The 57671-nt window shown below is 68.3% G+C and carries 47 protein-coding genes (2 of these 47 running past the window's edge); 31 read left to right on the top strand and 16 right to left on the bottom strand.

What is annotated here, in order from left to right; all coding sequences use genetic code 11:
- The 5 genes from ACQ1RG_RS11460 to ACQ1RG_RS11480 form a co-directional block, all read left to right on the top strand.
- Positions 1 to 565, top strand: partial view of a thymidine kinase gene (locus ACQ1RG_RS11460; protein WP_197932415.1) — the 3' portion only. 68 nt of this gene lie to the left of the window's left edge; the window shows 565 of its 633 coding nt (coding positions 69-633); its start codon lies beyond the left edge, outside the window; its stop codon occupies positions 563 to 565.
- Positions 566 to 677: 112 nt separating this feature from the next.
- A complete protein-coding gene (locus ACQ1RG_RS11465; RefSeq protein WP_009375150.1) occupies positions 678 to 1451 on the top strand; it encodes an alpha/beta fold hydrolase in 774 nt (257 codons plus the stop codon).
- Positions 1452 to 1737: 286 nt separating this feature from the next.
- Positions 1738 to 3396 carry an SLC13 family permease gene (locus ACQ1RG_RS11470; RefSeq protein WP_081590947.1) on the top strand — a complete coding sequence of 553 codons (1659 nt, stop codon included), beginning with the start codon at positions 1738 to 1740 and terminating at the stop codon, positions 3394 to 3396.
- A gap of 45 nt (positions 3397 to 3441) precedes the next feature.
- Positions 3442 to 4512, top strand: coding sequence for an NADH:flavin oxidoreductase/NADH oxidase (locus ACQ1RG_RS11475; protein ID WP_430600138.1), 1071 nt, complete (start codon positions 3442 to 3444; stop codon positions 4510 to 4512).
- Positions 4506 to 5162, top strand: coding sequence for an MBL fold metallo-hydrolase (locus tag ACQ1RG_RS11480; RefSeq protein ID WP_009375155.1), 657 nt, complete (start codon positions 4506 to 4508; stop codon positions 5160 to 5162). Before ACQ1RG_RS11475 ends, ACQ1RG_RS11480 begins: the two co-directional genes overlap by 7 nt.
- A gap of 48 nt (positions 5163 to 5210) precedes the next feature.
- Here the strand turns inward: ACQ1RG_RS11480 and ACQ1RG_RS11485 are convergent, their stop codons facing one another.
- Positions 5211 to 5792, bottom strand: coding sequence for a hypothetical protein (locus ACQ1RG_RS11485; RefSeq protein ID WP_009375157.1), 582 nt, complete (start codon positions 5790 to 5792; stop codon positions 5211 to 5213).
- Between the two features lie 246 nt (positions 5793 to 6038).
- Here ACQ1RG_RS11485 and ACQ1RG_RS11490 point away from each other — a divergent pair, with 246 nt between their 5' ends.
- The 7 genes from ACQ1RG_RS11490 (at position 6039) to ACQ1RG_RS11520 (ending at position 17714) form a co-directional block, all read left to right on the top strand.
- The gene (locus ACQ1RG_RS11490) at positions 6039 to 7847 is read left to right on the top strand and encodes an ABC transporter family substrate-binding protein (RefSeq protein WP_193338607.1); all 1809 of its coding nucleotides are present in this window, start codon (positions 6039 to 6041) and stop codon (positions 7845 to 7847) included.
- Between the two features lie 102 nt (positions 7848 to 7949).
- Positions 7950 to 9494, top strand: a complete 1545-nt coding sequence (locus ACQ1RG_RS11495; protein ID WP_280559723.1) for an ABC transporter permease — start codon at positions 7950 to 7952, stop codon at positions 9492 to 9494.
- The gene (locus ACQ1RG_RS11500; protein ID WP_063250950.1) at positions 9491 to 10522 is read left to right on the top strand and encodes an ABC transporter permease; all 1032 of its coding nucleotides are present in this window, start codon (positions 9491 to 9493) and stop codon (positions 10520 to 10522) included. The genes ACQ1RG_RS11495 and ACQ1RG_RS11500 overlap by 4 nt, the downstream gene beginning before the upstream one ends.
- Entirely contained in the window at positions 10522 to 12414 is a 1893-nt protein-coding gene (locus ACQ1RG_RS11505; RefSeq protein ID WP_009375165.1) for an ABC transporter ATP-binding protein, read from the top strand. Before ACQ1RG_RS11500 ends, ACQ1RG_RS11505 begins: the two co-directional genes overlap by 1 nt.
- Before the next feature lie 243 nt (positions 12415 to 12657).
- Positions 12658 to 14568, top strand: a complete 1911-nt coding sequence (gene typA, locus ACQ1RG_RS11510; protein ID WP_009375166.1) for a translational GTPase TypA — start codon at positions 12658 to 12660, stop codon at positions 14566 to 14568.
- Positions 14565 to 15902 (top strand): PIG-L family deacetylase, encoded by a 1338-nt coding sequence (locus ACQ1RG_RS11515; protein ID WP_009375168.1) that lies wholly within the window; start codon positions 14565 to 14567, stop codon positions 15900 to 15902. Before typA ends, ACQ1RG_RS11515 begins: the two co-directional genes overlap by 4 nt.
- A gap of 63 nt (positions 15903 to 15965) precedes the next feature.
- Complete coding sequence (locus tag ACQ1RG_RS11520; protein WP_232252575.1) at positions 15966 to 17714, top strand: VanW family protein; 1749 nt, start codon at positions 15966 to 15968, stop codon at positions 17712 to 17714.
- A gap of 19 nt (positions 17715 to 17733) precedes the next feature.
- On the opposite strand, the gene ACQ1RG_RS11525 is transcribed toward ACQ1RG_RS11520, so the two are convergent.
- Entirely contained in the window at positions 17734 to 18807 is a 1074-nt protein-coding gene (locus ACQ1RG_RS11525; protein WP_009375172.1) for a GNAT family N-acetyltransferase, read from the bottom strand.
- Positions 18808 to 18979: 172 nt separating this feature from the next.
- Here ACQ1RG_RS11525 and fdxA point away from each other — a divergent pair, with 172 nt between their 5' ends.
- From fdxA to ACQ1RG_RS11550, 5 genes are all read left to right on the top strand, one after another.
- Entirely contained in the window at positions 18980 to 19300 is a 321-nt protein-coding gene (fdxA, locus tag ACQ1RG_RS11530; RefSeq protein ID WP_009375174.1) for a ferredoxin, read from the top strand.
- Positions 19301 to 19304: 4 nt separating this feature from the next.
- The gene (gene dapC, locus ACQ1RG_RS11535; RefSeq protein ID WP_313450972.1) at positions 19305 to 20417 is read left to right on the top strand and encodes a succinyldiaminopimelate transaminase; all 1113 of its coding nucleotides are present in this window, start codon (positions 19305 to 19307) and stop codon (positions 20415 to 20417) included.
- 359 nt (positions 20418 to 20776) lie between these two features.
- Complete coding sequence (locus tag ACQ1RG_RS11540; protein WP_009375179.1) at positions 20777 to 22060, top strand: citrate synthase; 1284 nt, start codon at positions 20777 to 20779, stop codon at positions 22058 to 22060.
- Positions 22061 to 22563: 503 nt separating this feature from the next.
- Positions 22564 to 23553, top strand: a complete 990-nt coding sequence (locus ACQ1RG_RS11545; RefSeq protein ID WP_430600139.1) for a hypothetical protein — start codon at positions 22564 to 22566, stop codon at positions 23551 to 23553.
- A complete protein-coding gene (locus ACQ1RG_RS11550; RefSeq protein WP_430600140.1) occupies positions 23553 to 24341 on the top strand; it encodes a hypothetical protein in 789 nt (262 codons plus the stop codon). The genes ACQ1RG_RS11545 and ACQ1RG_RS11550 overlap by 1 nt, the downstream gene beginning before the upstream one ends.
- 316 nt (positions 24342 to 24657) lie before the next feature.
- Here the strand turns inward: ACQ1RG_RS11550 and dapD are convergent, their stop codons facing one another.
- Positions 24658 to 25602 carry a 2,3,4,5-tetrahydropyridine-2,6-dicarboxylate N-succinyltransferase gene (dapD, locus tag ACQ1RG_RS11555; RefSeq protein ID WP_063250945.1) on the bottom strand — a complete coding sequence of 315 codons (945 nt, stop codon included), beginning with the start codon at positions 25600 to 25602 and terminating at the stop codon, positions 24658 to 24660.
- Between the two features lie 43 nt (positions 25603 to 25645).
- Here dapD and dapE point away from each other — a divergent pair, with 43 nt between their 5' ends.
- The 6 genes from dapE to ACQ1RG_RS11585 all read left to right on the top strand — a co-directional run bounded on the left by dapE (position 25646) and on the right by ACQ1RG_RS11585 (position 30534).
- Positions 25646 to 26929, top strand: a complete 1284-nt coding sequence (gene dapE / locus ACQ1RG_RS11560) for a succinyl-diaminopimelate desuccinylase (protein WP_101624854.1) — start codon at positions 25646 to 25648, stop codon at positions 26927 to 26929.
- 5 nt (positions 26930 to 26934) lie between these two features.
- Positions 26935 to 27822 carry a TIGR00730 family Rossman fold protein gene (locus ACQ1RG_RS11565; RefSeq protein ID WP_063250943.1) on the top strand — a complete coding sequence of 296 codons (888 nt, stop codon included), beginning with the start codon at positions 26935 to 26937 and terminating at the stop codon, positions 27820 to 27822.
- Positions 27819 to 28712, top strand: a complete 894-nt coding sequence (folP, locus tag ACQ1RG_RS11570) for a dihydropteroate synthase (protein WP_009375191.1) — start codon at positions 27819 to 27821, stop codon at positions 28710 to 28712. Before ACQ1RG_RS11565 ends, folP begins: the two co-directional genes overlap by 4 nt.
- Positions 28713 to 28742: 30 nt before the next feature.
- Entirely contained in the window at positions 28743 to 29006 is a 264-nt protein-coding gene (locus tag ACQ1RG_RS11575; protein ID WP_051995470.1) for a DivIVA domain-containing protein, read from the top strand.
- A 3-nt stretch (positions 29007 to 29009) separates the two neighbouring features.
- On the top strand, positions 29010 to 30245 hold the full coding sequence (locus ACQ1RG_RS11580) for a hypothetical protein (protein WP_009375195.1): 1236 nt from the start codon (positions 29010 to 29012) through the stop codon (positions 30243 to 30245).
- Positions 30246 to 30363: 118 nt separating this feature from the next.
- A complete protein-coding gene (locus tag ACQ1RG_RS11585) occupies positions 30364 to 30534 on the top strand; it encodes a DUF3117 domain-containing protein (protein ID WP_009375197.1) in 171 nt (56 codons plus the stop codon).
- Between the two features lie 152 nt (positions 30535 to 30686).
- Here ACQ1RG_RS11585 and ACQ1RG_RS11590 read toward each other — a convergent pair whose 3' ends face one another.
- Complete coding sequence (locus ACQ1RG_RS11590) at positions 30687 to 31325, bottom strand: O-methyltransferase (RefSeq protein ID WP_009375199.1); 639 nt, start codon at positions 31323 to 31325, stop codon at positions 30687 to 30689.
- 32 nt (positions 31326 to 31357) lie between these two features.
- Positions 31358 to 31696, bottom strand: a complete 339-nt coding sequence (locus tag ACQ1RG_RS11595; protein ID WP_095375814.1) for an MGMT family protein — start codon at positions 31694 to 31696, stop codon at positions 31358 to 31360.
- A gap of 55 nt (positions 31697 to 31751) precedes the next feature.
- Between ACQ1RG_RS11595 and ACQ1RG_RS11600 the strand changes: the two genes are divergently transcribed.
- Positions 31752 to 32225 (top strand): twin-arginine translocase TatA/TatE family subunit, encoded by a 474-nt coding sequence (locus tag ACQ1RG_RS11600; RefSeq protein ID WP_063250942.1) that lies wholly within the window; start codon positions 31752 to 31754, stop codon positions 32223 to 32225.
- A 147-nt stretch (positions 32226 to 32372) separates the two neighbouring features.
- Here the strand turns inward: ACQ1RG_RS11600 and ACQ1RG_RS11605 are convergent, their stop codons facing one another.
- The 6 genes from ACQ1RG_RS11605 to ACQ1RG_RS11630 form a co-directional block, all read right to left on the bottom strand.
- Positions 32373 to 33818, bottom strand: coding sequence for a polysaccharide deacetylase family protein (locus ACQ1RG_RS11605; RefSeq protein ID WP_009375204.1), 1446 nt, complete (start codon positions 33816 to 33818; stop codon positions 32373 to 32375).
- Positions 33819 to 34088: 270 nt separating this feature from the next.
- Positions 34089 to 35219 carry an Mrp/NBP35 family ATP-binding protein gene (locus ACQ1RG_RS11610; protein ID WP_009375206.1) on the bottom strand — a complete coding sequence of 377 codons (1131 nt, stop codon included), beginning with the start codon at positions 35217 to 35219 and terminating at the stop codon, positions 34089 to 34091.
- Positions 35216 to 35752 carry a DUF1003 domain-containing protein gene (locus ACQ1RG_RS11615; RefSeq protein ID WP_009375208.1) on the bottom strand — a complete coding sequence of 179 codons (537 nt, stop codon included), beginning with the start codon at positions 35750 to 35752 and terminating at the stop codon, positions 35216 to 35218. Before ACQ1RG_RS11615 ends, ACQ1RG_RS11610 begins: the two co-directional genes overlap by 4 nt.
- A gap of 2 nt (positions 35753 to 35754) precedes the next feature.
- Positions 35755 to 37029, bottom strand: coding sequence for a magnesium transporter MgtE N-terminal domain-containing protein (locus ACQ1RG_RS11620; protein ID WP_342474378.1), 1275 nt, complete (start codon positions 37027 to 37029; stop codon positions 35755 to 35757).
- Between the two features lie 568 nt (positions 37030 to 37597).
- On the bottom strand, positions 37598 to 38662 hold the full coding sequence (locus tag ACQ1RG_RS11625) for a P1 family peptidase (protein WP_095375815.1): 1065 nt from the start codon (positions 38660 to 38662) through the stop codon (positions 37598 to 37600).
- On the bottom strand, positions 38659 to 40173 hold the full coding sequence (locus tag ACQ1RG_RS11630) for an aminopeptidase P family protein (protein WP_063250937.1): 1515 nt from the start codon (positions 40171 to 40173) through the stop codon (positions 38659 to 38661). Before ACQ1RG_RS11630 ends, ACQ1RG_RS11625 begins: the two co-directional genes overlap by 4 nt.
- A gap of 81 nt (positions 40174 to 40254) precedes the next feature.
- Between ACQ1RG_RS11630 and ACQ1RG_RS11635 the strand changes: the two genes are divergently transcribed.
- Positions 40255 to 41112, top strand: coding sequence for a PHP domain-containing protein (locus tag ACQ1RG_RS11635; RefSeq protein WP_009375223.1), 858 nt, complete (start codon positions 40255 to 40257; stop codon positions 41110 to 41112).
- 423 nt (positions 41113 to 41535) lie between these two features.
- Here ACQ1RG_RS11635 and ACQ1RG_RS11640 read toward each other — a convergent pair whose 3' ends face one another.
- A complete protein-coding gene (locus ACQ1RG_RS11640) occupies positions 41536 to 43047 on the bottom strand; it encodes a DEAD/DEAH box helicase (RefSeq protein WP_342474379.1) in 1512 nt (503 codons plus the stop codon).
- 61 nt (positions 43048 to 43108) lie between these two features.
- On the opposite strand from ACQ1RG_RS11640, the gene ACQ1RG_RS11645 reads away from it, so the two are divergent.
- On the top strand, positions 43109 to 43741 hold the full coding sequence (locus ACQ1RG_RS11645; protein ID WP_430600141.1) for a ferritin-like fold-containing protein: 633 nt from the start codon (positions 43109 to 43111) through the stop codon (positions 43739 to 43741).
- 272 nt (positions 43742 to 44013) lie between these two features.
- Here ACQ1RG_RS11645 and ACQ1RG_RS11650 read toward each other — a convergent pair whose 3' ends face one another.
- Together ACQ1RG_RS11650 and ACQ1RG_RS11655 are read right to left on the bottom strand one after the other, a co-directional pair.
- The gene (locus ACQ1RG_RS11650) at positions 44014 to 44238 is read right to left on the bottom strand and encodes a DUF3107 domain-containing protein (protein WP_009375226.1); all 225 of its coding nucleotides are present in this window, start codon (positions 44236 to 44238) and stop codon (positions 44014 to 44016) included.
- A gap of 160 nt (positions 44239 to 44398) precedes the next feature.
- On the bottom strand, positions 44399 to 44998 hold the full coding sequence (locus ACQ1RG_RS11655; protein WP_040340952.1) for a TetR/AcrR family transcriptional regulator: 600 nt from the start codon (positions 44996 to 44998) through the stop codon (positions 44399 to 44401).
- Between the two features lie 75 nt (positions 44999 to 45073).
- Between ACQ1RG_RS11655 and ACQ1RG_RS11660 the strand changes: the two genes are divergently transcribed.
- Together ACQ1RG_RS11660 and ACQ1RG_RS11665 are read left to right on the top strand one after the other, a co-directional pair.
- Positions 45074 to 48385, top strand: coding sequence for a PD-(D/E)XK nuclease family protein (locus tag ACQ1RG_RS11660; protein WP_101624857.1), 3312 nt, complete (start codon positions 45074 to 45076; stop codon positions 48383 to 48385).
- Positions 48385 to 51585 (top strand): ATP-dependent helicase, encoded by a 3201-nt coding sequence (locus ACQ1RG_RS11665; RefSeq protein WP_009375230.1) that lies wholly within the window; start codon positions 48385 to 48387, stop codon positions 51583 to 51585. Before ACQ1RG_RS11660 ends, ACQ1RG_RS11665 begins: the two co-directional genes overlap by 1 nt.
- A gap of 120 nt (positions 51586 to 51705) precedes the next feature.
- Here ACQ1RG_RS11665 and ACQ1RG_RS11670 read toward each other — a convergent pair whose 3' ends face one another.
- Positions 51706 to 52941 carry a phosphotransferase gene (locus tag ACQ1RG_RS11670; protein ID WP_231882212.1) on the bottom strand — a complete coding sequence of 412 codons (1236 nt, stop codon included), beginning with the start codon at positions 52939 to 52941 and terminating at the stop codon, positions 51706 to 51708.
- Between the two features lie 114 nt (positions 52942 to 53055).
- On the opposite strand from ACQ1RG_RS11670, the gene nudC reads away from it, so the two are divergent.
- Together nudC and ACQ1RG_RS11680 are read left to right on the top strand one after the other, a co-directional pair.
- The gene (gene nudC, locus ACQ1RG_RS11675) at positions 53056 to 54033 is read left to right on the top strand and encodes an NAD(+) diphosphatase (RefSeq protein WP_009375234.1); all 978 of its coding nucleotides are present in this window, start codon (positions 53056 to 53058) and stop codon (positions 54031 to 54033) included.
- Positions 54030 to 56069: an ATP-dependent DNA helicase UvrD2 gene (locus ACQ1RG_RS11680; RefSeq protein WP_009375235.1), complete on the top strand. Its 2040-nt coding sequence runs from the start codon at positions 54030 to 54032 to the stop codon at positions 56067 to 56069. The genes nudC and ACQ1RG_RS11680 overlap by 4 nt, the downstream gene beginning before the upstream one ends.
- A 3-nt stretch (positions 56070 to 56072) precedes the next feature.
- Here ACQ1RG_RS11680 and ACQ1RG_RS11685 read toward each other — a convergent pair whose 3' ends face one another.
- Complete coding sequence (locus ACQ1RG_RS11685; protein WP_430600142.1) at positions 56073 to 56954, bottom strand: hypothetical protein; 882 nt, start codon at positions 56952 to 56954, stop codon at positions 56073 to 56075.
- 547 nt (positions 56955 to 57501) lie between these two features.
- Between ACQ1RG_RS11685 and ACQ1RG_RS11690 the strand changes: the two genes are divergently transcribed.
- Positions 57502 to 57671, top strand: the start of a protein-coding gene (locus tag ACQ1RG_RS11690) for a M48 metallopeptidase family protein (RefSeq protein WP_040340957.1). Its footprint extends 382 nt past the window's final position; only the first 170 of its 552 coding nucleotides appear in the window; the start codon lies at positions 57502 to 57504; its stop codon lies beyond the right edge, outside the window.

Raw genomic sequence — 57671 nt, forward strand, 5'->3', positions numbered from 1 at the left:
CTTCAACTACGAGGAGCGCGGCCAGCGGGTGCTCCTGGCCAAACCTGACATCGACACGAAGGGCGCCGACGAGATCGTCTCCCGCCTCGGCGTCACCCGCGCCGTCGACTTCCTCATCCCCGCAGGCGCCGATGTCGAGCTCATCTACCGCGAGCACGCCGACTACGTCGACCACGACGCCCTCATCGAATCGATCGACGCACCCAAGGCCCCGGTCGCGTGCCTCCTCATCGACGAGGCACAGTTCCTCGAACCCGGGCAGGTCGACTCGCTCATGCGCATCGCCACCGACGCCTCGGTGCCGGTGATGTGCTACGGCATCCGCACCGACTTCCGCACCCGGGCCTTCCCCGGCTCGGCGCGCCTGCTCGAGATCGCCCACACGCTCGAAGAGCTCAAGACGATCTGCCGCTGCGGGAGGAAGGCGATGTTCAACGGCCGCCTCGTCGACGGGCGGTTCATCTTCGACGGCGATCAGGTCGCCATCGACGGCAACGCCGTGACCTATGAATCGCTGTGTCCGCGCTGTTATCTGCGCTATTCCGACGGTAGGCTGTTGGCGTGACCGGCGCTCCGGCGCGATCCCGTTGACCTGCGAGTTCACCTGCGACGAGCGTCGACGCTCCAGAGAGGACTGTCGACGACCGCTGATCCCGACCCGACGATGAGGAGCCCTCATGCGCATCGCCCTGCACGCCTTCAACGACAACCCCGGATCTCCTGTCCTCGTCTTCGGCGATGCCCTCGGCACGCGCGTCTCGCTGTGGGCGGCCGTGGCCTCGCGCCTCGTCGATGACCACCAGATCTACCTCTCCGACCTGCCCGGACACACGTTCCCGGTGTCGAAGGAGGAGCTGAGCACCGACTTCACGATCTCCGACCTCGCCGCCGGCCTCGTTCAATCGCTCGAGGACCACGGCGTCGAGTCCTTCACGTACTGCGGTGCCTCGATCTCCGGCGGGATCGGTCTCACCCTCGCCCTCGAACACCCGCAGAAGCTCACCGGTCTCATCGCGTGTTCGACGGCGACGAAGTTCGGCACCGATGTCTCCTGGGCCGAACGGATCACCGAGGTCGAGAACGACGGCACGCAGTCCCTGCTGCCCGACACCGCCGACCGCTGGTTCGCCGCGGGCTTCCTCGAGGAGGACATCGCGACGGGGCCGGCAACGCTCACCGACCTCGCGACCATCGACGACGCCGCCTACATCGCCTGCTGCCGTGCGCTCGCGCTCTACGACCTCACCGGCAAGCTCGGCGCGATCACGACGCCGACGCTCTTCCTCGCCGGCTCGCAGGACCCCGGTTGTACGCCCGAGGCGATGGGGGAGATGCGCGACGCCGTCGACGGCTCGGAGCTCGCGGTCGTCCCCGACTCCGCGCATCTGCTCATGGCCGAGCACCCCGAGATCGTCGCCGATCGCATCCACTCATTCCTCGCCTCCCGCTAGGGGCGACGGCTCAGCGTCCTGAGCGGGGCGAGTACGCCGCCCGATAGAGCAGAGACGTCGTCGAGAGGGCAAAGACGTCGTCGAGTGAGCGACGGCCCCGCCGATAGGGCGGCGACCCCGACCGCGACGGCCCCGCTCGTGGCGTCGGCCGGGCCTCACACCGACAGCCTCATCCCCGCCCGAGCATGATCCCGCGCGTCACCCCCGGTTGCTACGATGACAGGGACAGCTGTAGTCCAGCCGGCTCGCCGAGGAGCTCACCGTGAACGAGAACCAGACCACGCCGATGTCGACCGAGATCGCGGAGAAGTCACCGGGAGAGCGGGCCCCGGGGTTCCCGCTCAAGACCGTGCGGATCCGGTGGACCGGCTTCTTCCTCGGCCTCATCCTCTCCACGCTCGTCTACGCGATCATGCCCGACTCGGTCGCCCACGACGCGAGGCTCACCGCCGGGGTCGCCGTCCTCATGGCCGTGTGGTGGATGACCGAGGCCCTGCCGATCCCGGCGACCTCACTCGTCCCCCTCGTCGCCTTCCCCGTCTTCGGCTCCGAGATCGAGATGGCCGACGTCGGCGCCTCCTACGGCAACCCGATCATCTTCCTCTTCCTCGGCGGATTCCTCATCGCCCTGTCGATGCAGCGGTGGAACCTCCACCGGCGCATCGCGCTCTTCACCCTCAGCCTCATGGGCAACAGGCCCGGCCCGATGATCGCGGGGTTCATGATCGCCACCGGGTTCATGTCGATGTGGGTCTCGAACACGGCGACGGCCGTGATGATGCTGCCGATCGGCATCTCCGTGCTCATGATCGTCGCCAAGGTCGTCGGATCTGCGATCACCCCCGCCGAGGCGACCGACCGGTCCGACTCGAAACGGTCGTCAGCGACAACCGAGGGTTCGGCTCCCGACGCCGGCACTGGTGCTGACACTGGCACTGGCGCTGACACTGCCTCCGGCGCCGATTCGGGCCCCGACTCCGAGGTGGGCCTCGGCCACGTCGTGAAGTCGAACTTCGGCACCGCGCTCATGCTCGGCATCGCCTACGCCGCCTCGATCGGATCGCTCGGCACGATCATCGGCACCCCGCCGAACACGTTCCTCGTCGCCTACCTCAAGGACAACCACGACATCTCGATCGGCTTCGGACAGTGGATGCTCGTCGGCGTCCCCCTGGCCGTGGTGATGATGGCGATCGCATGGTTCCTCCTCGTCAAGGTCCTCTTCAAGCCCGAGATCGACGAGATCCCCGGCGGCCGCGAACTCATCCGCGAGGAGCTGGCCAAGCTCGGCCCGATGTCGACGGGCGAGAAGCTCGTCCTCGGCATGTTCGTCCTCGCCGCGGTCAGCTGGATCACGATCCCGCTCATCTTCGAGGACCCGCCCATCAGCGATGAGGGCATCGCCATGGTCATCGGCCTCCTCCTCTTCCTCATCCCCGGAGGGGCGAACCGCGGCGTCCGCCTCCTCGACTGGGAGACCGCGGAGAAGCTGCCGTGGGGCGTCCTCCTCCTCTTCGGCGGTGGTCTCGCCCTCTCCGCACAGTTCTCCTCCTCGGGACTGACCGAATGGATCGGCGAGGCCTCCGCCGGCCTCGGGGTCCTGCCGCCCATCCTCATCGTCGCCGTCTTCGCTGCGATTATCCTCTTCCTCACGGAGCTGACGTCGAACACGGCGACGGCCGCGACGTTCATCCCCGTCGTCGGCGGAGTCGCGCTCGGCCTCCAGCTCGACCCGCTGCTCCTCACGATCCCCGTCGCGCTCGCGGCGACCTGTGCGTTCATGCTGCCGGTGGCCACCCCGCCCAACGCCGTCGCCTACGGGTCGGGGTACGTGACGATCGGGCAGATGGTCAAGGGCGGCATCTGGCTCAACCTCGTGGGCATCGTCCTCATCACCGCGACGGTCTTCCTCCTCGCCGTTCCCGTCTTCGGCATCATGATGTGACGCTTCATGAGGTGAGACGAGCATCTTTCAGGCAGACTTGTGACCATGGCTGAACTCTTCACCCCGATGACGCTGCGCGGACTGACGATCGAGAACCGGATCTGGCTCGCTCCCATGTGCCAGTACTCGTGCGAGGCCGAGGACGGCATGCCCGGCAGCTGGCACCTCGTCCATCTCGGAGCGCGCGCGACCGGCGGATTCGGGCTCATCCTCACCGAAGCCTCGGCGGTCGTTCCCGAGGGCAGGATCTCCCCGCAGGACGCCGGGATCTGGAGCGACGACCACGCCGCGGCGTGGACGCCCGTCGTCGACTTCGTCCACTCGCAGGGGACCCCGATCGGCATGCAGCTCGCCCACGCCGGACGCAAGGCGAGCACCTACCGGCCCTTCGACGGCAACCCGCGCGGCACCGTTCCCGAGTCGGAGGGCGGATGGCAGCCGGTGGGCGCGAGCCCGATCGCCTACCCCGGGTACACCGAGCCGACGGAGATGACGGAGGACGACATCGCCGAGGTGGTCGCCGCCTTCACTGCGGCCGCGAAGCGCGCCATCGGGGCCGGCTTCGACCTCGTCGAACTCCATGCCGCCCACGGCTACCTCCTCCATTCGTTCCTCTCCCCGCTGTCGAACCAGCGCACCGACCGCTACGGCGGTGATCTCGAGGGACGGTCCCGTCTGCTCCTCGAGACCTACGATGCCGTGCGCGCGGCCGTCGGTGAGGATGTTCCCGTCTTCGTCCGGCTCTCGGCGAGCGAATGGACCCAAGGGGGATTCGACATCGCCGAGGCGGTCGAGGTCTCCCGTGCCCTCGACGCCCGCGGGGTCGACGTCATCGACGTGTCCTCGGGCGGAAACGTTCCCGTGAAGGTCCCCGTGGGACCCGGCTATCAGGTGCCGCTGTCGGCGGCGATCAGGGACGCGGGCGCGACGACGGCGACCGTCGGCCTCATCACCGAACCCGGTCAGGCGGAGACGATCCTCGCATCAGGCCAGGCCGATGCGATCCTGCTCGCCCGTGTGGCCCTGCGCGAACCTGCGTGGCCGCAGCGGGCGGCCCATGAACTCGGCGAAGAGCCGGGGCCGTATCCACCGCAGTATGTGAGGGGCAGATGGTGAACACGATCGAGACAGAGCACGTCGTCGTCCGTTGGATCTCCGTGTCGGAGATGGAGAACAACGTCTATCTCATCACGGCGAAGGAGACGGGGGCTCAGGTCCTCATCGACGCCGCCGACGACATCGACGCGATCGAGGAGCTGCTTGGTGCCGGAGCCGAGGACACGAGCGCGACACCGGTCCTGCAGGCGATCATCACGACGCATCGCCACTGGGACCACATCCGCGCCTTGCCGGCGGCAGCGAAGAGGCACCCGGATGCGATGACGATCGCCGGGGCCGCCGATGCCGCGGCGATCGCCGAGGCCAAAGGGGTGGAGATCGCGCACACCGTCGAGCACCTCGACGTCGGTGACTTCGGCGGGTTCGTCCTCCAGGCAATCGCCCTGTGCGGACACACGCCGGGATCGATCGCCCTGCTGCTGCGCGACGGGGGAGAGACGATCCTCTTCTCCGGGGATTCGCTCTTCCCCGGCGGACCCGGCAAGACGTGGTCGCCGGAGGACTTCACCTCGCTCATGGACGACCTCGAGGAGCGGGTCTTCGACCAGCTGCCCGATGACACGCAGGTGCTGCCGGGACACGGCGCGCCGACGACTCTCGGTGCCGAGCGCGGTCAGTTGGGGGAGTGGCGCGAACGCGGCTGGTGACCGGAACCTGATCGTCAGTACTCCCCGGCACCCGATCTCAGGGCAGGGTCACCAGCGCGGCACGGCCATGAAGCCGAGGATCGCCCAGACGATCGCGACGGCCAGCGCTGCGATCACCGGCACATTCCACACCTGGGTGATCGTGCGCTCTCCGCGAGGGTTGGCCAGCTGCGCCTCGTTCAGGCGCGCATGGTGGTCGAGGACGGTGTCGACCGCGGGACTCGGCTCGTCGACGAGTCGGCGGATCCCGTGGGCGTCCTTCTCCATCTTCTTGCCCCGACCCGCGAGCGGCCACGATGAATAGCTCTTCTCGTGTGTGCGCACGCTCAGTCCGAAATGGGTGTCGAAGCCGTCGACGAGGTTCCACGGCACAGTGATCGTGGTGAGCGGGTTGACGAGGACGATCTCCTGCGGTCGCAGTTCGACCCGGGGGTGCCGGTAGAGCGCCCAGACGCCGACGAAGAGCAGCACCGGGATCCCTGCGACGGCGAGGCCGCGAAGGGTGAAGTCGCCGACAACGATCGAGCCGATGCCGATCGCCGCGACGGCCGCTACGAGGACGAAGAGGACGGTCGATCCCGTCGTTCTCACGATTCGGGTCTCGTCGGGTCCGATCTCACTGTTTGCCATCCGAACATCCTATCCACTGAGACCCGAGGGTCGATCACTGTGGCCTGGGTCTCGAAACGGTAACGATTCGAGATATGGCTCACATTGTGGACTCAGTCACAGTGACGTGTGAATTAACTTTGAGGCAATCCATGCAGAAGCATGAACGAGGTCACATTCCCGATAGCGGGCCGTGTGACCGCAGCGCATCCCGAATCCGGGAGGCGAGCACGTGGGCGCGAGCCCAGAGAACAACAAGGAGAGAACGTGAACAAGCGCTTCCTCGCAGCCGGTGCCTCAGTTGCCGCAGCAGCAATGGTGCTTTCTGCCTGCACCCCTCCCGGTGGTGGCAATGACGATCAGGCCTCGGAGAACTCGATCCTCAACATCGGGTGGAACGAGTCCTTCCGTTCGATGAACACGATGACGGCCAACGGCAACGCGGTCTCGAACGCCATTCTCACCTACATGATGAATGACAACTTCAAGTACTACGACGAGAATCTGGAGTTGCAGGACGGCTCACTCGGCTCGGTCGAGCGGGTCTCCGAGGATCCGCTCAAGGTCAAGTACACGTTCAACGACAACGCGAAGTGGTCGGACGGCACGCCGGTCGACGCCGCGGACCTCGCTCTCACCTGGGCGGGCACCTCGGCGAACTTCAACACGGTCGACTCGAACAACAACGACGACGGCACCGTCAAGGAGAACGACGAGAGCACCGTCTACTTCGACTCCTCGTCGATCGGCCCCGCTCTCATCAAGGACTTCCCCGAGGTCTCCGAAGACGGCAAGGAGATCACCTTCGAGTACTCCAAGCCCTTCGCCGACTGGGAGCTCACCTTCGGCGTCGGCGCCGACGGCGTCGGCGTGCCGGCGCACATCGTCGCGAAGAAGGCGCTGGGAGAGGAAGACCCTGCCGCGGGCAAGCAGGCCATCCTCGACGCGATCAAGAACAAGGACACAGCAGCCCTGTCGAAGATCTCGAATGTCTGGAACACCGGCTTCGACTTCACCTCGATGCCCGACGACGAGGACCTCCTCGTCCACAACGGCCCGTACAAGATCACGGACTTCCAGGAGGGCCAGTACATCACGGTCCAGAAGGACGAGAACTACTCGGGTCCCGTCAAGCCCAAGGTCGACACCATCACGGTGCGCTACAACGGCGACCCGATGGCGATGGTGCAGGCGGTCGAGAACGGCGAGGTCGACATGACCCAGCCGCAGGCGACCGCTGACGTCCTCTCCGCCGCCGAGGGCATCGACGGCGTCACGGTCGACGCCGCTGACGGTGCGACCTACGAGCACGTCGACTTCACCTTCGACAACAACGGTCCGTTCGATCCGAAGTCCTACGGCGGCGACGAGGAGAAGGCGAAGAAGGTCCGGCAGGCCTTCCTCAAGACGGTTCCCCGCGCGGAGATCGTCGACAAGATTATCAAGCCGCTCAACGAGAACGCCGTGGTGCGCGATTCCTTCACCCAGGTGCCCGGTTCGCCGATGTACGACGGCATCGTCAACGGCAACGGGATGAAGGCCGACTACTCGGACGTCAACACCGACGAGGCGAAGAAGCTCCTCGACGAGGTCGGCGGCGAGATCAAGCCCGTGCGCATCATGTACGACAACACGAACTCGCGTCGTCAGCAGGAGTTCCAGCTCATCAAGGAATCGGCTGAGAAGGCCGGCTTCACAATCGAAGACGTCGGCGACGTCAACTGGGGCACCCGCCTCGGCGACGGCACGTACGATCTCTCGCTCTTCGGCTGGCAGTCCGAGGACACCGGAATCACCTCGAGCGATGCGAACTACCGGACCGGTGCGCAGAACAACTACGGCGGGTACTCGAACGAGAAGGTCGACAAGATCCTCGACGAGATGCTCACCGCTGACGAAGCGAACGCCGAGAAGCTCTCGATCGATCTGGAGAAGCAGCTCACCGACGACGCCTTCGGTGCTCCGATCTTCCAGTTCCCGGAGCTGACGATCTACAACGACAGCGTCAAGAACGTGAAGTCGACGTCCGTGTCGCCGACGATGTTCTGGAACTACTGGGAGTGGGAGAAGAACTGATTCGCATCTGATGCGATCGGCTTCTCACCTTCTCAGCTGCTGTGGGGATCACATCAGTGATCCCCACAGTGGCGTGCTCGCACAGACGGAATCGGACACACCATGATCAAGTTCATTCTCAGACGTCTCCTGTCGACGGTCATCGTTCTGCTCGTCGTCACGTTCGTCCTCTATCTCCTGCTCAACGTCGCCCTCGACTTCTTCTGGGACCTGCGCTCGAGCACCTCCCCGAACATCGAAGCACTCTATGAGTCCCGTATCAGGCTCCTCGATCTCGAGACACCCGCGGTCGTCCGCTACTTCAAGTGGCTCGCCGGTGCCAGCGGATGCCTCATCGGCCAGTGCGACCTCGGCATCGCGTGGAAGAGCGGTCAGGAAGTCACCTACCTGCTCCAGGGCGCGATCATCAACACGATCAAGCTCATCACGGCCTCGACGATCGTCGCCATCATCCTCGGCATCGCCGTCGGCATGATCTCGGCCATCCGCCAGTACTCGGGCTTCGACTACTTCATCACCTTCGTCTCGTTCCTCCTCTACTCGCTGCCCGTCTTCTGGGTCGCGGTTCTGCTCAAGCAGTACGGGGCGATCGAGATCAACAACTTCATCAATGATCCGACACTGGACAGCTGGTGGCCGATCATCATCTTCTGCCTCGCGATGGGCCTGTTCTGGATGGGCGCACTCGGCGGGGGCAAGAAGCGGCGGATCATCACCTTCGCCGCCGCGACGCTCGTCACCTTCGGCACGATCTACTACATCCTCGCGAGCGGGTGGCTGCAGCAGCCGACCATCGGAGTCGTCGGCGTCGTCGTCATCGGCGTCGGTGCGGCGATCGTCATGACGTTCCTCTCGACGGGTTTGAAGAACAAGCGCGTCCTCTACGCCACACTCACGTGCGCCGTCATCGGAGCCCTCATCTACATGCCGCTCCAGTACCTCTTCTACTACCAGGAGATGAACTGGCTGTGGATGTTCGGCCTACTCGTCGTCGCCATCGGCGTGGCCATCGGCGTCGGCCTTGCCTTCCGCGGACCCGACCCGTGGGACACCGCGCGAACGACGGTCTTCACGACGCTCATCATCGCCGTGACGATCTTCGCCGACCGTGTGCTCCAGGGGTGGTCGGAGTACTCGAGCAGTCCCGCGATCAACAATCGCCCGATCGCGACGATCGGCGCCTCGGCTCCCAACGTCGACGGCGATTTCTGGATCACGAACCTCGACTCGTTCACCCACCTCCTCCTGCCGTCGATCGCCCTCGTCCTCATCTCGTTCGCGTCGTACACCCGCTACACCCGCGGGTCGATGCTCGAGGTCATGGGCCAGGACTACATCCGTACGGCGCGGGCCAAGGGGCTCAACGAGCGCACCGTGATCATGCGCCATGCGCTGCGCAATGCGCTGCTGCCGCTCGCCTCGATCATCCCCGTCGACGTCATCACGATGATCGGCGGTGCGGTGATCACGGAGACGATCTTCGGCTGGAACGGCATGGGCAAGCTCTTCATCGACTCGATGAGGCAGTCCGAGCTCGACCCGATCATGGCCTACATCCTCATCACGGGCATCCTCGCCATCATCGCCAACCTGGTCGCGGACTTCCTCTACGCCGTCCTCGACCCGAGAATCCGAGTGAACGCATGAGCATCGACGACAAAGAACAGAGCCCGATCGCGACCGACAGCGTCGGTGAGAACGCGATCGAATCCAAAGAGACCGAGGGACTGTCCCAAGGCAAGATCGTCTTCCGGAAGTTCCTCCGGCACAAAGGTGCGATGGTCGGACTCATCGTCCTCTTCCTCGTCACCGTCTTCGCCTACTCGGCCCAGGGCATCGGCCCGATCCCCGGCTGGTGGATCTTCAACCACACAGCCTCCGGTCCGATCGTCAATCCGGGCGGCGCTCCGACATGGACGCTGCAGAACATCTTCTCTCCGGGAGAGCACCCCTTCGGTCAGGATGAGATCGGCCGGGACAACTTCGCCCGGGTGATGAAGGGCACCCAGATCTCGATCATGGTCATGCTCATCATCGGCATCGTCGCGCTCATCATCGGCACGATCGTCGGCGCGCTGGCCGGCTACTACCGCGGCTGGGTCGACTCGATCCTTATGCGCGTCACCGACGGCTTCATCATCCTCCCCGTCATCGTCGTCGGCGCCATCCTCGGCAAGCTCGTCTCGGGCACCGGCGGCGCGATGCTCGGACTCGTCCTCGGAGCGATCCTCTGGACCGGCCTGGCCCGACTCGTCCGCGGTGACTTCCTCTCCCTGCGCGAGCGCGAATTCGTCGACTCCGCCCGAGTCGCGGGCGCGAGCGACTTCCGGATCATGTTCAAGCACATGCTTCCGAACGCGATGGGCGTCATCATCGTCAACACGACTCTGCTGATGAGCCAGGCGATCGTCCTCGAGGCCTCGCTGAGCTTCCTCGGCTTCGGCATCGCGCCGCCGGACATCTCCCTCGGGCAGCTCATCAGTGAGTACCAGACCTCGTTCGCCACCCGTCCGTGGCTGTTCTGGTGGCCCGGTCTCTTCATCATCGTCATCGCTCTGTGCGTGAATTTCATCGGCGACGGTCTTCGCGACGCGTTCGACCCGCGGATGAAGACGATCCCGAGCTGGCGGAAGATGAAGAAGGCCGAGCGCATGGCGAAGAAGGGGGACAAGTGATGACCGAGCAGAACACGACTGAGTCGACCACCGGTGCGAAGTCACCGATCCTCGACGTCAAGGACCTCGGAGTCCACTTCTGGGTGAGCGACGAATGGTGGATGGCAGCCGAGGGACTCACGTACACGGTGAATGCGGGCGAAGTGCTCGCGATCGTCGGTGAGTCCGGTTCCGGCAAATCGCAGTCGAGCATGTCCCTGCTCGGTCTGCTGCCGAGCAACGGCCGGGCCACCGGCTCGGCGAAGCTCGGCGACAAGGAGCTCATCGGGATGCCGCAGGAGCGGATGCAGCACATCCGCGGCAACGACATCTCGGTGATCTTCCAGGAGCCGATGACCGCGCTCAACCCGGTCTACACGGCGGGCTTCCAGATCATGGAGACCCTCCGCGTCCACCTCGACATGGGTCCGAAGGAGGCGAAGGAACGGGCTCTCGAGCTCATGCGCCTCGTCGAGATCCCGGAGCCGGAGGAGCGGTACAACTCGTTCCCCCACCAGCTCTCGGGCGGTCAGCGTCAGCGCATCATGATCGCGCAGGCGCTCGCGTGCCAGCCGAAGCTGCTCATCGCCGACGAGCCGACCACGGCACTCGACGTCACGGTGCAGGCGGAGATCCTCAAGCTCATGCGCGAGCTGAAGTCGAAGCTCGATGCCGGCATCATCCTCATCACGCACGACATGGGCGTGGTCGCGGACATGGCCGACCGCATCATCGTCATGCGCTCGGGCAAGGTCGTCGAGTCGGGGACGGCGGATGAGATCTTCTACAACCCGCAGCACCCGTACACGAAGCAGCTCCTCGAAGCCGTGCCCCACCTCGGCACCGAGATCGAAGGGCAGGCGTTCGGTACGGATCTCCACGACGTCGAGGAGGCCATCCACGAACTCGAGGAGACCTTCGCGGACGAGTCCGGGGGCGACGACCTCGGCGCCGGATCGGTGGCCGACAACGATGCCGAGGCCACTGCCGTGTCGACAGGGGAGGCTTCGCATCCTCACATAGAGATGGATTCGACGGAGACCTACTACCATCCTGGGTCGCAGGCGGACTTCTCGCAGCCCTCGGCACTCCAGCTGCGGGATGCGGCGATCGAGTACCCCGCGGTCGGGCGGAAGAAGGCGTTCCGCGCCGCTCACCACATCAACCTCATGATCGCTCCCGGTGAGGTCGTCGGCCTCGTCGGCGAGTCGGGATCGGGCAAGACGACGATCGGCCGCGCGGCCCTCGGCCTCCTGCCCACCGTCGAAGGCGACATGGTCGTCAACGGCAAGAGCATCAAGGGGCTGACCAACAAGCAGATGCGGCCGCTGCGCAAGGAGGTGGGGATCGTGTTCCAGGACCCCGGCTCCTCGCTCAACCCGCGCCTGCCCATCGGCGAGTCGATCGGCGAACCCCTCTACCTCCACGAGGGGATGAAGGGTCCGGCGCTCAACAAGCGCGTCGAGGAGCTCCTCCACGCGGTCGAGCTGCCGACGTCGATGCGCAACCGCTACCCGCACGAGCTCTCGGGCGGTCAGCGTCAGCGCATCGGCATCGCCCGTGCGCTCAGCCTGCGGCCGAAGCTGCTCATCGCCGATGAGCCGACCTCGGCGCTCGACGTCTCCGTCCAGGCGAAGGTCCTCGACCTCTTCGAGAGCCTCCAGGCGCTCTACGGGTTTGCGTGCCTCTTCATCAGCCACGATCTCGCTGTCGTCGAGCGCATCGCCTCCCGCATCGCCGTCATGCGGCACGGGTACCTCGTCGAGATCGGGCAGGCCTCGCAGGTCGTGGCCAACCCGGTCCATCCCTACACGCAGCGCCTGCTCTCCGCGGTTCCGGTTCCGGATCCCAAGGAGCAGCGCAAGCGCCGGGAGGCCCGCGACGCCGTGCTCGAGGCGACGATGAACGCCTGAGCAGGACCGCCTCGGCGTCGGTGCCGGGGATGGCAGTCTCCGCGAGGCGGATCCGGTTCGATCTCAGCTCTGATGTCGAACCGGATCCGCCTCGCTGGCGTCCGAGGGCTGACACGGGAGGGCCGACACCGGCGGGCCGGCACCGGAGGAGCCCGAAACCACCTGTGAATCGGGCGACCTGCGCGGTGCGTATAATTGTGTGTTGGGTCCGGTCCGGACCACCCTCCCTACCTAAGGCTATTGATGACTGAAGCTCCCACGCGCCGGGACAACCGCCGCAACGTGGCGATCGTCGCCCACGTCGACCACGGTAAGACCACCCTCGTCGACGCCATGCTCCGGCAGACCGGTGTCTTCAACGAGCACGGTGACTTCGCCGAGCGCGTGATGGACTCCGGCGACCTCGAGCGGGAGAAGGGGATCACGATCCTCGCGAAGAACACCTCGGTGCTCTACAACGGACCCTCCGCCGGTGACGAGCCCATCGTCATCAACGTCATCGACACCCCGGGCCACGCCGACTTCGGCGGTGAGGTCGAACGCGGACTGTCCATGGTCGACGGCGTCGTCCTCCTCGTCGACGCCTCCGAGGGCCCGCTGCCCCAGACCCGCTTCGTCCTCCGCAAGGCTCTCGCGGCGAAGCTGCCGGTCATCCTCGTCATCAACAAGACCGACCGGGCTGACGCCCGCATCGACGGTGTCGTCGAGGACTCGCAGGACCTGCTCCTCGGCCTCGCCTCCGACCTCGCCGACGAGGTCCCCGACCTCGACGTCGACGCCGTCCTCGACGTCCCCGTCGTCTTCGCCGCCGCGAAGGTCGGAGCGGCCTCGCTCGACCAGCCCGCCGACGGCGAGGTCCCGGACAACCCGGACCTCGAGCCGCTGTTCAAGACGATCATCGAGACCATCCCGGCCCCGGAGATCAACGCCGACGGCGTCCTCCAGGCGCACGTGACGAACCTCGACGCTTCGCCGTTCCTCGGCCGTCTCGCCCTCCTGCGGATCTTCGGCGGCACCCTGAAGAAGGGCCAGCAGGTCGCGTGGGCCCGCGGTGACGAGATCAGCTCCGTGAAGATCACCGAGCTCCTCGAGACGCAGGGACTCGACCGGGTTCCCGCCACCGAGGCGTCGGCCGGTGACATCGTCGCCGTTGCGGGCATCCCCGACATCATGATCGGCGACACCCTCACCGACATCGACAACCCGAAGCCGATGCCGGCGATCGTCATCGACGATCCGGCGATCTCGATGACCATCGGCATCAACACCTCGCCGCTGGCCGGTCGTGAGAAGGGCACGAAGGTCACCGCCCGCATGGTCAAGGACCGCCTCGACGCCGAACTCGTCGGCAACGTCTCCCTCAAGGTCCTGCCCACCGAGCGTCCCGACGCCTGGGAGGTCCAGGGGCGCGGTGAGCTCGCGCTCGCGATCCTCGTCGAGCAGATGCGCCGTGAGGGCTTCGAGCTCACCGTCGGCAAGCCCCAGGTCGTGACCAAGCAGGTCGACGGCCAGACCCAGGAGCCCTTCGAGGACCTGACGATCGACGTGCCGGAGGACTACCTCGGCGCCGTCACCCAGCTCATGGCCAGCCGCAAGGGCGTCATGTCGACGATGACGAACCACGGCACCGGCTGGGTGCGGATGGAATTCACCGTCCCCGCCCGCGGCCTCATCGGCTTCCGCACCCGGTTCCTCACCGAGACCCGCGGCACCGGCATCGCCAACTCGATCTCCGCCGGCTACGGACCGTGGGCCGGCCACATCGAGTTCCGGACCAACGGCTCGCTCGTGGCCGACCGCGCCGGAGCCGTCACCCCGTACGCGATGATCAACCTCCAGGAGCGCGGTTCCTTCTTCGTCGAACCGACCTCCGAGGTCTACGAGGGCCAGATCGTCGGCGAGAACTCCCGGGCCGATGACATGGACGTCAACATCACGAAGGAGAAGAAGCTGACGAACATGCGCTCAGCCTCCGCGGACTCCTTCGAGAACCTCGTGCCCCCGCGCAAGCTCACGCTCGAGGAGAGCCTCGAATTCGCCCGTGAGGACGAATGCGTCGAGGTCACCCCGTCCGCCGTGCGCATCCGCAAGGTCGAACTCGACCAGAAGGAGCGCGCGAAGATCTACGCGAAGCTGCGTCGTCAGAACGCATGATCACGCCGCGGATCCTCTTCGTCCACGCCCACCCCGATGACGAGACCATCGCCACGGGAGGCACGATCGCAGCCCTGACCGCCGAAGGCGACCAGGTCACCGTGCTCACCGCCACCCGCGGTGAGGGCGGAGAGGTCATCCCGCCGGAGATGAAGGCCCTCGAGGGCGACCGGGCCGGGCTCGCGTCCGTGCGGGAGTCCGAGATCGCCGAGGCGATGCGGTCCCTCGGCGTCACCGACCACCGGTTCCTCGGCACTCGCCGAGGCGGTGCGGTGACCCTGCCCGAGCGTCGTTTCGAGGACTCGGGGATGGAATGGGGGCCCGAGGGCCACGCCGTGCCGGCAGCGTCGATGCCCGCAGGCGCCCTGTGCGCGGCGTCGACCGACGAGGTCGCCGACTACATCGCCGCCGTCATCGACGAGGTCCGCCCGCACGTGGTCATCACGTACTCGGCCAACGGCGGCTACGGCCACCCCGACCACGTCCGCGTCCACGACGCGACCGTCGCGGCCGTCGAGAAGGCGACCTGGCGGCCCGGTCGGCTGCTCTTCGTCGAGATCCCCGCCGAGGTGGCCAGGGCGTCCTTCGATCCGCGCCAGTCCGGATTCTCCGAGACCGGGTTCGCCCAGGCGCAGACGATTCCGACGATGGCGCCGGTCGGCGAGATCGTCGTCGCCCAGAACGTCGCAGGCGTCCGCGATGCCCGCCGGAGGGCGTTGGCCGCGCACCGCACGCAGGTGAGCCTCAGCGGTGACTTCATGGCCCTGTCCAACGGCATCGGCACGAAGCCCGCCGACCACGAGTACTACTCCCTCGGCGCCGGCGCCCCGTTCCCCGCGGAGACCCAGAGCTCGGGACTCGCCTCGCACGTCCTCGCCGGCCTCGACCTCGATGCTCTCGAGGACGCGAACGCGGCCGGAGCCCCCCGGCGTCGCCGCGAGCCGAAGAAGCCCGGTGTCTTCGCCTTCATCCATGCGGGACTCCTCGGCCTCCTCATCGGCCTCCTCGGGGGATTCCAGCATCTCAACGTCTCGGTCGTCCGCCTCGGCGAGACCCCCGCGATCGTGCCCTGGGGACTCGGACTCGGACTGCTGCTCGCCCTGTGCGGCCTCTGGCACCTCAAATCGATGTACCGGTCCACCGCACCGATGCTCGTCGCCGCGATCGTCATCGCCGTCGTCTCCTACATCCTCGGCCAGCCGGAGTGGCTGCCGGGATCCGACATCGTCGTCACCGGCACCCTGCGGTCGGTGGTGTGGCTGCTCGGCCCCATGGTCATCGCGGCCGTCCTCGCCTTCGTCCCCGTCCGCAGCCGGGCGCAGAGATCCCTCTAGGACTCCGCTCCCGGACAGAGCCTTCCCCGACCAGACTCAGATCCCCTCGATAGACTTGGAAGAATGATGTCCACCCAGACCCTCGCAGGCAGCGCGCCTGATCCCTCGGCCGGCACCTCGGCGGGCAGGCGCAAGCGACCCTGGATCATCGCGCTCCTCATCCTCGTCGGGCTCGCCGTCGTCTACCTCGCGATCGGCTTCTTCAGCGGCCGGGTCGTCGCCCCCGGCACGACCGTGGCCGGCGTCGACATCGGCTCGCAGAGCGCAGCCGATGCGAAGTCGACCCTTGAGGACGCCCTCGGGGAGAAGGCGAAGCAGGAGATCGAGCTCAGCGCCAAGGAGGCCACGGCGACGATCGATCCGGTGAAGTCGGGACTGGCACTCGACGTCGACGGCACCGTCGCCCAGGTCACCGGGTTCACACTCAACCCTGCCATCCTCGCCGACCGGCTCTTCGGCGACAATGAGGTCTCACCCGTCCTCGCTGTCGACGACGCGACCTTCGACAAGAGCGCCGAGGCGGCCGCGAAGGGACTCGAGGTCGAACCCGTCGATGCGGAGCTGAGCTACGACAAGACGACGCCTGCGGTCAAGGACGCCGTGACCGGGCAGAGCGTGAGCGTGGAGAACATCCGCTCCGCCGTCGCCGCACAGTGGCTGGTCAAGGACAATCCGCTGCCCGTCGTCGTCGACGAGGTCGAACCCGACATCACGACCGCTGAAGCCAAGGACGTCGCCGACGGCTTCGCCGCCGATGCGGTCAAGGCCGACGTCACCGTCAAGGCCGTACCCGGCAAGGACGCCGACTCCGACGTCAAGGGCGGGGACCTGACGATCTCGCCGACGACGATCGCGAAGACCCTGAGCTTCGAGGCGAAGGACTCGAAGCTCGTGCCGAAGTTCGACGCCGAGAAGCTGCAGAAGCGGGCACTCGACGAGAACGAGGAGATCGGACGTCCCGCCAAGGACGCGACCTTCAAGGTCGTCGACGGCAAGCCGCAGGTCGTCGACTCCGAACCCGGCATCGGCATCAAGCCCGACGACCTCTCGAAGGCCGTGACCGATGCGATCAACGGCGACACCGCAGCCGCCGAGGTGACCCTGGCCTCCGTCGAACCGGAGTTCACGACCGAGGACGCGAAGAAGGTCGACGTCTCGCAGACCGTCTCGGAGTTCTCCACCCCGTACAAGTCCGATCCCAACCGCGACAACAACCTCCGCGTCGCCTCGAAAGAGGTCTCGGGCACGGTCCTTCAGCCCGGCGAGCAGTTCTCCCTCAATGAGACGCTCGGCCCGCGGACCGCGGCCAACGGCTACAAGCCCGCAGGCGTCATCTCCGAAGGGCAGATGAAGGAGGACTTCGGCGGAGGAGTCTCGCAGGTGTCGACGACCCTGTTCAACGCCGCGTTCTTCGCCGGCTTCGAACTCAACGAGCATCAGGCGCATTCGCGCTACATCTCCCGCTACCCGGAGGGCCGGGAGACGACGCTCGACTACACCTCGATCGACCTCAAGTTCACGAACAACCAGAAGACCCCCGTCGTCCTCGACATGTACCTCTCGGGCGGAAAGGTCTACGCGAAGGTCTACGGAGTCAAGTACTACGACGTCGAAGCCGACTCTTCGGGCCGGTACGCCTTCACCTCGCCGGCGACGGTGACCGAGTCCGGTCCGTCGTGCACCCCGCAGTCACCGCGCGAGGGCTGGTCGATCAAGATCACGCGGACGATGAAGGAGATCGCGACCGGACGGGAGACGAAGGACTCCTTCGTCACGACCTACCGACCGGTCAACAAGGTCGAGTGCAAGTAGCTCTGCTGCACGGACAGGCTCAGGCCTGCTTCGCGTACCAGCACCGGTGGCGCACGCTCGCGCCCAGCGACGTGAAGAGCCCGAGCGACGCCTCGTTGGCCGCTTCGACGTCGACGAGGTAGGAGCGGACTCCGCGCTGGGCGAGCAGGGCTGCGGCAGCCCGTGCGACCGAGCGTCCGGCTCCGCGCCGACGCAGGTCGGGGCGGGTGACGAGGTTGGTGATGACGCCCCACTTGCTCCGTTCGACGACTCGGCACGTCGCGACCATCGTCCGCGAGCCGTCGGGATGCTGAGCCCACGCGGTGACGAACTGGCATGGGTCATCGGTCTCGATGAGCGCCCGGAAGGCGTCGATCGAACCGGGGTCGCGCTCACTCGTCCAGGCAGCGAAGTGGAGGTCACTCGGCGTCTCGGTGACGTCGATGGACAAACCGGGGGCGGCCGCCTCGGCGGGGGCACCGGCACCGGCGGCCGCCTCGGCGGTGGCACCGGTGAGGAGGTACACGGTCTCTGACGGGGAGTATCCCCGCTCGGACAGGAGCGGCCCGAGACCCTCGCACTCCGGGGCCAGGGTCGTCGAATCGTCGGCCGAGTAGATCTGGACGACCGCGGGCCGCTCGCGGGCGGCGTACCACGCCTCGACCGCGTCGAGCGTCTCGGACCAGCCCAGCCCGGACTCGGTCACGGGCAGGGCGCTGTTGGCGCGGCGGGTGGTCGATTCGGAGCTGCGCAGGAGCCAGCCCTTCTGGAGCAGCCCCACCTCGGCGGGGGAATCGCTCGACTCGTTGCGGAGATTGTCCGCGTGGAGCCACGAGACGTCGGACGGCAGCCACGCCGCCGCGGAGATGCGACGGAGGTCGACTGCGGAGACGATCTCATGGGTGCGACCCGACCGGGTCGGGGCCGGCGGGACCTCGTGGACGAGGAGGATGAGGCCGCGCTCGATCCGCACGGGACCGCGCTTCGTGTCGATGACGACGCCGGACTCGTCGACGGAGCTGACGACACCGAGGGCATCGGAGGTCGCATGCGTGTCACCCGGGGTGAGCGCATAGCGCACCACCACTCGTCTGCCTGGCGAGAGCTCGTCCACACCGCTCCTTCCGATTCCGCTGTCCCAGACCACATTAGAGCAGGTGGGCTCGGCCGCGGGGGAGGCGTGACCAATGCAACGAGGATCACGTGTCACGGTGGGAGACTGGGGACGCGTTCAAGGCGTATGGTGGAGATCATAGATCAGCTGAGTCTCCCGAGGAGCACAACCCGTGACGTACATCATCGCCCAGCCCTGCGTCGACGTGAAGGACAAGGCCTGCATCGACGAGTGTCCGGTCGACTGCATCTACGAGGGGGAGCGGAGCCTCTACATCCACCCCGACGAGTGCGTCGACTGCGGTGCCTGTGAGCCGGTGTGCCCCGTCGAGGCCATCTACTACGAGGACGACGTCCCCGAGGAGTGGTCGGAGTACTACAAGGCCAACGTCGAGTTCTTCGACGACATCGGCTCCCCGGGCGGCGCTGCGAAGCTCGGCAACACCGGCAAGGACCACGCGATCATCTCCGTCCTCCCGCCGCAGAACGGCTGAGGCGGTGGCGCCTCGCCTCGGGCTCGACCTGCCCGACTACCCCTGGGACAAGCTCACCGAGTATCGGGCCCGCGCCGCCGAGCATCCCGGCGGGGTCTGCGACCTCTCGATCGGCACCCCCGTCGATCCGACGCCCGCAGTCATCGAGGACGCGCTGGCCGCGGCGAGCGACGCCCACGGATATCCGACGACCGCCGGGACCGATGAGCTGCGTGCCGCGATCGCCGGGTGGTATGCGACGTGGCACGGGGTGAGCGTCGACCCGGCCGCCGAGGTGCTGCCGACCATCGGGTCGAAGGAGTTCGTCGCGTGGCTGCCCACCCTCCTCGGCCTGCGGCAGGCCGGACTGTCCGTGGCCTGCCCGCACGCCGCGTACCCCACGTACGAGATGGGGGCGAGGATCGCCGGGGTCGACTGTGTGCGCCTCGACGCCTCCGAGATCGTCGCCGGCGCTCCGCTGACGGGCATCGGCCTGCTCTGGCTCAACACTCCCGGCAACCCGACCGGCGCGGTCCAGGATTCCGAGACGCTGGCCGAGGTGGTCCGCCGTGCCCGTGAGGCCGGAGTCGTCGTCGCCTCCGACGAGTGCTACGGCCTGCTCAACTGGACCTCCGACGAGCCTGCTCCGAGCATCCTCTCGGTCACCGACGGCGACCACTCCGGGGTGCTCAGCGTCTACTCGATGTCGAAGCAGTCGAACCTCGCAGGCTACCGTGCCGCCTTCGTCGCCGGCGACGCAGCGCTCATCGACGATCTCACTCGGACGCGCAAGCACGCGGGGATGATCGTCCCGGCACCGATCCAGGCGGCGATGATCGCCGGGCTCACCGACACAGCACACGTCCTCGAGCAGAAGGAGCGCTACCGCGCCCGCCGGGATCGGCTGCGCCCGGCACTCGAGTCCTACGGATTCCGCATCGACCACTCGGAGGCCGGACTCTACCTCTGGGCGACCGCCGGTGTCGACTGCTGGGAGTCGATCGGGGCACTCGCCGATCTCGGCATCATCGCCGGACCCGGGGCCTTCTACGGGGACGCGGCAGCGCAGCACGTGCGCATCGCCCTCACCGCCACCGACGAGCGGATCGCCGCGGCTGCGGACCGGCTCCTCGCCTGAGGCGCGCCGTCTCGGGCAGGCGATTGCTCAGCAGTATTTGGTGCCTGCGGCTCGGTTGAGGCGCGTGCCCCGGGTGGAGAAGCTGCCATCGTCACGGGCAAGGACACCTGTCGCCCCACCTCGGCGGGGAATGATCCCGATCGGGATCGGGACTGGTCTGAGAGGGATGCGCCCAGGTGCATAGGAGTGGTGCGGAATTCGTCACACCCGCATCGGATCCCTGAGCCCGACACTTGTTACTGAGCAGTACAGACAGGGCGCAGTGATTTTTCGATTCCCCCGCAAGTGGGTAGTCTTTGAGGGAACTGTGCAAGACGCCTCAGGAAGTTCTTGAGGTGGGTCGACGGTGAGGAGAACATATGCCGACCGAAGCGAATCTCAGGATTGCCGAGACGGATCTGGCACTGCCAGAAGTGCCCGCGACAGCAGGCAACGACGGATATCGCATCGGCTCCCTGCTCAAAGACACCGGAGCCGTGACCTACGATCCGGGATTCGCCAACACCGCGTCCACCTCGTCGTCCATCACCTACATCGACGGTGATGCCGGGGTGCTGCAGTATCGGGGCTACCCGATCGAACAGCTGGCAGAGAAGTCGAACTTCGTCGAAGTCTGCTACCTCCTCATCCACGGTGAGCTGCCCACTCAGGAGCAGTACGACGCCTTCGATGCGCGTCTGCGCAAGCACACCATCGTCCACGAGGATCTGCGTCGGTTCTTCCGGGCGTTCCCCTACGATGCGCATCCGATGCCCATGGTTGCAGCTGCGGTCGCCGCTTTGTCGACTTTCTACCAAGATGACCTCGATGTCTTTGACGAGGACCAGATCGACACCTCGTCGTTCCGGCTGCTCGCGAAGATGCCGACGATCGCCGCTCTCGCGCACCGGAAGAACATGGGCCTTCCCGTCATCCACCCGGACAACTCGCGCAGCCTCGTGGAGAACTTCCTCCGCGTGAACTTCGGCGTCCCCGCTGAGCCGTACGAGCCGGACCCGCTCGCGGTCAAGGCGATGGACCAGCTCTTCATCCTCCACGCCGATCACGAGCAGAACTGCTCGACGGCGACCGTGCGTCTCGTCGGGTCGTCGCAGGCGAACCTCTTCCAGTCGATCTCCGCCGGCGTGAACGCGCTTGCGGGACCGCTGCACGGCGGCGCGAACTCGGCGGTGCTCGAGATGCTCCAGACGATCGCGGCCTCCGACGACGGTCCGAAGAAGTTCATGGAGCGCGTGAAGAACAAGGAAGAGGGCGTGCGCCTCATGGGCTTCGGCCACCGGGTGTACAAGAACTACGACCCGCGCGCGAAGATCATCAAGAAGACCGCCGACGAGGTCCTCGCCCGCTCCGGCGGCGACCCGCTGCTCGAGCTCGCCGTCCAGCTCGAGGAGATCGCGCTGGCCGACGACTACTTCGTCGAGCGCAAGCTCTACCCCAACGTCGACTTCTACACCGGCCTCATCTACAAGGCGCTCGGCTTCCCGACGAACATGTTCACCGTGCTCTTCGCCGTCGGGCGCCTCCCGGGCTGGATCGCCCAGTGGCGCGAGATGATCAAGGACCCGGAGACGCGCATCGGCCGTCCGCGCCAGGTCTACACCGGCGACGTGTCCCGCGACTACACGGACATCACCGACCGCTGAGCGAAGCTCCGGCGATCGCTGAGCTTGAACGGCGGCGGCGACCGCTGAGCTTGGCGAGCACCGTCGACCACTGAGCGTCTCCATCCCGAGCGGCCCTCCGGGCGTTCGGCCACCCTGCGAACGGTGGCTGAGCACCCGGAGGGCTGCTCGCGTATTCAGCAGTTGCACGCCGCACCTCGGGCAGCAATTCGCGCCCGCAGCGTTATACCCGCGGCGTAACTCGCTGAATCGGACCGTTGGCCGCAAATCATCCCCGTGCAACTGGAGGTTTTGTCGCTGCGGGGGTGGGATGCAGAATGCGCTCGCCGAGGCGGTGGTGCGTCTGTATGCCGATCATCGTCTCCAGTGGGTCCACGGTGAGGTAGGTGTCGTGTGAACATCCGATTAGGGGCGCAGGGTCGATGGTCGGAGGCCGAAGCTCGGGTCGCCTGTTAGCATATGAATAGCGAGTATGTCCAACAAGTATTCACCGACTTCGTGGGTAGAAAGTTGTGAGGGGTGCAATGGTCGTCGATGCAGTCAGCGCTCTGCGTGAACTGGACTTCGAAATCGCCGCCGGGGCCAACCGTGGCTCGTGGCGTGTGCGCGGCCCTGAGGGAATCTGGTTCGAAGTATCGCCAGCACCGGCGGTGCCGCATCTGGACGCTCATACTGTTCGCAGCTATACGGCTCATCACGAATGGAGCGGCGGTGTGCTCTTTGTTGCCGAATCCGCGACGGAGGGAATCATCGAACGCGCGGAGTCCGGAGAACTCGACATTCTCACGACTGCCCCGATACGACTCATCCATTCGGGGATCACCTATTCGGTGCACACAGCCGCTACGACGGACCACCGGAGCGAAACACCGAAGCGCGCGCGTCCAGCGTGGACCCGCTGGGCTCTCATACGCTACCTGCTGCTCAACGATGCTCCTGCGCGACAATCTTCGATCGCGGACGTTCTCGGCGTCAGCCAGCAGGCCGTGTCGAGTGCGCTCAAGATGCTCGGACCATTCGTCGACGATGCGGGTGATGGCGTCTATGCCATGGATCGCCAGGGACTGCTGCGACTGTGGATTGATGAGTACCTCGGACCCGGCGGTCAGGAATTCGGGTGGTTCAGTCTGGATCCGATTGTTCAGCAGGTCGCGCAGGCCAGAGAGATCTTCCATTTCTTGGACCAGACGATCTTGGTCGGCGGCGATGTCGCGGCAGACGTCATTGCTCCGTGGAAACTGCCGACCACTGGTCGAATCTACACCGACGCTCCCATCGACCTCTCCGAGGGAGGATTTGTTCCGGCACCATTGGACGAAGCGACCCTCATCATCAATGTGCCTCGCGACCCGACGATACTCAGATTGGGGTCGGTCCGACCACCAAGCAGTGAAACCGGCGGACTGCCGGTGGCGGATCCGCTGATCGTGATGTGGGATCTTCTCCATAGCGGCAGTGTCGACAGCGGACCGGCTGCGGACAAGATCGCAGAAGTGGTCGTAGAGCGACAATGATGAGTGAAATCATCAGAATAGAGGCGCATGCCGCGAGCAACGCGGACTCGCTCGGCTACATGGGGCAACAGGCGGTCGCCCAAGCTGTCGACGGTGACACGCCGTACCGGATCATCGGCGGCCATATGGTCAGACTTCTTCTCCATGTGTATCCCACCTCGAACGCAACCCTGCGATCCACGATTGATGCCGACGCAGCCGTCGACGACATCGAAATCGTCGGCGACATAGTGGATGGTCTCTGCGCCCAGGATTTCAGTCAAACAGGCGGAAACGTCCTGAAGAAGGCTGTGAACTCCGAGCAGAATATCGAAGTCAACCTGCTGGTCTCCCGCCGCGGAAGCTCGAAAGGCATCCGGTCGGAGTGTGCGCCCGGGGTCGGGCAGGTCGATACCCTTCCGGAACTCGGATTCGCCCTTGACCAGCCGCCCCTCGACCTGGAAGTATTCGCGACCCTGTTCGACAGTTCGACGATCGAGTACCGAACGCGGATACCAGGGCTTGAGACTGCAGTCGTGTTGAAGGCCCATAGCTGGAAAGCACGGGGACTGCGGTCTGACCGTGACCTCGCAGACCTCCACTCGCTCATGGAGATCCGCGAGGAGCATCCGCACACAGCGTGGGGGCTCTCGTCTCCTGGTCTCATCGGGTTCCGAAAGGACACTGCGAGAATCCTCCACGAAGCGGCAGGAAAACTCACCAAGAGGACGAGCAATCTACCTGTGCCGTACGACCTGGACCGAGTGCGTATGGCAGCTTTGATCGCCCGGCATGTATCCCGCCCGTAGCTGAGACGCTTCGCACTTGCGTCAGTAGAAGAACTGTCCTCAAATGCTCGCTGAGGCGATGGTCGAACGAACAACCCGAAAAACGCTCGGCAACCTCTCGGGCATGACGACTCCGGGCTGGATAGCCGAAGGGCGCTCAGCAACCTGACGACAGGTTGCTGAGCGCCCTCAAGGCAGCTGTGGTGCGGGGTCTGCGAACCCGCGTATCCTCGGCGGAAATCGCCTTATCGCACCGTTGGCCGCGAATCATCCCGGTGCAGCGGGAAGTTCTATTGCTGCGGGGGTGGGATGCGGAACCCCGCGCCTCGCCGAGCTCTCAGTGGAGGTCGGGGTTGAGCTCGATGCCCTTGGCCGAGCGGGCCAGTGCCTCGACGGCACCGGTCACCGAGTTGCGGCGGAAGAGGATGTTGTTCGCGCCGCTGAGCTCGGAGGCCTTGACGACCCGCTCGTCGTCGCCCAGCACCGTGACCCGGGTACCCGCGGTGAGGTAGAGGCCGGCCTCGACGATGCAGTCATCGCCGATCGAGATGCCCACGCCCGAGTTCGCACCGAGCAGACTGCCCGAGCCGATCGAGATGCGGTGGGTGCCGCCGCCGGAGAGCGTGCCCATGATTGAGGCACCGCCGCCGACATCGGAGCCGTCGCCGACGACGACGCCCTGCGAGATGCGCCCCTCGACCATCGCCGAGCCGAGGGTGCCGGCGTTGAAGTTGACGAAGCCCTCGTGCATGACCGTCGTCCCGGAGGCCAGGTGCGCGCCGAGGCGGACCCGGTCGGCATCGCCGATGCGCACACCCGAGGGGATGACGAAGTCGGTCATCCGCGGGAACTTGTCGAGGCCGAAGACCGCGACGGGGCCGCGGGCGAGCAGCCTCGTTCGGGTGGCCTCGAAGTCCTCCGGCGAGCATGCGCCCGCCGAGGTCCACACGACGTTGGCGATGTGGCCGAAGATGCCGTCGAGGTTGACATCGTTGGGCACGACGAGGCGGTGGGAGAGCGCGTGGAGACGGAGGTAGACATCGGCCGCCGAGGCGGGCGCCTCGTCGAGGTCGATCGTCGTCGTCACCACGGACGTCGTCGTCCCGCGGGCGGGATCCTCTCCGGTGAGCGCATCGAGTCCGTCGTCGGCGGCGCGGGCGGTCGCTGCCGCCTCGGCGTCGGCAGGGTCGTCTCCCGTGCTCAGGGCCGGGTACCAGACGGAGAGGACGGTCTTCTCATGCAGCGTGGCGAGTCCACGCGCGGAAACGATGCGTTGTGTCATGCCTGCCAGCCTAGTCGGTGACCGCGGTACTAGGCTAAGTCGTATGACTGCTCATCCACCTGCTGAGACCGCCGCCGCATTCGTCCCCGACGGCGACCTCGGGCAGTATCTGCTCTCCGCGCTCGACGATCCCGCGGAGCTGACTGGCCGGCTGTGCGCGATCGAATCCGTCTCCGGCAACGAAGGTGCGATCGCCGAGGCGGTCGTCACCGTCCTCGAGGCGATCAGCGCCGGTGACGGCCCCGATCTCGAGATCCTCCGCGACGGCGACACGATCGTCGCCCGCACCGGCTTGGGCCGGCCGGAGCGCATCGTCATCGCCGGTCACCTCGACACCGTCCCCGTCGAAGGCAACCTCCCGCCGAGGCGGCTCACCGGTGAGGTGGGTGAGTCCCGTGAGTCCGGAGTTGAGAACGGAACCGACAGCAGTGCCCCGGAAGACGAGGCCCCGGCGGGCGGTGCACCGACGGAGGACGCACGTGAGTCCGGCGCCTCGGAACGTGACCAGGCCGCCGGTGAGGAGATCATCTGGGGCCGGGGCGCCTGCGATATGAAGGCGGGGGTGGCGATGCAGCTCGCCGCCGCCTCGGCGCTGCGGAACCCGTCGCGCGACGTCAGCTGGGTCTTCTACGACCACGAGGAGGTCGATGCCGCCCTCAACGGCCTCGGCCGGGTCGCCCGCACCCACCCCGAGTGGCTGGCCGGGGACTTCGCGATCCTCGGCGAACCGTCGAATGCGAGCGTCGAGGGCGGCTGCAACGGCACGATCCGCGTCGACGTCACGACCACCGGTGTGCGCGCCCACTCGGCCCGCGCGTTCATGGGAGTGAATGCGATCCACGCCGCCGCCGAGGTGCTCACCCGCCTCGACGACCACGTCTCCGAGACCGTCACCGTCGACGGCCTCGACTACCGGGAGTCGCTCTCCGCGGTGGCGATCAGCGGGGGAGTGGCAGGCAACGTCGTGCCCGACGAGTGCCGCATCTCCGTCAACTACCGCTTCGCGCCCTCGAAGTCCGCCGCCGAGGCCGAGGGCTTCCTCCGCGAGCTCTTCACCGGCTTCGACGTCGTCGTCACCGACGCCGCCGAAGGCGCCCGCCCCGGACTCGACCGCCCCATCGCCCAGGACTTCCTCGCCGCGCTCGGCGCGGAACCGTCGGCGAAGCTCGGATGGACCGACGTCTCCCGGTTCAGTGCGCTCGGCGTCCCGGCGGTGAATTTCGGTCCGGGCAACCCGCTGTACGCCCACAAGTCAGACGAACATGTCAGGGTCCGGGAAGTGGAGGACGCGACCCGGACTCTCATCGACTACCTCGAGAAGGGATGAGCGCGATGGCGAACGACACCGATCCCGCACCGACGACCCGCACCGAGGAGCGCGAGCCCGTGGAGACCAGCCCGGACGAGAGCGGCCCCGACCAGCCCAGCCCCGACCAGCCCGCAGCCGACACCACCGACGACGCGACCTTCTACAGCAAAGGTCCGCTGCGCCTGCGCGGCTCCCAGGTGCCGACGACGACGACCGATCAGCGCCTCCTCGAGTCCCGGGGACCCTCGAACTGGGTCCATGAGGACCCGTGGCGGGTGATGCGCATCCAGGCGGAGTTCGTTGAGGGCTTCGGGTCGCTCGCCGAGGTGGGCCCGGCGGTCTCGATCTTCGGCTCGGCCCGCCTCGGCGCCGGAACCCAGGCGTACGAGGATGCGCGGGAGATCGCCCGGCGGCTCGCGGAGAACGGGAATGCGATCATCACCGGCGGGGGACCGGGGATCATGGAGGCCGGCAACCTCGGCGCCACGGAGGCCGGGGGCGTGTCGATCGGACTCGGCATCGAGCTGCCCTTCGAATCGGGGCTCAACGACCACGTCGAACTCGGGGTGAACTTCCGGTACTTCTTCGTCCGCAAGACGATGTTCCTCAAGTACTCCCGCGGATTCGTCGTCATGCCAGGTGGCTTCGGCACCCTCGACGAGCTCTTCGAGGCGTTCACGATGGTCCAGACCGGCAAGGTCACGTCCTTTCCCATCGTCCTCTTCGGCACGAGCTACTGGCGGGGGCTCGTCGACTGGATGGCGAGCACCCTGATCGGAGAGGGCACGATCTCCCCGAAGGACCTCGACCTCTTCACGCTCACCGATGACATCGACGAGGTCGTGGCCACGATCGGTCCGCCCGGGACGATCCCCGACGCCCCCGTCGACGGCACCGGCCCCGAGCAGTGAAGGACGGCGCCGAGTCCCGCCCGACGCGGTTCGCGCTCACCGACGCCCGCGCCGGGGCCCCGGTGATCATGGCTGTGGTCAACCGGTCGACCGATTCGTTCTACGAGTCCGCCGCGACCCTCGAGGCGGCGCTGAGGGCCGTCGACGCCGCCGCCGAGGCGGGTGCCCGGATCGTCGACATCGGCGGGGTCCGTGCGGGGCGGGGTCGGGAGATCTCCGTTGCCGAGGAGATCGAACGCGTCGTCCCCGTCGTCGAGGCTGTGATCCGGCGCCGTCCTGACCTCCTCATCAGCGTCGACACGTGGCGCCATGAGGTCGCCGAGGCGGTCTGCGCCGCCGGTGCCGGCCTGCTCAACGACACGTGGGCCGGTGCGGATCCGCTCGTCGCCGAGGTCGCGGCCCGCTTCGACGTCGGCCTCGTCTGCTCGCACACCGGGGGTCTGTCCCCGCGCACCGACGCCCACCGCAGCCGCTACGGCCTCACCGCCGCCGACGTCGTCGACGAGACCCTGAGCGGTGTGGTGGCCCTGGCCACGGCTGCCGAGGCCGCCGGAGTCGACCCGACCCGGATCGTCATCGACCCGACGCCGGACTTCGGCAAGAACTCCTACCATTCGCTGCGGCTGCTGCGCGACCTCGGCCGTTTCGCCGAGACCGGTTACCCCGTGCTGCTCGCGATCTCCCGGAAGGACTTCGTCGGGGAGGCGATCGGCGAGGTCGGACCCGCCGACCGGCTCCACGGAACGATCGCCGCGACCGCGCTGGCCGTGGAGAGGGGAGCGGCGATCATCCGCGCCCACGACGTCACCGCGACCGCCGACGCCCTGGCCGTCACGCTCGCCGTCACCGGGGAGGGTCCGGCCAGGCATACGGTCCGCGGCCTCCGCTGAGACCTCAGGCCGATATGCGAAGATGGCCTCATGCCATTGTGGATTGTCATCGGGGTCGCCGCTGCGATCTTCGTCCTCGTCATCGTCCTCGCCGCGTCCTTCGATCTCTTCTCCGCCGAGGCCGCCGAGGAGTCCGATGCCGTCGCCGCCCCACTGCCCGAGGGTTTCACCCTCGCAGACGTCGACGAGCTGCGGTTCCGTCCGGCGCTGCGCGGCTACCGGATGGACGAGGTCGATGAGGCGATCGGTCGGCTGCGGACGCGGATCAGCGAATTGGAAGCCGCGCAGAACTAGGCGATGAGCACCTCCCCAGACCTCCCCGGCATCACCATCCTCCCCGAGCTCTTCAACTCCTCCCGCCTCCACCGGGCAGGCGTCGTCTTCCTCACCCTTCCGCTCTGGGTGCAGGCGCTGAGCGTCTACATCGCCTCGCGGATCGTGAGCATCGCGATCTTCGCCGCGGTCCTCCGTCGCCAGGATCCCGCATACTGGTCCTCGAGCCCGGTCGAGACGACCCTCGGCGACTTCCTCAACTTCTGGGATTCCGCGTGGTATGCGCGCGTCGCGACCGAAGGCTACCCGGCGGTGCTGCCGGTCGATGAGGCCGGGCGGGTCGCAGAGAACACGTGGGCGTTCTATCCGCTCCACCCGGCGATCGTCAGTGCGATCGCCGACCTCACCGGCCTGAGCTACGAGGTGATCTCTCCGCTCGTGTCCACGGTCGCCGCGGGCCTCGCCGCGATCGTCGTCCTCGCGCTCTTCCGGAAGTTCGTCCCACCCGGGCAGGCGCTCACGGCGCTCACCTTCGTCATGGTCTTCCCGCCGGCCGCGGTGTTCTCCACCGGGTACGCGGAGTCGCTCACCCTTCTCCTCCAGGCCCTCGCGCTCCTCCTCGTCGTCGAGCGCCGCTACCTCATGGCCCTTCCCGTCGTCGTCCTCATGGACCTCTCGCGCCCGATCGGCGTCGCCTTCTCCTTCTTCCTCCTCTTCCACCTCATCGACCGCTTCCTCCGCCGTCGGACCGAACCGTATCCGCCCTCCGAGGTCATCCGATCGTGGACCCTCGGTGTGCTCTCGTGCGCCGCCGCGCTCATCCACCCCGTCCACGCGTGGATCGTCACCGGGTCGATGACGGCCTACACCGACACCGAGGCGGCCTGGCACACCGGGACGTCGACCTACCTCGTCCAGTGGCTGGCCCAGGCCAACAGCCTCGTCGGTCCCTTCGGGCCGCTCCTCCTCATCGGCGTCGTCGCCGGCATGGTCGCCCTCATCCTCTCCCCGGCAGGGGCGCGGATGGGCAGGACACTGCAGCTCTTCTGCCTCGCGTACGGGATCTACCTGCTCATCTTCTTCACCCCGCAGACCTCGACGCTGCGCCTGCTCCTGCCGCTCTTCCCGCTCGCACTCACCCTCTCAGCCGTCCGTTCGCGCGGCTACCGGGTCGCGGTGATCGTCGCGTTCATCCTCCTCCAGATCGTCTGGGTCGGATACCTCTGGCACTTCACCCCGCCCTCGGATCTGCCGCCGTGATCGGGTCGTTTCGCGGCGATGTCCCCGCTGAGGACAGGATCGTGGAATAATCGGATCAATACGGTTGGTCCGTTCCGCACGGATCGGCTCTGTTCAATCGATGGAAGGAAGCGCCCACATGGCAGCTCAGAAACCCCGCACCGGCGACGGACCTCTGGAAGTGACCAAAGAAGGCCGAGGCATGGTGATGCGGCTTCCTGTCGAGGGCGGCGGGCGACTGGTGATCGAACTCAGCGCCGATGAGGCGACGGCTCTCCACGACACGTTGGCGGAGACGCTGGGCATCTGAGTACGAGTGGACCGCGCAGCGGCAGAGACGTTCGTCTCTGCCGCTTCGTCATTCACAGAATCGCTTCGTCATCTGCGGGGCGGTTTCGTCATCCGCGAGGCTATTTCGTCATCCGCGGGGCCGCTTCGCCATCCGCGGGGTCGGCCCCGGCGTCACTGCCAGGTCTTCTGCAGCGTGAGCAGGCCCTCTCCGATGGGCAGGAGGACGCGGTCGAGCCGTTCCTGGTCGCCGAGGCGGCTGAGCAGGGTGCGCGCCGCGGTCGTCCGTGGGGAGCGATCGACGGGATCGGCGACGGCGCCGGAGAGCAGCGTCTGGTGGAGGACGAGGAGTCCGTGGGCGTCGAGGAGGCGCAGCGCGGGTTCGATCATCCGCTCGAGCCCGACCGGGTCGATGTCGAGGAAGACGAGGTCGTAGGCGCTCGGGGCGAGGCGGCCGAGGACGTCCTCGGCGCGACCGCTCATCAGGCGCAGGCGGCCGGGGCGGATGCCCGCGAGGTCGATGAGGTCACGGGCCGCGCCCTGAGCAGTGGAGTTCGTGTCGATCGAGGTGAGGATGCCGGCGTTGGGCATGCCCCGCAGCAGGGAGAGCGTCGCCGTTCCCGTGCCGGTGCCGACCTCGACTGCGGCGACGGGGCGCAGCAGACGCGCCATGAGCGTGAGCGCCGACGAGGTCGTCTGTGAGACAGGCGTGAGCCCGTACTCGTGGGAGAGGGTGCGAGCTGCGTCGAGGAGCGCATCCGGTCCGTTGTACTGCTCGGAGAACGTGACATCACCGGCATGCTCGCGTGACAATCGACCCTCCTCAACCGCTGCTGTTCCGTATCTCAGTCTAACCGCTCGCCCGGGTCGCGGCCGTGTGCCGACCATAGCGCGTCGAGCTCCTCGAAAGTGATGAACGCCGAGGTGAGCGCCTTGTCATGACGATGAGCGGTGCCCTCGTCCTCCCACTTCTCCCGGGCGCGCCCGAGCAGCGGGTCGGGCAGCCGCCCAGCAGCGTTGATCACCCGCCACCATGTGACGTTCGACCCGTACTCCTTCATCACCCGTCCGACATAGCGCGGCGAGCAGCGCGCGACGAGGCCGACGGTGCCGTAGCTGACGACGCGACCAGAGGGGACGAACTCGACGATGCGCAGCACCCGCTCGACGACGACGTCGTCCATTCACCCTCCCTTCATGTGAGTCCACCTGGGAGGAGCCTACTGCGGGGAGGTTAGAATGGAGATCATGTTCATGGGCATCAATGGGACCGAGATGGTCATCCTTGTGATCGTCGCACTCGTGGTGATCGGGCCCAAGCGCCTCCCCGAATACGCGCAGAAGCTGCGGGACACCGTCCGCCAGCTCCGCCGCATGGCCGAAGGCGCGAAGGACAACGTCAAGCGGGACTTCGGCGACGACTTCAAGGACGTCGACTGGCAGAAGCTCGACCCCCGCCAGTACGATCCCCGCCGCATCGTCCGCGAGGCCCTCGTCGAGGAGGACTCGGCGATTCGCGAGGCCAAGCGCCGCGAGCAGGGAGGCAGCGGCGCCGCACCGGCGGCGGCTGCAGGTACGGCAGCAGCCGCATCGACGGCAGAGGACACGTCGGCGTCTGCGGCAGCGCCCCCGTCGCCGATCGAACGGTTCCAGGCCCAGTACGCCAAGCGCGACCGCTCGGCCCCGGCCCCCTTCGACGCCGACGCCACCTGAAATTCGCGTCACTTTCTGCACGGCTCCGCCAGAGCCGACGCCACCTGAGCCTCGCGCCGCGACCTCACCGGACCCGCCGACGCCGACGCGACCTCACCGGACCAGCCAACGCCACCTGATTCACGCCGCGCGTGCAACCTGTGCCGGTCAGTCCCTGCGCACCTCGGGATGTTCGGGGTTCGAGCACAGCTTCGTCGCATATCCGCGGCAGAAGTACTCCGCACCCTTCTCGAGCCGCTGGTCGCCGAAGAGCTCGCTCACCGTCACCGGGTAGAAGCCGCGGTCGAGGACGGTGCTGAAGACGTCCGGGGCGGCATCGACGGTCGAGGGGTGGATCGAGTGCATGAGGACGACCGACCCCGGCTTCGTCTGCGCCCTCACTGCGTCGACGACCTTCCCCGCGTTCTTGCTGCGCCAGTCCTCGGTGTCGACGTCCCACATGATCGCCGGATGACCGAGCGCCTTCGCCGTCGCCTTCGTCAGCGCCCCGTAGGGCGGACGGACGAGGTTCGGCTTTCCGCCGCCGGCGGCTTCGATGTCCGCGTCGGTGTCCTCGACCTGCCTGCGCACGGTCTCGGGGGACTTCTTCGACATCTGCGGGTGGTCGAAGGAGTGGTTGCCGACCTCGTGTCCGGCCTCGGCCATCCTCCGGACGACGTCGGGACTGTGCCGGACGTTCTTGCCGAGGAGGAAATACGTGAGGCGGACCTTCGCAGACTTCGCGGCCGCGAGCAGGCGATCCTCGACGTCGGGTTCGCCCGGTCCGTCGTCATAGGTCAGCGCCACGCACGGGAGCAGCGCACAGGAGAAGTCGGGATCGCGGTCATCGGTGCCCTGCGGCAGGGAGAGGGGAGTGTGGAGGGCGTCGGCGACCTGGAGTCCGAGATCGGTGAGTTCGTCGCCGCGCACCGATTCTCCGTCGAGCAGGAGCGCTCCCGAGTCATCGACGGAGATCGCGGAGTCCTCGATGTCGCCGGTGAAGAGCTCGGCGGCGTCGACGGTCGTGTCGGCGGAGAGGTCGGTGAGATAGACCCGGGTCGATCCCGCGTTCGGGCTCGCCGTGGGTCCCGCAGCGTCGGTCCGGGCGACGGCGCTGAGGAGGAAGATCCCGCCCGCGGCGAGGACGCGATTGCTGATGTCCACGTCCGCGCCGGTGTCGGTGTCCTTCGGTGTCGATCCCGCCGAGGCGGTCGTCGCTGTCGTGAATGCCGAGGGATCCCAGCGCAGGGAGGGGTCGGTGAGCACGGGGCTGAAGGCCTTGCGACCGGCGAAGGCACCCGCGGCGTCGAAGCTGTCGAGGACGGCTCGCTCGGTCGCCTCGTTGAGTGAGTCCGCGCCGGGGATGCCGAAGAGATGCGCGTGGAGCTTCGGAGTCGAGGTCTCGTCGACGACGGCGTAGCTGCGCAGGCTCGCGTCGACGGCGGCGAGATTGTCTCGGGCGTTCTTCCGGTGCGACTCCACGGTCGCCGAATCCGAGGCCTCATCGTCGCCGCGGGTCGTGCCGGTGACGACGCATCCGGAGAGGAGGGCGAGTGCGGTCGACGCTGCGGTGAGCGCCGTCAGTCTGGACAGCAGTCGGGGAGTGCGCGTCAAATGGAGGTCCTTGCGGGGAGAGAGTGCAGATGGTCGGCGGGAATCCGCACATCCAGTCTAGGGGGCGCACGGCCGGGCGCTGCGCCGAACAGTCCTGCGTTCTCGGACCGTTGCCACGGCTCTGACCTGGAACGACGTCTGCCTTGTAGTGAGAGTCCGCCCGTCGTCGCGGGTCGCAGATCACACGAGTGTTGCCCGATCGTTGCAGAGATGGGAGACGACCGTGATGGTCGGGGCTTCGGCTGCCGCTCTTCGGTGGGAGGCCTTCGTTCAGACGGGGCTGAGTCCCAGGGAGCGACCGGAGAGACCGCGGGTGCGCTGCGCGAGCCGGGTGGCGAGCGTCGTGAACGCCTGCGCCGCCGGGGACTCGGGGTCGGTGAGCACAACGGGGGTCCCGGCGTCCGAGCCCTCCCGCACCGCGGTGTCGAGGGGGATCTGGGTGAGCAGTTCCACCTCGGTGCCGGTGGTGGTCGCAAGGTTCCCCGCGACCGTGGCACCGCCGCCGCTGCCGAAGACCTCCATCCGGGTGCCGTCGGGCATCTCCATCCACGACATGTTCTCCACGACACCGGCGATCGGCTGCTTGGTCTGCGTGGCGATGGCACCGGCCCGCTCGGCGACCTGAGCCGAGGCCTGCTGGGGGGTGGTGACGACGAGGAGCTCGGAGTTCGGCAGCAGCTGCGCGACGGAGATTGCGATGTCGCCGGTGCCGGGCGGCAGGTCGAGGAGGAGGACGTCGAGGTCACCCCAGAAGACGTCGGTGAGGAACTGCTGCAGGGCGCGGTGGAGCATCGGGCCCCGCCACACGACGGCCTGGTTGCCGGGGACGAACATGCCGATGCTCATCACTTTCACCCCGTGGGCTACCTGCGGGATGATCATCTCGTCGACGCGGGTCGGCTGACCGGAGAGGCCGAACATCGTGGGGATGGAGAACCCGTAGATGTCGGCGTCGACGAGACCGACGCGCAGGCCCTGCTTCGCAAGTGCCGCGGCGAGGTTCGCTGTCACCGAGGACTTCCCGACCCCGCCCTTGCCTGAGGCGATCGCATAGACCTTCGTCAGCGAATCGGGTTTGGCGAAGGGGACCTCGCGGCTTCCGCCGGGACCCTGGAGCTTCTCACGCATCGCCGTGCGCTGCTCGGGCGACATCGTGCCGAGCCTGACGACCACCTCGGTGACGCCGTCGACCTTGGCAAGCGCCGCCTCGGTGTCTCGGGTGATGGTGTCCTTGAGCGGGCAGCCGGCGATCGTGAGCAGCACGGTGACGGTGACCCTGCCGCCGTCGATGGTGACATCCTCGACCATGTCGAGCTCGACGATGCTGCGCCGGATCTCGGGATCGATGACCGTCGCCAGCGCCTGCCGCACGGCTTCGTCGGTCGGGCTCGTTCGTCTCATCCCTGTCCCTTCCTGTCTCGAGACTTCGACCCTACCTGCTCGTCCTTCCCGCTCTCTGAGCGTTCGTCCTCGAGCTCCTTGAGCAGATCCTTGAGCTCGGAGCGGATGAAGTCGCGGGTCGCGACCTCGCGCATCGCGATGCGCAGGGCGGCGACCTCACGGGCGAGGTACTCGGTGTCGGCGAGGTTGCGTTCGGCCCGCTGCCGGTCGTGTTCGAACTCGACGCGGTCGCGGTCGGCGCTGCGGTTCTCGGCGAGGAGGATGAGCGGGGCCGCGTACGAGGCCTGCAGGGAGAGGATGAGCGTGAGCAGGGTGAAGTTGAGCGAGCGCGGATCGAACTGGACCGATTCGGGTAGCAGCGTGTTCCACATCAGCCACACGGCGCAGAAGACCGTCATCCCGACGAGGAACGCCGGGGTGCCCATGAACCTCGCGAACGCCTCGGCGCCGCGACCGAAGGTCTCCGGGGAGATCGCGAACCGGGGCAGCTTGCGTTTGGACGAGCGGGGGACGTCGAAGTCGTCGGTCGGCATGGTTACCCCCTCCTGTGGTCATCGCGGCCGGTCGTGCGCCAGTCCTCGGGCAGCAGTTCGTCGAGGACGTCGTCGACGGTGACGACGCCGATGAGTCGGTCGTTGTCGTCGGTGATCGGCACCGACACCAGATTGTACGCCGCGAGGAACTTCGTCACCTCGGCCAGCGACGTGTCCGGGGGCATCGGATCGACTTCGGTGTCGAGCATGATCCCGACCGCCTCGTGCGGGGGATGGCGCAGCATCTCCTGGATGTGGACGAGGCCGAGGTACCTGCCCGTCGGGGTCTCGATGGGCTGGCGGCAGATGAAGACGGCGGCGGCGAGTGCGGGTGGGAGGTCCTCCCGACGGACGTGGGCGAGCGCCTCGGCGACGGTCGTCTCCGGGGTGAGGATGACCGGTTCGGTCGTCATCAGGCCGCCGGCGGTGTGCTCGTCGTAGGAGAGGAGGGTGCGGACGTCCTCGGCGTCGTCGGGTTCCATGAGCGTGAGGAACTGCTCGGCCTGTTCGTCGGTGAGCTCGCCGAGGAGGTCGGCGGCGTCGTCGGGCTCCATCTCCTCGAGCACGGTGACCGCGCGTTCGGTGTCGAGGGCGGAGAGGAGCTCGACCTGCGTCTCATCCGGCAGCTCCTCGATGACGTCGGCGAGGCGTTCGTCGTCGAGGGCCCGGGCGACCTGGAGGCGGCGTTCGGGGGTCATCTCGAAGAGGACGTCGGCGAGGTCGGCGGGCTTCGTGTCCTGGTAGGCCGCGATGAGCTGGGTGGCCTCCTGGTCCTGGGCGGAGTCGGCGGGGTGGTCGGCATCGGACCACGAGATCTGCATCGTCTCGCCGCGGCGGCGGAAGGCGGAGAAGGCCGTGCGCTCCTGGACGCGACGGACGAAGAGACGGGTGACCTCCCAGTCGCGGTTGACCTGCTGCTCGATGCCGACGTCCTCGATCTGGACGGGGGAGTCGTCCTCGCGCAGGCGCAGACGACGGTCGAGGAGGTCGTTGACGACGAGCGTCTCCGAGCGGCGCTGTTCGAACCGGCGCATGTTCACCAGTCCCGTGGTGATGACCTGCCCGGCGTCGATCGAGGTGACCCGGCCCATGGGGACGAAGACGCGGCGGCGTCCGGGGACCTCGACGACGAGGCCGATGACGCGCGGGAACTGGCGCATCGTCGTGCGGTAGACGACGACGACGTCGCGGACACGACCCACCTGATCCCCGAGCGGGTCGAAGACCGGAGCGGAGATGAGGCGGGCGACGAAGACGCGTTTCGAGGAGCCACTCATGGACCCAAGCCTACTTCGTGACCCGGCACCGCTCAGCGTCGTCCGCATCACGTTCTCTGCGCCAAGTCCTCTTGTCGCTCGCTCGACCCTGGACGAGGTCTGCACGAAGCACGTCCCACGTCCGCGCTCCAGCACCCCGGGGCCTCGCGGCAATCCGACGGTCACACAACTCTGCGGGCGCGCAGCAACCCTGCGGGCGCACAGCGCGTGTCCCTGAGGAGGATCCGAGTCGATTCTGGGCCCGATGTCGAACTCGATCCTCCTCGCCGAGGCGGCCCGGGTGAAGGACCGACGACTGCACCGGCGGTTTGGAGGCGGCAGCGTTGCGGTCGGGTGTCAACCGTTCCGGAGGCGCGGCTCGTGTCCCTGAGGAGGATCCGGGTCGATTCTGGGCCCGATGTCGAACTCGATCCTCCTCGGCGAGGCGGCCCGGGTGAAGGTCCGACGACTGCACCGGCGGTTTGGAAGCGGCAGCGGGCGGTCGCCGAGGAGGTCGGCCGACGGTCGGTCGGACAGGCAGTGCGCCCCTGGGCCGATGCCCGCCGGCCGAGCGGCCCCGGCGGGGCTGCTATGGGAGGTCCGCGAACGCCGCCGTGAAGTCCGGGGCGATGTCGACGAGAGTCGGCGGCTGCTCCCACGCCGGGGCGAGCGGGGAGGCACTCGTGAGAGCGTCGAGGACGGCGAGGGTGACGGCGTCGGCGGCGGCCGCGGTGATCTCGACGACCGCGGGCAGCGCCTCGGCGGGGTCCTCAGGCAGCGCCCGGGCACCGGTGGCGACGGCGAAGACGGTGTCCCCGTCGATGAGGGTGTGGGAGGGACGCACCGCACGAGCGATGCCGGGGTGGCCGCCGGCCGCAAGCGCTGTGACCTGGGCGCGGTCGAGTCGGGCGTCCGTGGCGATGATCGCCAACGTCGTGTTCTGCGCCGAGAGGGGCGCCTCGAGATCGGGGACGGGCAGGCTCGGCAGCGGCGGCAGATCCCAGCCGACGGCCTCGAGCAGGGGACCGGCCCACAGGGTCCCCGCTTCGGTGCCGATCGTCCCGAAGGGATTCGCGACGACGAGGGCGGAGACCGTGTACCCGGCAGACAGCCGGATGCTCACCGAACCGAGCGAGCTGCGCAGGGTCTGAACGCCGGCGCGGGCACCGATGCCGACACCGACGCTGCCCCTGACCGGGGTCGTCGGCGCCTCCTCGGTGAGGGCAGCGAGCGCAGCCTGGGCCGCGGCAGCGCCCTCGGCAGCCGTCGGCGGGGCGACCGGGCCGGCCCCGCGGCCGAGGTCGAAGATCGCTGCGGCGGGGACGAGCGGAATGACGGTGCCCGGCAGGCGTGGTGCGGGGAAGCCGCGCCCCGCCTCGGCGAGGGCATCGGAGACCCCCGCGACGGAGCGCAGACCGATCGCCGACCCTCCCGTGAGCACGAGGGCATCGGCCGCGGACCCGTGCGCGGTGGGGGAGAGGACGTCGGTCTCATGGGTGGCCGGGCCCCCGCCCCGGACGTCGACGCCGACGGTCGAGCCCGCGGGCGGGAGGACGACGCTGACCCCGGTGAGCCGGTCGCGGGTGAGCGTCCCGGCGTGTCCGAGGGCGAGCCCCGGCACGTCGAGGATGCCGCGCCCGCGGGTCGGGGTCATCGTCCTTGGACCCAGGCTTCCACCTCGGCGCGGGTGCGCGGGAAGTCGGCGGAGAGGTTTTCGACTCCGTCGGCGGTGACGAGGACGTCGTCCTCGATGCGCACGCCGATGCCGCGGAACTCCTCGGGCACGAGGAGGTCGTCGGCCTTGAAGTAGAGACCGGGTTCGATCGTAAAGACCATGCCCGGTTCGATGACGGCGTCGAGGTACATCTCCGCACGGGCCTGCGCACAGTCGTGGACGTCGAGGCCGAGGTGGTGGCTGGTGCCGTGGACCATCCACCGGCGGTGCTGCTGGCCCTCGGGCGAGAGCGACTCTTCGGCGGACACGGGCAGGAGGCCGAACTCCTCGAGGCGGTGGGCGATGACCTTCATCGCGGCCTCGTGGACCTCGCGGAAGCGTACGGGGCGGTCGACGTGCTCGGCGGCGACGGCGAAGGCGGCGTCGGAGGCCTCGAGCACGGCGTCGTAGATCTTCGCCTGCACCTCGGTGAAGGTGCCGGACACCGGCAGGGTGCGGGTGATGTCGGCGGTGTAGAGGGAGTCGGCTTCGGCACCGGCGTCGACGAGGACGAGGTCGCCCTCGGAGACGACTCCGTCGTTGCGGATCCAGTGCAGGGTGCACGCATGGTTGCCCGAGGCGGCGATCGTGTCGTAGCCGATGCCGTTGCCGTCGCTGCGGGCGGCGGTCTCGAACGCGGTCTCGATGACCCGCTCACCGCGGCGGTGGGCGACGGCGGCCGGCAGGGAGGCGACGACGTTGTCGAAGCCGGCGCGGGTGATCGCGACGGCCTCGCGCATCTGGTCGATCTCGTGGTCATCCTTGATCAGGCGCAGCTCCGAGAGCATCTGCGCGAGCTCCGCATCCCCGGCCTCGGAGGTCTCGAGGTCGGCCTGGACCTGGGTGCGGGCGGTGTCGATGACGGAGTCGATGCGAGTGTCGGCCGAGCGCAGGAGGCGCACGGAGATGGCACCGAGGTCCTTCGTGATCGCATCGTCGACGGTCGCCGAGGATTCGGTGGCGATCCCGGTCATCGTCCGCATCGCCTCGAGGTCGGCGCGCGGTCCCACCCAGTACTCGCCGTAGCGGGCGTCGGAGAAGAACTCCTCGGTGTCGGCACCGGCGCGGGGGCGGAAGTAGAGGGTGACGCTGTGCTCGTCGCCCTCGGGTTCGAAGACGAGGACGGCATCGGGCTCGGAGTCGGTCTCGAGCCCGGTGAGGTGGATGAACGCGGAGTGGGCACGGAACCGGTAGTCGGTGTCGTTCGAGCGGACCTTGAGCGAACCGGCGGGGATGACGAGGCGCTCACCGGGGAACGCGGCGGAGACCTTGGCGCGGCGCTCAGGCGTGAATCCGGCGGCGGCGAGGGCGTCGGCGTCGAGCGGGGTGCGGTCCCAGCCGGAGGCGACGAAATCCCGGAAGGCGCGGGAGTTCGGACGGTGCGAGCGGTTGTTGACGCGGTCGGTCAGAGGCTGGTCGGTATCAGTGCTGGTGGCGCTGTGCTCAGTCATGCCTCCATTCTAGGCACGGGGGCGGCGCCGGCCTTCAGGCGCGGAGCAGCACCGGCTCGGGAAGTCGATAGACTGGGGCTCATGGTCATCGATCTCCATGCGCACACGGCGTTCTCGGACGGGACACAGAGCCCGTCCGAACTCGTTTCCGAAGCCTCGATGGAAGGCATCGACGTCGTCGGCATCACCGATCATGACACCACCGCCGGATGGGCCCCCGCCGAGGAGGCCGCCCGCGTGTACGGACTCGGCCTCGTCCGCGGGATGGAGATCTCCTGCCGCCACGAAGGCGTGAGCGTCCACCTGCTCTCCTACCTCCACGACCCCTACGACACGGGCCTGGCCAGCGTCGTCGAGGAGACGCGCCGTTCGCGCCTCGACCGCACCCACCTCATCATCGACCGCCTCGCCGAGGACTATCCGATCGACATGGACGCCGTGCTCTCCGTCGCCGGGGAGGATGCGACGATCGGGCGCCCCCACATCGCCGACGCACTCGTCGCCGCCGGCATCGTCGAGACCCGGTCGGAGGCGTTCGCCTCGATCCTCTCCAGCCACGGGAAGTACCACGTCACCCTGCCGACGATCGACCCGATCACCGCGATCCGCCTCATCGCCGAGGCGGGAGGGGTCTCCGTCTTCGCCCACCCCAGGGCGGCGATGCGCGGGCTCGTCGTCTCCGATGCCGCGATGCGCGAGTTCATCGCCGCCGGTCTCGACGGCCTCGAGGTCGACCACCGGGACAACCCGCCGAACGAACGCGAGGTCATGCGGCGTCTCGCCCACGACAACGACCTCATCGTCACCGGCTCCTCGGACTACCACGGCACCGGAAAGCCCAACCGCCTCGGCGAGCATTCGACGTCCGATCACATGCTCGCGAAGCTCCTCGACCGGGCCGCCGCCCGCCCCGGAGGAGTCGAGTTCATCCAAGGGTGAGAGGGGCGGGTCGCGCGCGGCCTCTCACTCAAGCCGGAGCGCGCTTTGCGACGCGGCCAGCCTCCGCGGCCGCTCACTCAAGCCGGAGTGCGCTTTGCAACGCGGCCAGCTTCCGCGTCCTCTCACTCAAGCCGGAGCGCGCTTTGCAGACGTTCCTCGCTTCGATATGTGCTGTCCGGCTTGAGCGAGCGCGGCAGACGCGGCTCGAGCGAGCGCGGCAGACGCGGCTCGAGCGAGCGCCGTATGCACAGGCGCAACGCCCCGCCGCGAGTGGATCGCAGCGGGGCGTTGTCCGCGGGCACGAGTGATCGGTCGCCCTTCGCCGAGGCGGGACGCTGGCTCCTTACGGCGTAGGGGCCGACGGCGCAGGGCCCTTCGGCGCGGCGGTCCACACGGCGCTGGGGTCCTACAGCGCGGGTGCCGTTACTCGGCGTTCGTGTCCGAGGCCTCGGACCTGCTGGCTCGGCCGACCGGCTTGCCGCCGCGGGTGCGGCGACGCTCCCGATTGCGGCGCGGCTTGCGCGGAGCCTCCGAATCCCCGTCGCCGCCTCGGCGGGAGTCGGAGGAGCCGCCCCGACGGCTTTCGGACGAGCCGCCGCGGTGTGAATCGGACGAGCCGGAACCGCCGCCTCGGCGACCACCGGACGACCCACGACCCCGTGAGCGCTTCTCCTCGCCGGTGTTGTCCGTGCTCTCTCCGTGCTTGTGGGGGAGTCGGCCCTTCGTCCCCTTGGGGATGCCGAGGTCGGTGAAGAAGTGCGGCGAGGTCGAGTACGTCTCCGCGGGTTCGTCGTGGTCGAGGTCGAGGGCCTTGTTGATCAGGCGCCAGCGGGGCATGTCGTCCCAGTCGACGAGGGTGACGGCGACGCCGGAGTTGCCGGCGCGACCGGTGCGTCCGATCCGGTGGACGTAGGTCTTCTCGTCCTCGGGCGACTGGAAGTTCACGACATGGGTGACGTCGTCGATGTCGATGCCGCGGGCGGCGACATCGGTGGCGACGAGGACGTCGACGGTGCCGTCGCGGAAGGACTTCAGCGCCTTCTCCCGCTGCGCCTGACCGAGGTCGCCGTGCAGCGCGCGGACGGCGAACCCGCGGTCGGACAGCTCCGCGGCGAGCTTGTCGGCGGTGCGCTTCGTGCGGGTGAAGATGATGGTCCGGCCCCGGCCTTCGGCCTGAAGGAGGCGGGCGACGAGTTCGCTCTTGTCCATCGCGTGCGCGCGGTAGACGTACTGCGTCGTGTTCTTGCCGGTGAGCGAGAGGTCTTCGTTGTCATGCGCCCGGATGTGGGTGGGTCGGTTCATGTACCGGCGAGCGAGCGTGATGACGGCCCCGGGCATCGTCGCGGAGAAGAGCATCGTCTGCCGGTTCGCGGGCACGGCGGCGATGATGCGCTCGACGTCGGGGAGGAAGCCGAGGTCGAGCATCTCGTCGGCCTCATCGAGGACGACGGTGCGGACCTTGTTGAGCCTGAGCACCTTGCGGCCGTAGAGGTCGAGGAGGCGCCCGGGGGTGCCGACGACGACGTCGACGCCGGCCTTGAGCGCGTTGATCTGGGGCTCGAACTCCTTGCCGCCGTAGATCGTGACGACGTCGATGCTGCGCTGGCTCGACGCGGTGACGAGGTCCTGGGCGACCTGCTTGGCGAGCTCGCGCGTGGGGACGACGACGAGCGCCTGCGGCAGCCGCGTGTCTCCCTCGGCGGTCTCACCCCCGGGCTCGTCCTTGCCCGTGACCCGCTGGAGCAGGGGGATGCCGAAGCCGAGGGTCTTGCCCGTGCCGGTCTTCGCCTGCCCGATGATGTCGGCGCCGGAGAGCGCGACGGGCAGGGTCATCGCCTGGATGGGGAAGGGATGGGTGATGCCGGCAGCGGCGAGCGATGCCACGATCGGTCCGGAGACCCCCAACTCAGCGAAATCGGCGTCTGTCTCCGCCATGTCTCAAACTCCTTTTGGCGCCTTCGCGCTCGTCATGGTGGCGAACCGGTACTCTTGACCTATGCCCGATTCTGCCCCACTGGCCAGTACTGATGCTGCAACGCTCGCGCTGGTCGCGTACGGTGCGCTCACCGCCTTCGAGAGAATGGCGACGAACGCGTCCACGGCCTCCGAACTCGATGACACGGTGACTCTGTCCCGGTTGGCATCGCATTCATTCTCGCACTTCGAAGAGCTCTCGGCGCGCATCAGTGACTCGGGCCAGGATGTGATCGAGCTCTGTCGGCTCTTCGAGCCGACGTTCTCGGTGCTCGCTGAGAGGACTCGTCCCCGTGACTGGTACGAGAGCCTCATGAAGGGCTTCGTCTTCGACGGGATCATGAACGACTTCTATCGCATGGCGGCCGACAAGCTCGATGAGCCCGGGCACAGCCTGGCAATTGCTGTTCTCGATGATACACGTGCCGCTGACTACGTCCGCAATCGGCTGACCGCCGACGTCGCCGAGGACACCCAGCTCGCCTCGCGGCTCGCCCTCTGGGGTCGCAAACTCGTCGCCGAGACCCTCGGCCGTGCCCGCCAGATGCTCACCGACCCGGTCCTCGGCATCGACGAGGCCGTCATCGTCGAGGCGATCCCCGCCGTCACCGCGAACCATTCGCGCCGGATGTCGGCCCTCGGCCTCGTTGCGTAGGGGTTCGACAGGCTCCGGCGCGGCGGTTGGTCTGCCGGTGCGGGGAACCCCTCGCCGAGGTGGTCGACCCCACTTAGCGGTCGTGACCGCTTCCTCGATTCCGTCCCCTCGCCGAGGCTGCGGGAAGGCGTCTCGCGACACAGCGCAGCGGGCCCGGACGCAGAGCTGGTGCCCTCAGTCTGGTGCCCTCGATCCGATGCCCTGAAGACAGAGGCGGGGCCCGGTCATCCTGACCGGGCCCCGCCTCGTTGCGTCTGTGCGCGTGTGTCCGCTCAGGCGGCGCCGAAGCCGACGCGGCGGGTCGCCTCGGTGCCGAGCTCGACGTAGCCGAGCGCGGTCGAGGGGACGAAGACCTGACGGCCCTTCGTGTCGGTGAAGGTGAGGAGCGCCTCTGACTCGACGGCCTCCTGGATGCGCTTGGCGAGGTCGGTGGCGGATTCGTCCGTGTCGAGGACGATCTCGCGCTGGGACTGGCGGACGCCGATCTTGATTTCCATGGTTCTCCTTGTGGCGATGGTGGTCGTGCTCAGCTTAACGTCCGGGCTGCGCCCGCTCTTCCCGCCCACGCTCGGCTCTCAGCGAACGGGGGCCGTGCCGCCTCGGCGAACGGCACCCCCGGATCCACCCGCCTCGGCGGGCGGGAGAGTCGGGCCCGTCTCACCGGACGGTCGTGGCGAATGAGCTCAGCCCGCCCCAGCTCATCTGGGTGAGCAGGTCGACAGCGGCGGCGATGTCGATCTCCTGGGTCGACTCGATCTGCTTGATGACGACCTCTGCGGTGCCGATGAGGGTGCGGCAGAGGAGGTCCGCCTCGGCGTCGTCGAGGTCGGTGAAGCTCTGCAGGGCGGAGACGATGCGGGCCACGGTGCCCTCGCGCATCGCCCGCACCCGCTCCTGGGCTGCCGGCTCGTAGACGTCGGAGTTGAAGAGGATGACGAACTCCTCGCGGTGGGAGATCGCGAAGTCGAAGTAGGCGCGGTAGGTCGCGCGGATCCGCTCGTGCGGGTCGGTCGTCGAGTTGAGCGCCTGCTCGACCCGACCGGCGAGGTGGCCGGCTGAATCGTCGATGAGCGCAAGGTAGAGGTCCTGCTTCGAGGCGAAGTGCTGGTAGAGGACGGGTTTGGACACGCCGGCCTCCTCGGCGATCGTGTCCATCGACGTCGTGCGGTAGCCGCGGCCGGCGAAGACCGCACGCGCGACTCCGACCAACTGGTCGCGTCGCTGTTCACGGGGCATTCTCTGCTGCGGACTCGGCATTCTCCAATGCTACGCGAAGTCGCGTCGCCGACCGGGTCGGATCGTCGTGTCAGCCCCGCATGATGGAATACGGATATGGACGATCTCACCTCGACGCTCACCGGCTCCCTGCTCAGACAGGGGTCCCTTGCCGTCATCGGCAGGCCGGGGACGGGCAAGACGTCGCTGCTCGCCGACGTCTACGGACGCCTCGTCACGTCGATCGATCCCTCTTCGGTCCTCGTCCTCAGCCCTGACCGCGACCACGCCGACGTCCTGCGCAACACCCTGCCCGTCCCGCGGGAGGCCGTCCTGCGCGCCGCGCCTGCCCGGAGCATCTCCTCCTTCGCCTATGGGATCGTCCGCGCCGCCCATGCGACGCGGACGGGGGAGGACCTCGAGTTCGTCTCCGGTGCCGACCAGGACGTCTTCCTCGCCGACCTCCTCGCCGGTCATGAGGCCGGCCGCGGTCGGATGCCCGCATGGCCGACCGACATCACCGCCGAGGTGCGGGCCACCTCCGCCTTCCGCACCGAGATCCGCGACGCCCTCAACCGGGTCATGGAGTTCGACTTCGGTGTGCGCACCCCCGCACCGACCCGGGACGGGGAGTACGTCTTCGATGCCGGGCTGAGCGCCCTGGACCGGGTCCTCGCGGTCCGTCCCGACCCCCGCTGGGCGGCGCTCTCCCGCATCCTCGAGGAGTACCTCGGGATCATGAGCATGCCCGGGTACGGGGGGATCGATTCGGCGACCGTGCTCGCCCGCTCGGCGTTCGAAGTCCTCCGCGAACCCGCCGAGGTGACCGCGGGCAGGCCGTGGTCGTTCGCTCCCGACCGGGTGCCCTCCATCGTCCTCGCCGACGGGGTGCAGGACTTCCCCGCCGCGAGCTGGGGTCTGCTCGAGCAGCTGCGGCTGCGCGGGTCCGCGCTCGCGCTCTTCGGCGCGCCCGAGACCGTCACCGGCCGCTTCCACGGTGCCGACGCATCGGTCCTCGACCGCGCGGCGGCCGCGGCCGACTTCACGACGGTCGTGCTCGAGGACCCGTACGGCGCCGAGGCGGCGCTGACCGCGATCTGCGACGATTTCGGCGCCCGCATCACCACCCGGTGGGGGCTCGGGCACATGCCCCGGCCGGGTGCCGGCACGGACACGGCCTCGAGCGGTGACGCTGCGGGCACCACTGCCGAGCCGGGTCCGGAACCCGGGCCGGGGGAGACTCCGCGGCCGGCGGGTGCGGACGGGTCCGGCGTCGGTGCGGGTGCGGATGCTCGGGACGCCGCCGGTGTGGGCTTGAGCGTGCCGGCCGATCCGCCGGTCGAAGCGCACGTGTTCGCGAGCGCGGCGTCCGAGCACCGCTACCTGGCCCGGCGCATCGCCGAGTTCGTCGCGGACGGCAGCGCGCACTCCGACGTCGCCGTCATCTGCCGCAACGCCTCGACGGCGCGGGTGATGGCCGGAGAGCTGCAGGCGGCGGGCACTCCCACGGCGACGATCGTCCAACCGCTCAACGTCGACCCGGCGACCGCGCCCCTGCTCGAACTGCTCACCGTCGCCCCGGGGCTCAGCGACGACGAGACGCTGACGACGGCGGCGCTGACACTGGCCGGCAGCGTCTACGTCCGCCTCGACTCCGTGGCGATCCGCCGCTTCCGGCGCCTCGTCCGCACCCGGTTCCCCGCCGCCGACAGCACTGCCTCGCTCGCCTTGGCCCTGCGCAGCGACGAACTCGCCCCGGAGATCCCCGGCCTCGACACGCTCTCGCGGATGCTCAGGGCGGCTGGGGAGAATGCCGATGCGGATCCGCACACCGCGCTGTGGGCGATCTGGGAGGCCGCGGGCGTGTCCGAACGCTGGCAGTCCGAGGCGCTGCGCGATCCCGACGGCCAGGCGGGCGCACACCTCGACTCCGTGCTCCGCCTCTTCACCCTCGCCGAGAAGATCTCCGACCGTGGCGGGTTCACCGCCCGCTCGTTCGCCGGCATCGTCGCCGAACAGGACATCGCCCAGGACTCTCTGGCCAGGACCGCGGGGTTCGCCGACCACGTCCGAGTCGGGACGCCTGCCTCCCTCGCGCACGTGCGCGTTCCGCTCGTCATCATCGCCGAGGTCGACGAAGGAGTGTGGCCGAACCCGAAGCTGCGCGGCGGCATGCTCGGTCTCAGCGACCTCGTCGCGGTCCTCGCGGGCAAGGATCCGGTCACCGTCGACCCCGGCTACCACGCCTACGCGAAGCGCACGAACCTCCGGGAGGAGGCCGAGCTCTTCTACACCGCGCTCACCCGAGCCTCCCACCGCGTCATCGTCACCGCACTGTCGGATTCGGAGTCCTCGCCCTCGGCGTTCTTCGACGTCATCGCCGCAGCCACCCGGCAGGGCACGGCCGCCGGCGACGGGTACGCGATCACCGATGAGGACGAACTGCCCCCGCTCGGGCTCGAGGAGATCGCCGCCCTGTCCCGGGCACACCTGCTCACCGCCGCACGGGAGAGCGACGGCGACCCTGATGCAGAGACCATCGAGTGGGCCCGGCTCGCGGCGGCACTGGCGGGCGCCGATGCGCAGATGCTGGGTCCCGAGGCATGGCGGGAGGCCGAGGACCTCACCTCCTTCACCCCGCTCTTCGACGCCGAGGACACCGTGGCGATCTCGCCCTCGCAGGTCGAGACGTTCTCCGACTGCTCCCTGCGGTGGTTCCTCACCCGCCACGGAGGCGACCGCGGGGCGACGACCGCACAGAGCATCGGCACCATCCTCCATGCCGCGGCCGAACACCACCCCGAGGGGCCGACGTCGCAGATCCGAGAGTTCGTCGACCGTGAGTTCGCGGCCCTCGAGTTCGACACCGACTGGGAGCGCGAACGTGAGCACGCCACGGCCATGGCCATGGTCGACCGCCTCGGCGAGTACATCGAGAACTCACCCGGCGACGTCCTCGGCGTCGAAGCCCGCGTCTATGCGACCGGTGTCGACGACCGCGGACAGGAATGGAAGGTCACAGGCCGACTCGACCGTGTCGAAGAGGTCGCCGGCGGCGTCCGGATCGTCGACTTCAAGACCGGCAAGGCCGTGCCCGCCGGCGCCGATATGCCCAGACACCCGCAGCTCGGCGTCTATCAGGAGGCCGTCGACTCCGGAGTCCTCGAACTCCCCGACGGATCGAGTGTCGATGCCCGCTCGGCGGGTGCCGAACTCGTCTTCCTCCGCCGCACCGCCGGGACGGCACGGCGCCAGGATGCGGTGAGCGCCGACGAGGATCCGCAGTGGGCCCGGGCGCTCATCGGGGAGGTCTCGGAGGGGATGCGTGCCGCCCACTTCCCGGCTCGAGTCGACCCGCCGAAGTGCCAGTCCTGCCCTGTCCGCTCCTCGTGCCCGGCGATCGGGCCGCACATGCTGGAGGACGACTGATGAGATTCAGCGCCGACGACCTCGCCCGCCTCACCGCCGCCGATCCCGCCCGGGCCTTCGGGCCGAGCCCTGAGCAGCGGGAGATCATCGAAGCCGATCCGGCACTGTCGATGAAGGTCACCGCGGGTGCCGGATCGGGCAAGACGACCGTGATCTCCCAGCGCGTCGTGTGGCTCGTGGCCAACGGCTTCGTCGCCCCCGAGGAGATCCTCGGACTCACCTTCACCCGGAAGGCGGTGGGGGAGCTCGGCAGCCGGATCCGGGTGCTGCTCTCCCGCCTGCGGCACAGCCTCGGCGAAGGGACGACACCGAGCCTGCCGGGACTCGACTATCCGACCGTGTCGACGTACAACTCGTACGCCGCTGCGATCGTGTCCGAACACGGGGCGAGCATCGGCATCGAACCCGAGACCGTGCTCCTCGACGAGGCGGCCGCGCACACGATCGCCGGAGAAGTGCTCGACGCGGCCCTTCCCGATGAGATTCCCGGCAGCTACGCGAGGGACACGATGATCGCCGACATCATCGCCTTCGCCGGAGCGATGAACGACCACGGCCGCGATGTCGAGGAGGTCACTGACTACCTCGACGCCTGCCTGGCCGCCCTCATGTCGTCGAAGGGAAAACCCGTCGACCCGAACGGCCGTCGTCGGAAGCTCGAGGAGAAGAAGCGGATCGCCGGCCTCGCCGGAGAGTACATGGCCGCGAAGCGACGGCACCTGGCGATGGACTTCTCCGATCAGGTCCGCTTCGCCCAGCGGATCGTCGACGAGGTTCCGCAGGCGCTGGCCGCCGAACGTGCACGCTGGAAGATCATCCTCCTCGACGAATTCCAGGACACCTCGGTCGCCCAGCTCACCCTGCTCTCGACGCTGTTCAAACGCAGCGCGGTGACCGCGGTCGGCGACCCGCGGCAGGCGATCTACGGGTGGCGCGGGGCCAGCGCGGACAACATGATCCGCTTCGAGACCGACTTCACCGACGTCCGGCCGCTGACCCTGAGCACGAGTTGGCGCAACGACGGCACCATCCTCACCGTGGCCAATCGGGTCGCCGACGGGCTCACGGGCTCACGGGAGACTCCGCTGACCACCAGGCCCGGCGCCGGTCCCGGCGAGGTCGTCGTCGATGTGTCCTCCGGGGCCCACGACGAGGAGTTCCTCACCGTCGGCATGCGCTCGCTCACCGAATGGGTCGCGGGACTGCCGGCGGGCTCGTCGACGGCGGTGCTCTGCCGCAAACGCGCGCATTTCGCGCCGGTGAGCGCCGCCCTCGAGGCGGCTGGGTTCGCCGTCCACGTCCACGGCTCCTCGGGGCTGCTCACCGACCCGTACGTCGCTGACCTGCGGGCGGTGCTCTCCGCTGCGGTCGACCCGATGGCCGGCGACGAGCTCATGCGCCTCCTCAGCGGCCGCCTCCTCGGTCTCGGGGCCTCCGACATCGCCGCGCTGTCCTCCTTCACCCGCCGCCAGGCGCAGCGGCGCCACGATGCCGACGCGCGCGAAGCCCGGGCCGGCGCTGAGGGTGCGGCCGACGCCGACGGCGCCCTGGCCGCGGCCGGTGACTCGGGACGTGTCGGCGAGGGCACCGCGGAGGCTGTGCCCGAGTCCATCGACGTGCCGACGATCGTCGAAGGACTCGACGAGCTCATCGACGTTCCCGCGGGCCGGGAGACCGGCCTGAGCCAGCCGGCGCGCGAGCGTCTCGTCCGCTTCGCCCGCGCCCTGCGAACGGTGCGCTCGGGATCCGGGACCGTGACCTCGGTGCTGCGGACCGCGCTGCGCGAGACCGGCATCGACTCCGACATCTGGGGGCTGAGCGACGCGTTGCGACGCGTCCATCGGCAGGCGATCGACGCGTTCCTCTCCGCGGCAGCACAGTATTCGGCGTCGGTCGAGCGGCCATCGGTGCCCGGGTTCCTGCAGTGGCTCTCCCTCATGGAGGTCAAGGACGCGCTGAGCGCGGCCGAACCGACGGTCGCCCCTGGGGCGATCAACGTCATGACCGTCCATGCGTCGAAGGGTCTCGAGTTCGATGCCGTGGCCGTTCCCTCACTGGTCGTCAAGGACTTCCCGACCGAACCCCGGGACAGAGAGGGGTGGATGGGCCGCACCTCTCTGCCCTATCCGCTGCGCGGGGATCGTGCCCACCTCGTCGACTACGACCTGCGGGGCGCGGAGTTCGAGACGAAGAAGGCCCTCGACGAATGGGTGAACGAGTTCATCAGGCCGGCCGTGGCCGACGCCCACGAGCAGGAGGAGCGGCGACTGGCCTACGTCGCGTTCACCCGCGCGAAGCACCACCTGTGGCTCGGTGCCGAGCTCATGGGCTCCCGATCGACCCCCGACGAGCTCTCCCCGTTCCTCACCGAGGCCATCGAGGCGGCGGGCCTTGACACGGAGATCCCGGAGCCGGCTGAGGAGTCGGCGGTCGATCGGATCGAGACGAGCATCTGGCCGGTGCCTCGTGATGAGCGCGTCGCCGTCGCGCAGCGGGCAGGGGAGTGGGTCGAGAGCGCGGCGGGAGCGGACCTCGCTGCACTCGCACGCGGTGATTCGCAGGTCGCCGTCCTCGCTCGCAGAGCCCAGCGGATCCTCGCCCATCGCGCCCCTGCGACCGACGGCAGGCTGCCCGATCGGCTCTCGGCGACCGACCTCGTCTCGTGGCGGAGGGACCCCGAATCGTTCCGCACCAGCACTCTGCGACCGGTTCCGGAGCCGCCGAGCCGGGCCGCCGAGATCGGGACGAGCTTCCATGCCTGGATCGAACGCCGCTTCGGGCAGGCGAGCATCGAGGTCGATGACACCGACTCCGGCCGCGCCCGGGACACCGCTGTGCTCGAGCGGCTGCAGGAGACGTTCCTCGCGTCCTCGTTCGCGTCCCGCCGGGCGGCGGAGATCGAGATGTCCTTCGAACTCGTCCTCGGGCGGTTCCGGGTTCCCGGGAAGATCGACGCCGTGTTCATCACCGGCGACCACGCCGAGGTCGTCGACTGGAAGACGGCGAAGAAGCCGAACGCAGAGGCGCTCGAGGTGATGAAATGGCAGCTCGCGCTCTACCGGTTCGCCGTCCAGCGGGTGCATCCGGAGGTCACGGAGGTGACGGGGACGTTCTACTTCGTCGGCAGCGACGAGGTCGTCAGCTTCACCGACCTGCCCGAAGAGGAGGAGGTCATCGCATGGCTTGAGGCCCACGACTGATCTGCAGTCGTCGAAGCCGCGGCACCCGGCCGGGAGAAGTCGCCGGCTTCGGAAGGAGCCGGGCTCAAGGGGAAGCGAAGGCGGCGGCGACCCACGTCGGGCCGGGGCCGGCCGTGGTGTTCAGCGCTCCGGGGATCCCGAGGACTCGGGGCCGTTCTCGGCGGCGCCTGCCGATCGGCTTCCGGACGCGCCGTCCCCGGCCGATGTGCGCCCGGAGGTGCCGCCGCCGGGCGACGCGTGCCCGGAGCCGCCGGGCGACGCGTGCTCCGACACGCGTGCACCGGCTGAGCCACGGTCGGCACCGGCTGAGCCACGGTCGGCACCGGATGGCGACGAACGTCGGACGCCGCCGTCGGAGGTGCCGTGATCGTCAGCCGACTCCTCGGTGGCGGAGGTGACGTTCGACCCCTGGGCGACGTCGTCGGAGGACACCGGCGCGGTGGGCACGTCGGAGCCGTCGGGACGCAGCAGCACCTGGTCGAAGGAGGTGAGCAGGTCCGCGGCATCGGCGATCGCCTCGTCGTCACCGGACTCGACGGCTTCGAGCAGCCAGTCGAGCACGGCGAACTCGGCGAGCAGCTCGGCGCGGGTGACGATGTGGTCATCGGCGCGGGGCCGTGAGCTGCGGTACTCGGTGAAGAACGTCGGAACCGCTGCGGGATCGATGAGCGCCGAGGCGGCTGCGAGGTCGATCGCGGGATCGGCCACCCGCATCCGACCGATGTCGGCGAGGGCGAGCACGCGTTCCTCGTCGGTGTAGACGTTGGATTCGTCGAGGGCGCCGTGGATCGGGGTGGCGAGGAAATGCCAGAGGGCGACCTTCTCGAACTCCTCCTCCCAATGCTGGAGGAGCGTCGCAGGCACGCGCCCGGTCGCCGCAGCCTGGTCGAGGCGCTCGAGGATCTGGAACTGGAAGCGCGAGGGCTCCTCGACGGGGAAGCCCGCATCGGAGATCGGCTCGGGGGCGGCGGAGTGGATGGTCGCGAGCGTCTGCGCCAGCGAGCTCGCTCGGGCCACGTCGGCGATCGGCTCATCACCCACCGGGGCTCCCGGCAGGGGATCGGAGAGGGTCACTGTGACCGGCGAGTCGGTGCCGAACACCTTCTCCTCGACCTCGGTGATCGCCCGCAGGTGCGGCCAGGTGAAGTCGGCGTGCGGGTAGGCGGTCTCGTAGATGCGCGCCGCCTCGGCGGTCGATCCCGCATCGGCGGAACGGTCGATGCGCAGGTGCGCGGCGGCGACGTAGTCGGTCTCCCCGTCGGAGATGAGAATCCTCACTCCCGCATCGAGCGGCGGGAGGGATGTCCATGTCGTCGGGGAGAAATCGTCGAGCATCGTCGCTGCGACTGCTGCCAACTTGAGCGCCTTCGTATCCACCTTCCCCAATGTACCGTCTGCCTCCCCGCCAGCCCTGGGATTCGGGCCTCGAGCGTGTCAGGCGCGTCAGGGGCCTGAGCTATCGTGGAGGCCATGGAACCGCTGCCCGCCATCGCCCCAGTCAGCCTGGCTCGCCAAGGGATCGACCGCGATCATCTGGCCCGCGGCGGCGACGGCGATCTCGGGCAGCTGTGGGAGACCGGAGCCCTCGCCGTCTTCGAACATCGCGGCTCCCTCCTCGTCGCCCGCGGCGGGCTCCTCCGCGCCGATCGGGCTCAGGTTCCGCCCGGGCAGACGGAGATCTACCTCGGCCGCGACGAGGCGGGTCAGCGCTACATCGGCGTCAGCCTCGACGATGCCGGCCGCAGCGCCCTCGACACCGAGTTCGCCGCCGCCCGCGCCCGCGACGCCACCGACCTCCTCACCGCCCCCGGAGGCGGTGTCGAGAGCGCCGAACCCGTGTGGCTGCCTCTGCGGGAGCTCGCCGAGGCGCTCGACGACGTCGACGTCTCCCTCGCGTGTGAGATCGTCGCCCTCGGCAACTGGCACCGGGCCCACCCGTTCTCCCCGCTCACCGGGACCCCCACCGAACCCGTGCTCGGCGGCTGGGTGCGTCGGGACCCGGTGACCGGCAGCGAGCACTTCCCGCGCACTGACCCTGCGGTCATCGTCGTCATCGTCCACACGGATGCTGAGGGCGTCGAACGGGTGCTGCTCGGCAACAACGCCGCCTGGCCCGCCGGACGCTACTCCCTCCTCGCCGGATTCGTCGAACCCGGCGAGACGCTGGAGAACGCGGTCATCCGCGAGATCTGGGAGGAAGCGCATCTGAGAGTCGTCAATCCCCGCTACCTCGGCTCCCAGCCGTGGCCCTTCCCCTGCTCCCTCATGCTCGGATTCTCCGCCGAGGCGGAGAGCCTCGACGTCGCCGCCGACGAAGCGGAGATCGCCTCGCTGCGGTGGTTCACCAGGGCCGAGCTCAACGCCGAGATCGCCGCCGGCCGGGTGAGCGCCCCAGGAACGGTGTCGATCGCCGGCCAGCTGCTGCGGGCGTGGCTGGAGAACGAGTGAACACTCGCGCCGCCGACCTCCTCGCGGCTCTCGACGACGAGCAGCGGGAGGTCGCCACCCACTTCTCATCCCCGGTCATCGTCCTCGCCGGTGCCGGAACCGGCAAGACCCGGGCGATGACCCACCGCATCGCCTACGGCATCGCCACCGAGGTCTTCCCACCCCACCACGTCCTCGCCCTCACCTTCACCGCGAAGGCGGCCGGCGAGATGCGCGCGCGGCTGCGTTCCCTCGGCGTCCCCGCAGTCCAGGCGCGGACCTTCCATTCCGCTGCCCTGCGCCAGCTGCGGTTCTTCTGGGACCGCTTCGCCGGCGGTGACTTCCCCCGCATCATCGAGAACAAGGCCGGGGTGCTCGGCTCCGTCATGCAGGACCTCGGCATCGACGTCAGCCGTGAGCTCGCGCGTGACGTCGCCGCGGAGATCGAATACGCCGCGGCCTCCCTGCTCGGCATCGAGGACTACGCGATGAAGGCCCAGGCGCGCGAACTGCCCGGCGACCTCGGCGTCGAGGACATGGTGCGCATCGCCGAAGCCTATTCGGAGGCGAAGACCCGGGGGAGACTCCTCGACTTCGAGGACGTCCTCCTCGTCCTCGACGGGGCCCTCGCCGAGTACCCGGCGATCGCCGCGGAAGTCCGTGAACAGTACCGGCACTTCGTCGTCGACGAGTTCCAGGACGTCTCACCGCTCCAGTTCGATCTGCTCACCCGGTGGCTGGGGCCGCGGGAGAACCTCTGCGTCGTCGGTGACCCCGCACAGACCATCTACTCCTTCGCCGGTGCCGATGCGTCCCTGCTCGAGTCCCTGCCCTCGTCCCTGTCGTCCTCGACGACGATCCGCCTCGTCCGCAACTACCGTTCGTCGCAGGCGATCGTCTCCACCGCCAACAGCCTGCTCCGCCACACCTCGCGCACGGCGCTGACCCTGCGCACGGACAATCCCGAGGGACGGTCCCCGCGGATGGTCGAATATCCCACCGACGAGGCGGAGGCGGTCGGAGTCGTCCAGGCGATCGCCGCCGAGGTGAGGGCAGGGCGTCGCCCCCGGGACATCGCGGTCCTCTTCCGCACGAACGGGCAGAGTCCGGCCTTCGAACAGGCGCTGACGGCGGCGGGAATCCCCTACCTCCTCCGCGGCGGGGAGCGGTTCTTCGCCCGCAAGGAGGTCAAGGAGGGCATCCTCATGCTCAGGGCCGCCCGAGCGGCGGCGGGGGCGCGTCCGCTGCCGGAGATCGTCGCCGAGGTGCTCGCCTCGGCGGGCTACACCCGCACCCCGCCCCCGGCCGGAGCGAGCAGGCAGAAGTGGGAGTCGCTCAAAGCCCTCGTCGATCTCGCCGAGACTCACCAGGCGGCCTCGGAGCTGCCGGTTCCCCTCGACGCCTTCCTCGCCGACCTCGCCGATCGCGCCGAGCACCAGTTCGCCCCCGACATCGAGGGCGTCACGCTCGCCTCGTTCCACGCCGCGAAGGGCCTCGAATGGGACAGCGTCCACCTCGTCGGGCTGAGCGAGGGGCTGCTGCCGATCAGCTACGCGCAGACGCCCCGGGCGATCGCCGAGGAGCGTCGGCTCTTCTACGTCGCCGTGACGCGTGCCGGCGCGGACCTATCGCTGAGCTGGTCGCTCGCCCGTCACGCCTCGAAGCAGAAGCCGCGCAGCCCCTCGCGCTTCCTCTCCGAACTCGGACGGGTCGAGGAGAGCACCGGCGGGGGTCGGCGGCCGGGGACGACGGTGACGACCAACCGGTGCCGTGCCTGCGGGCGGGTCCTCGTCTCCCAGGCCGATCGAGCTCTGGGCAGGTGCGCGGGCTGCCCCGCCGAGGTCGATCTCGAACTCCTCGATCGGCTGCGCCGGTGGCGGGCCCGAGTCGGACTCGAACAGGGCCTCCCTCCCTACCTCGTCCTCACCGACACGTCGCTCTCGGCGATCGCCGAGATGCGCCCGGGCGACCTCACAGCCCTGGCCCGCATCCCAGGGGTGGGAGCGACGAAGCTCGAACTCTACGGGTCGAGTCTGCTGCGCCTCATCGCCGGGTAGCGGTCACTGCGCCGCCTCCTCGGGACGACCGAAGCGGGGGACGGGCGCCCGGCAGTGACAGCGCGGATGGAAGGCGAGGTCCTCCTCGTCGGCGAATCCCGTGCGGAGGTCGACGGAGCGGACCATCGGTTCGGCTGCGTCCTCGAGAAGCGCGCGCCGGAGGACGAGGGCGATGTGGGTGGCAGCGACTCCCGCCGCAAGCGGATCGCTGAGCTCGTCCCGGTCCTGCAGTGCTCTGATCCGCGGGTACTGGTCGAACCAGTCCGCATCGGCGTCCCGGAGGCTCAGGCACCCGCAGAGCGTGCACGGCGTGCGTCCCGGTCGCACCAGCCCGGTGAGGGTGACCGTGAACTCCCCGGCGACGACCTGGCAGTGGTCGATCTCGCGATCGACGAGCCAGGTGGCCGAGTGGAGATCGGGTACAAGGTGCGAGGTCGTGACGACGATGGGATGGGCGAGTGCCTCGCTCTCGTCGACGCGTGATGCCGTCGAGACCGCGAACCCGGCCAGTGAGAGCTGGTGGGCCACCGGAGAGCGAAGCGGTCCGAGGACTGCGACGGTGCGTGCCGCGAGGACCTCGGAGGTCTCGTCGGGGGTCCGTCGGAAGAGCCGAGCCGTGGACAGTGCCTTCGACCCCTTCGCCATCGCCGAGGTGTCGGAGTCCGAGGGGATGAGGACATCGGCCTCGGCGAGGAGGGAGATGAGCGAGGTCGCCCGAGCGAGGTCGATTCCGAGCTCCTGAGCGCGGTGGTGGAACTGCGCGGAGGCCAGCCCCATCCGCAGGTCCTCGATGAGCGAGGCCCCCGCGGGGAGGAGACCGTCGATGAGGACGGGATCCTCGACCCCGAACTGGAGGCAGCCGCGGCCGCGCCACGTGATCGGCACACTCGGACAGATCCTCAGCATCACAGTCCTCGCTCTCGGTTCGGGAGCCTCTACGGTAGTGAATGCGCAGGCCGCGCACCAGAGCGAATGCCAGACTGTGGAAAACCTTGTGGAAAAACGGAAGAGGACAGGTCGGAAAGTCAATCCGACATGCCCTCAACCGCATGATGCCCCAGGCGCTCGCGGCGACTCGTGCGGCTTCCCCTTCCGCACGCATCTCCGGGTTTTCCGGGGTCAAACATAGAACCTATGCCCCATTCGCGGCCCCGTCAATGGCGCATCCGGCCGCCGCGGTCCGCCGATCTGTGGATAACGTGTGGACACCTGCCGACGGGCTGTGGAGGAGCGACTCGCCGCCCGTCGAGTCGAAACGCGCCGGGGGCAGATGAATGCGTAGGTCACTTCCGATGCGCGGTCGGTCGGCGGCTCCCATCGGTCTGTGGACGGAGGTGTGAGGGCACTGGATCACGATACTCAGGAAACTCACAAGTAGCCACCACGGCCCCTCACGCGCTCTCGTGTCACTGTCGTTCCCTATCATTGGGGCATGGCAGAGCAGGTTCGGTGGACGGAGGAGCGTGTGCTCCGGGCGATCGCCCGCGGAGAGATCGTCGTGCGGCGTTCGGCACGGCGGAAGAAGACGATCGCGGTGTCGAAGGAGATCGACACCTATGTGCTCAGTGCTCCCGACCGCTACAGCGTCGAGTCGAACATCCG

Origin of the sequence: Brevibacterium sp. K72 (assembly GCF_050562175.1) — a bacterium.
GTDB lineage: Bacteria > Actinomycetota > Actinomycetes > Actinomycetales > Brevibacteriaceae > Brevibacterium > Brevibacterium casei.

Coding starts and splice junctions, on each gene's coding strand:
- ACQ1RG_RS11465 (WP_009375150.1), top strand. CDS start 678: ATGCGCATCGCCCTGCACGCCTTCAACGACAACCCCGGATCTCCTGTC.
- ACQ1RG_RS11470 (WP_081590947.1), top strand. CDS start 1,738: ATGTCGACCGAGATCGCGGAGAAGTCACCGGGAGAGCGGGCCCCGGGG.
- ACQ1RG_RS11475 (WP_430600138.1), top strand. CDS start 3,442: ATGGCTGAACTCTTCACCCCGATGACGCTGCGCGGACTGACGATCGAG.
- ACQ1RG_RS11480 (WP_009375155.1), top strand. CDS start 4,506: ATGGTGAACACGATCGAGACAGAGCACGTCGTCGTCCGTTGGATCTCC.
- ACQ1RG_RS11485 (WP_009375157.1), bottom strand. CDS start 5,792: ATGGCAAACAGTGAGATCGGACCCGACGAGACCCGAATCGTGAGAACG.
- ACQ1RG_RS11495 (WP_280559723.1), top strand. CDS start 7,950: ATGATCAAGTTCATTCTCAGACGTCTCCTGTCGACGGTCATCGTTCTG.
- ACQ1RG_RS11500 (WP_063250950.1), top strand. CDS start 9,491: ATGAGCATCGACGACAAAGAACAGAGCCCGATCGCGACCGACAGCGTC.
- ACQ1RG_RS11505 (WP_009375165.1), top strand. CDS start 10,522: ATGACCGAGCAGAACACGACTGAGTCGACCACCGGTGCGAAGTCACCG.
- typA (WP_009375166.1), top strand. CDS start 12,658: ATGACTGAAGCTCCCACGCGCCGGGACAACCGCCGCAACGTGGCGATC.
- ACQ1RG_RS11515 (WP_009375168.1), top strand. CDS start 14,565: ATGATCACGCCGCGGATCCTCTTCGTCCACGCCCACCCCGATGACGAG.
- ACQ1RG_RS11520 (WP_232252575.1), top strand. CDS start 15,966: ATGATGTCCACCCAGACCCTCGCAGGCAGCGCGCCTGATCCCTCGGCC.
- ACQ1RG_RS11540 (WP_009375179.1), top strand. CDS start 20,777: ATGCCGACCGAAGCGAATCTCAGGATTGCCGAGACGGATCTGGCACTG.
- ACQ1RG_RS11545 (WP_430600139.1), top strand. CDS start 22,564: ATGGTCGTCGATGCAGTCAGCGCTCTGCGTGAACTGGACTTCGAAATC.
- ACQ1RG_RS11550 (WP_430600140.1), top strand. CDS start 23,553: ATGAGTGAAATCATCAGAATAGAGGCGCATGCCGCGAGCAACGCGGAC.
- dapD (WP_063250945.1), bottom strand. CDS start 25,602: ATGACACAACGCATCGTTTCCGCGCGTGGACTCGCCACGCTGCATGAG.
- dapE (WP_101624854.1), top strand. CDS start 25,646: ATGACTGCTCATCCACCTGCTGAGACCGCCGCCGCATTCGTCCCCGAC.
- ACQ1RG_RS11565 (WP_063250943.1), top strand. CDS start 26,935: ATGGCGAACGACACCGATCCCGCACCGACGACCCGCACCGAGGAGCGC.
- ACQ1RG_RS11575 (WP_051995470.1), top strand. CDS start 28,743: ATGCCATTGTGGATTGTCATCGGGGTCGCCGCTGCGATCTTCGTCCTC.
- ACQ1RG_RS11580 (WP_009375195.1), top strand. CDS start 29,010: ATGAGCACCTCCCCAGACCTCCCCGGCATCACCATCCTCCCCGAGCTC.
- ACQ1RG_RS11585 (WP_009375197.1), top strand. CDS start 30,364: ATGGCAGCTCAGAAACCCCGCACCGGCGACGGACCTCTGGAAGTGACC.
- ACQ1RG_RS11595 (WP_095375814.1), bottom strand. CDS start 31,696: ATGGACGACGTCGTCGTCGAGCGGGTGCTGCGCATCGTCGAGTTCGTC.
- ACQ1RG_RS11600 (WP_063250942.1), top strand. CDS start 31,752: ATGGAGATCATGTTCATGGGCATCAATGGGACCGAGATGGTCATCCTT.
- ACQ1RG_RS11610 (WP_009375206.1), bottom strand. CDS start 35,219: ATGAGACGAACGAGCCCGACCGACGAAGCCGTGCGGCAGGCGCTGGCG.
- ACQ1RG_RS11615 (WP_009375208.1), bottom strand. CDS start 35,752: ATGCCGACCGACGACTTCGACGTCCCCCGCTCGTCCAAACGCAAGCTG.
- ACQ1RG_RS11620 (WP_342474378.1), bottom strand. CDS start 37,029: ATGAGTGGCTCCTCGAAACGCGTCTTCGTCGCCCGCCTCATCTCCGCT.
- ACQ1RG_RS11625 (WP_095375815.1), bottom strand. CDS start 38,662: ATGACCCCGACCCGCGGGCGCGGCATCCTCGACGTGCCGGGGCTCGCC.
- ACQ1RG_RS11630 (WP_063250937.1), bottom strand. CDS start 40,173: ATGACTGAGCACAGCGCCACCAGCACTGATACCGACCAGCCTCTGACC.
- ACQ1RG_RS11635 (WP_009375223.1), top strand. CDS start 40,255: ATGGTCATCGATCTCCATGCGCACACGGCGTTCTCGGACGGGACACAG.
- ACQ1RG_RS11640 (WP_342474379.1), bottom strand. CDS start 43,047: ATGGCGGAGACAGACGCCGATTTCGCTGAGTTGGGGGTCTCCGGACCG.
- ACQ1RG_RS11645 (WP_430600141.1), top strand. CDS start 43,109: ATGCCCGATTCTGCCCCACTGGCCAGTACTGATGCTGCAACGCTCGCG.
- ACQ1RG_RS11650 (WP_009375226.1), bottom strand. CDS start 44,238: ATGGAAATCAAGATCGGCGTCCGCCAGTCCCAGCGCGAGATCGTCCTC.
- ACQ1RG_RS11655 (WP_040340952.1), bottom strand. CDS start 44,998: ATGCCGAGTCCGCAGCAGAGAATGCCCCGTGAACAGCGACGCGACCAG.
- ACQ1RG_RS11660 (WP_101624857.1), top strand. CDS start 45,074: ATGGACGATCTCACCTCGACGCTCACCGGCTCCCTGCTCAGACAGGGG.
- ACQ1RG_RS11665 (WP_009375230.1), top strand. CDS start 48,385: ATGAGATTCAGCGCCGACGACCTCGCCCGCCTCACCGCCGCCGATCCC.
- nudC (WP_009375234.1), top strand. CDS start 53,056: ATGGAACCGCTGCCCGCCATCGCCCCAGTCAGCCTGGCTCGCCAAGGG.